The organism is Streptomyces sp. NPDC048002 (assembly GCF_040653275.1).
Taxonomy (GTDB): domain Bacteria; phylum Actinomycetota; class Actinomycetes; order Streptomycetales; family Streptomycetaceae; genus Streptomyces.
In genome coordinates, this window is record NZ_JBEZNL010000017.1 from 1 (window position 1) to 57,671 (window position 57,671).

At 71.9% G+C, this 57,671-nt stretch carries 48 protein-coding genes (1 of these 48 running past the window's edge); 13 read left to right on the plus strand and 35 right to left on the minus strand.

Features of this window, described 5'->3' with window-relative positions; genetic code table 11:
• The 4 genes from AB0E07_RS21290 to rimP all read right to left on the minus strand — a co-directional run.
• The coding region (locus tag AB0E07_RS21290; protein WP_362254195.1) for a translation initiation factor IF-2 N-terminal domain-containing protein at nt 1-399 on the minus strand (399 nt) is incomplete at its 3' end.
• Between the two features lie 145 nt (nt 400-544).
• Nucleotides 545-823, minus strand: a complete 279-nt coding sequence (locus AB0E07_RS21295; RefSeq protein WP_315887572.1) for a YlxR family protein — start codon at nt 821-823, stop codon at nt 545-547.
• Between the two features lie 90 nt (nt 824-913).
• A complete protein-coding gene (gene nusA, locus AB0E07_RS21300; protein ID WP_362254199.1) occupies nt 914-1,900 on the minus strand; it encodes a transcription termination factor NusA in 987 nt (328 codons plus the stop codon).
• 2 nt (nt 1,901-1,902) lie between these two features.
• Entirely contained in the window at nt 1,903-2,421 is a 519-nt protein-coding gene (gene rimP, locus AB0E07_RS21305; protein ID WP_362254202.1) for a ribosome maturation factor RimP, read from the minus strand.
• A gap of 195 nt (nt 2,422-2,616) precedes the next feature.
• Here rimP and AB0E07_RS21310 point away from each other — a divergent pair, with 195 nt between their 5' ends.
• From AB0E07_RS21310 to AB0E07_RS21320, 3 genes are read left to right on the plus strand one after another with little or no spacing between them, the layout of a single operon-like run.
• A complete protein-coding gene (locus AB0E07_RS21310) occupies nt 2,617-3,168 on the plus strand; it encodes a hypothetical protein (RefSeq protein ID WP_362254205.1) in 552 nt (183 codons plus the stop codon).
• The gene (locus AB0E07_RS21315; RefSeq protein WP_362254208.1) at nt 3,165-3,629 is read left to right on the plus strand and encodes a ferritin-like domain-containing protein; all 465 of its coding nucleotides are present in this window, start codon (nt 3,165-3,167) and stop codon (nt 3,627-3,629) included. The genes AB0E07_RS21310 and AB0E07_RS21315 overlap by 4 nt, the downstream gene beginning before the upstream one ends.
• 26 nt (nt 3,630-3,655) lie before the next feature.
• Complete coding sequence (locus AB0E07_RS21320; RefSeq protein ID WP_362254211.1) at nt 3,656-4,555, plus strand: aminoglycoside phosphotransferase family protein; 900 nt, start codon at nt 3,656-3,658, stop codon at nt 4,553-4,555.
• 132 nt (nt 4,556-4,687) lie between these two features.
• Here AB0E07_RS21320 and AB0E07_RS21325 read toward each other — a convergent pair whose 3' ends face one another.
• The 4 genes from AB0E07_RS21325 to AB0E07_RS21340 are packed head-to-tail and all read right to left on the minus strand — an operon-like array spanning nt 4,688 to nt 7,348.
• Nucleotides 4,688-5,230 (minus strand): hypothetical protein, encoded by a 543-nt coding sequence (locus AB0E07_RS21325; protein WP_362254215.1) that lies wholly within the window; start codon nt 5,228-5,230, stop codon nt 4,688-4,690.
• 59 nt (nt 5,231-5,289) lie between these two features.
• Entirely contained in the window at nt 5,290-5,940 is a 651-nt protein-coding gene (locus tag AB0E07_RS21330; RefSeq protein WP_362254218.1) for a WhiB family transcriptional regulator, read from the minus strand.
• On the minus strand, nt 5,937-6,761 hold the full coding sequence (locus tag AB0E07_RS21335) for a BN159_2729 family protein (protein WP_362254221.1): 825 nt from the start codon (nt 6,759-6,761) through the stop codon (nt 5,937-5,939). The genes AB0E07_RS21330 and AB0E07_RS21335 overlap by 4 nt, the downstream gene beginning before the upstream one ends.
• Nucleotides 6,758-7,348, minus strand: coding sequence for a sigma-70 family RNA polymerase sigma factor (locus AB0E07_RS21340; RefSeq protein WP_362254223.1), 591 nt, complete (start codon nt 7,346-7,348; stop codon nt 6,758-6,760). Before AB0E07_RS21340 ends, AB0E07_RS21335 begins: the two co-directional genes overlap by 4 nt.
• A gap of 355 nt (nt 7,349-7,703) precedes the next feature.
• On the opposite strand from AB0E07_RS21340, the gene AB0E07_RS21345 reads away from it, so the two are divergent.
• Both AB0E07_RS21345 and AB0E07_RS21350 read left to right on the plus strand, forming a co-directional pair.
• Nucleotides 7,704-8,129, plus strand: coding sequence for a helix-turn-helix domain-containing protein (locus tag AB0E07_RS21345; protein WP_362254225.1), 426 nt, complete (start codon nt 7,704-7,706; stop codon nt 8,127-8,129).
• A 207-nt stretch (nt 8,130-8,336) separates the two neighbouring features.
• The gene (locus AB0E07_RS21350) at nt 8,337-8,564 is read left to right on the plus strand and encodes a hypothetical protein (RefSeq protein WP_362254228.1); all 228 of its coding nucleotides are present in this window, start codon (nt 8,337-8,339) and stop codon (nt 8,562-8,564) included.
• Between the two features lie 75 nt (nt 8,565-8,639).
• Here AB0E07_RS21350 and AB0E07_RS21355 read toward each other — a convergent pair whose 3' ends face one another.
• The 8 genes from AB0E07_RS21355 to AB0E07_RS21390 form a co-directional block, all read right to left on the minus strand.
• Nucleotides 8,640-10,343 (minus strand): proline--tRNA ligase, encoded by a 1,704-nt coding sequence (locus AB0E07_RS21355; RefSeq protein WP_362254231.1) that lies wholly within the window; start codon nt 10,341-10,343, stop codon nt 8,640-8,642.
• A 136-nt stretch (nt 10,344-10,479) separates the two neighbouring features.
• Nucleotides 10,480-11,010 (minus strand): GNAT family N-acetyltransferase, encoded by a 531-nt coding sequence (locus AB0E07_RS21360; RefSeq protein WP_362254235.1) that lies wholly within the window; start codon nt 11,008-11,010, stop codon nt 10,480-10,482.
• A gap of 35 nt (nt 11,011-11,045) precedes the next feature.
• Entirely contained in the window at nt 11,046-11,894 is an 849-nt protein-coding gene (locus tag AB0E07_RS21365; RefSeq protein ID WP_362254237.1) for a GNAT family N-acetyltransferase, read from the minus strand.
• A 137-nt stretch (nt 11,895-12,031) separates the two neighbouring features.
• Nucleotides 12,032-13,189: a flavodoxin-dependent (E)-4-hydroxy-3-methylbut-2-enyl-diphosphate synthase gene (gene ispG, locus AB0E07_RS21370; RefSeq protein WP_362254239.1), complete on the minus strand. Its 1,158-nt coding sequence runs from the start codon at nt 13,187-13,189 to the stop codon at nt 12,032-12,034.
• Between the two features lie 203 nt (nt 13,190-13,392).
• Nucleotides 13,393-14,685: a site-2 protease family protein gene (locus AB0E07_RS21375; protein WP_362254567.1), complete on the minus strand. Its 1,293-nt coding sequence runs from the start codon at nt 14,683-14,685 to the stop codon at nt 13,393-13,395.
• A gap of 8 nt (nt 14,686-14,693) precedes the next feature.
• Complete coding sequence (gene dxr, locus AB0E07_RS21380; protein ID WP_362254241.1) at nt 14,694-15,950, minus strand: 1-deoxy-D-xylulose-5-phosphate reductoisomerase; 1,257 nt, start codon at nt 15,948-15,950, stop codon at nt 14,694-14,696.
• Between the two features lie 86 nt (nt 15,951-16,036).
• Nucleotides 16,037-17,968, minus strand: a complete 1,932-nt coding sequence (locus AB0E07_RS21385; protein ID WP_362254244.1) for an acyl-CoA dehydrogenase family protein — start codon at nt 17,966-17,968, stop codon at nt 16,037-16,039.
• 123 nt (nt 17,969-18,091) lie between these two features.
• Entirely contained in the window at nt 18,092-18,901 is an 810-nt protein-coding gene (locus tag AB0E07_RS21390; RefSeq protein ID WP_362254246.1) for an endo-1,4-beta-glucanase, read from the minus strand.
• A gap of 205 nt (nt 18,902-19,106) precedes the next feature.
• On the opposite strand from AB0E07_RS21390, the gene AB0E07_RS21395 reads away from it, so the two are divergent.
• Nucleotides 19,107-20,114 (plus strand): LacI family DNA-binding transcriptional regulator, encoded by a 1,008-nt coding sequence (locus AB0E07_RS21395; protein ID WP_362254249.1) that lies wholly within the window; start codon nt 19,107-19,109, stop codon nt 20,112-20,114.
• Between the two features lie 67 nt (nt 20,115-20,181).
• Nucleotides 20,182-22,224, plus strand: a complete 2,043-nt coding sequence (locus tag AB0E07_RS21400) for a TIM-barrel domain-containing protein (RefSeq protein ID WP_362254251.1) — start codon at nt 20,182-20,184, stop codon at nt 22,222-22,224.
• Nucleotides 22,225-22,281: 57 nt separating this feature from the next.
• On the opposite strand, the gene AB0E07_RS21405 is transcribed toward AB0E07_RS21400, so the two are convergent.
• From AB0E07_RS21405 to AB0E07_RS21435, 7 genes are all read right to left on the minus strand, one after another.
• A complete protein-coding gene (locus AB0E07_RS21405) occupies nt 22,282-22,998 on the minus strand; it encodes a hypothetical protein (protein WP_362254253.1) in 717 nt (238 codons plus the stop codon).
• Nucleotides 22,999-23,034: 36 nt separating this feature from the next.
• Nucleotides 23,035-25,245, minus strand: coding sequence for a glycoside hydrolase N-terminal domain-containing protein (locus AB0E07_RS21410; protein WP_362254256.1), 2,211 nt, complete (start codon nt 25,243-25,245; stop codon nt 23,035-23,037).
• Complete coding sequence (locus AB0E07_RS21415; protein WP_362254259.1) at nt 25,242-27,209, minus strand: beta-galactosidase; 1,968 nt, start codon at nt 27,207-27,209, stop codon at nt 25,242-25,244. Before AB0E07_RS21415 ends, AB0E07_RS21410 begins: the two co-directional genes overlap by 4 nt.
• A complete protein-coding gene (locus AB0E07_RS21420) occupies nt 27,209-29,404 on the minus strand; it encodes a 1,4-beta-glucanase (RefSeq protein ID WP_362254262.1) in 2,196 nt (731 codons plus the stop codon). Before AB0E07_RS21420 ends, AB0E07_RS21415 begins: the two co-directional genes overlap by 1 nt.
• 186 nt (nt 29,405-29,590) lie before the next feature.
• The gene (locus AB0E07_RS21425) at nt 29,591-30,538 is read right to left on the minus strand and encodes a carbohydrate ABC transporter permease (RefSeq protein WP_362254265.1); all 948 of its coding nucleotides are present in this window, start codon (nt 30,536-30,538) and stop codon (nt 29,591-29,593) included.
• Nucleotides 30,535-31,563 (minus strand): ABC transporter permease subunit, encoded by a 1,029-nt coding sequence (locus AB0E07_RS21430; RefSeq protein ID WP_362254267.1) that lies wholly within the window; start codon nt 31,561-31,563, stop codon nt 30,535-30,537. Before AB0E07_RS21430 ends, AB0E07_RS21425 begins: the two co-directional genes overlap by 4 nt.
• A gap of 27 nt (nt 31,564-31,590) precedes the next feature.
• Complete coding sequence (locus tag AB0E07_RS21435; protein WP_362254270.1) at nt 31,591-33,273, minus strand: extracellular solute-binding protein; 1,683 nt, start codon at nt 33,271-33,273, stop codon at nt 31,591-31,593.
• Between the two features lie 344 nt (nt 33,274-33,617).
• Here AB0E07_RS21435 and AB0E07_RS21440 point away from each other — a divergent pair, with 344 nt between their 5' ends.
• Nucleotides 33,618-36,455: a glycoside hydrolase family 3 C-terminal domain-containing protein gene (locus AB0E07_RS21440; RefSeq protein WP_362254271.1), complete on the plus strand. Its 2,838-nt coding sequence runs from the start codon at nt 33,618-33,620 to the stop codon at nt 36,453-36,455.
• Nucleotides 36,456-36,597: 142 nt separating this feature from the next.
• Here the strand turns inward: AB0E07_RS21440 and AB0E07_RS21445 are convergent, their stop codons facing one another.
• The 3 genes from AB0E07_RS21445 to AB0E07_RS21455 all read right to left on the minus strand — a co-directional run bounded on the left by AB0E07_RS21445 (nt 36,598) and on the right by AB0E07_RS21455 (nt 42,246).
• Entirely contained in the window at nt 36,598-38,043 is a 1,446-nt protein-coding gene (locus AB0E07_RS21445; RefSeq protein ID WP_362254273.1) for an aldehyde dehydrogenase family protein, read from the minus strand.
• A 292-nt stretch (nt 38,044-38,335) separates the two neighbouring features.
• On the minus strand, nt 38,336-40,015 hold the full coding sequence (locus AB0E07_RS21450) for a PucR family transcriptional regulator (protein ID WP_362254276.1): 1,680 nt from the start codon (nt 40,013-40,015) through the stop codon (nt 38,336-38,338).
• 131 nt (nt 40,016-40,146) lie between these two features.
• Entirely contained in the window at nt 40,147-42,246 is a 2,100-nt protein-coding gene (locus AB0E07_RS21455; RefSeq protein ID WP_362254278.1) for an ATP-binding protein, read from the minus strand.
• Nucleotides 42,247-42,486: 240 nt separating this feature from the next.
• On the opposite strand from AB0E07_RS21455, the gene gabT reads away from it, so the two are divergent.
• A complete protein-coding gene (gene gabT, locus AB0E07_RS21460) occupies nt 42,487-43,821 on the plus strand; it encodes a 4-aminobutyrate--2-oxoglutarate transaminase (protein ID WP_362254281.1) in 1,335 nt (444 codons plus the stop codon).
• 435 nt (nt 43,822-44,256) lie between these two features.
• Nucleotides 44,257-44,871: a phosphatase PAP2 family protein gene (locus tag AB0E07_RS21465; RefSeq protein WP_362254284.1), complete on the plus strand. Its 615-nt coding sequence runs from the start codon at nt 44,257-44,259 to the stop codon at nt 44,869-44,871.
• Here the strand turns inward: AB0E07_RS21465 and AB0E07_RS21470 are convergent.
• From AB0E07_RS21470 to AB0E07_RS21505, 8 genes are all read right to left on the minus strand, one after another.
• On the minus strand, nt 44,859-46,652 hold the full coding sequence (locus tag AB0E07_RS21470; protein ID WP_362254286.1) for a glycosyl hydrolase family 18 protein: 1,794 nt from the start codon (nt 46,650-46,652) through the stop codon (nt 44,859-44,861). The two genes, AB0E07_RS21465 and AB0E07_RS21470, sit on opposite strands and share 13 nt — an antisense overlap.
• A gap of 68 nt (nt 46,653-46,720) precedes the next feature.
• Complete coding sequence (locus AB0E07_RS21475; protein ID WP_362254289.1) at nt 46,721-47,197, minus strand: hypothetical protein; 477 nt, start codon at nt 47,195-47,197, stop codon at nt 46,721-46,723.
• A gap of 115 nt (nt 47,198-47,312) precedes the next feature.
• A complete protein-coding gene (locus AB0E07_RS21480) occupies nt 47,313-48,731 on the minus strand; it encodes an FAD-dependent oxidoreductase (protein ID WP_362254292.1) in 1,419 nt (472 codons plus the stop codon).
• A 29-nt stretch (nt 48,732-48,760) separates the two neighbouring features.
• Entirely contained in the window at nt 48,761-49,561 is an 801-nt protein-coding gene (locus AB0E07_RS21485; RefSeq protein ID WP_362254295.1) for an ABC transporter permease, read from the minus strand.
• Complete coding sequence (locus AB0E07_RS21490; RefSeq protein ID WP_362254298.1) at nt 49,562-50,488, minus strand: ABC transporter permease; 927 nt, start codon at nt 50,486-50,488, stop codon at nt 49,562-49,564.
• The gene (locus tag AB0E07_RS21495; protein ID WP_362254301.1) at nt 50,488-51,645 is read right to left on the minus strand and encodes an ABC transporter ATP-binding protein; all 1,158 of its coding nucleotides are present in this window, start codon (nt 51,643-51,645) and stop codon (nt 50,488-50,490) included. Before AB0E07_RS21495 ends, AB0E07_RS21490 begins: the two co-directional genes overlap by 1 nt.
• On the minus strand, nt 51,642-52,889 hold the full coding sequence (locus AB0E07_RS21500; RefSeq protein ID WP_362254305.1) for a spermidine/putrescine ABC transporter substrate-binding protein: 1,248 nt from the start codon (nt 52,887-52,889) through the stop codon (nt 51,642-51,644). The genes AB0E07_RS21495 and AB0E07_RS21500 overlap by 4 nt, the downstream gene beginning before the upstream one ends.
• Before the next feature lie 54 nt (nt 52,890-52,943).
• Nucleotides 52,944-54,479 carry a gamma-aminobutyraldehyde dehydrogenase gene (locus AB0E07_RS21505; protein WP_362254308.1) on the minus strand — a complete coding sequence of 512 codons (1,536 nt, stop codon included), beginning with the start codon at nt 54,477-54,479 and terminating at the stop codon, nt 52,944-52,946.
• A gap of 211 nt (nt 54,480-54,690) precedes the next feature.
• On the opposite strand from AB0E07_RS21505, the gene AB0E07_RS21510 reads away from it, so the two are divergent.
• Entirely contained in the window at nt 54,691-55,245 is a 555-nt protein-coding gene (locus AB0E07_RS21510) for an NADAR family protein (RefSeq protein ID WP_362254310.1), read from the plus strand.
• Nucleotides 55,246-55,501: 256 nt separating this feature from the next.
• Here the strand turns inward: AB0E07_RS21510 and AB0E07_RS21515 are convergent, their stop codons facing one another.
• On the minus strand, nt 55,502-56,266 hold the full coding sequence (locus AB0E07_RS21515) for a DUF4190 domain-containing protein (RefSeq protein ID WP_362254313.1): 765 nt from the start codon (nt 56,264-56,266) through the stop codon (nt 55,502-55,504).
• A 68-nt stretch (nt 56,267-56,334) separates the two neighbouring features.
• Between AB0E07_RS21515 and AB0E07_RS21520 the strand changes: the two genes are divergently transcribed.
• On the plus strand, nt 56,335-57,495 hold the full coding sequence (locus AB0E07_RS21520) for an adenosine deaminase (RefSeq protein ID WP_362254316.1): 1,161 nt from the start codon (nt 56,335-56,337) through the stop codon (nt 57,493-57,495).
• Between the two features lie 8 nt (nt 57,496-57,503).
• A protein-coding gene (locus tag AB0E07_RS21525) for a glycerophosphodiester phosphodiesterase (RefSeq protein ID WP_362254319.1) crosses the window boundary here: on the plus strand, nt 57,504-57,671 show its start. 534 nt of this gene lie beyond the right edge of the window; the window shows 168 of its 702 coding nt (coding positions 1-168); the start codon lies at nt 57,504-57,506; its stop codon lies off the right edge, out of view.

Below are 57,671 nucleotides of genomic sequence, written 5' to 3' on the forward strand. Positions count from 1 at the left end.
CGTGAACTCGGGCGTGGTCGGAGCCGGGGACGCCGGGGCGGGCCGCGGCGCGGGCTTCGGGCCCGGGGTGGGACGGGGGCCGGGAGCGGCCGGCGCGGCGGGAGCCGCGGGCTTCTCGGCGGCGGCCGGCTTGGGGGCCGGCGGGCGCGGGGCGGCCGGACGGGCAGCCTGCGCCGGAGAGGGTGCTGCCGGCTTCGCCGGGGCAGCCTTGCGGGCGGAGGCGGGCTTGCCGCCACCGCTTCCCTGCTGGAGGGCGTCCGTCAGCTTACGGACGACGGGCGCTTCGATGGTCGAAGACGCCGAACGGACGAATTCACCGAGTTCTTGGAGCTTGGCCATGACGACCTTGCTCTCAACCCCGAACTCCTTGGCGAGTTCGTATACCCGGACCTTAGCCACTTCGCTCCTTTTAGGTCCGGGTGCGTCCGGACCGTCGCTACTTCATGGGCGTACTCATCGCGTGCTCATCGAGTGCTCATCGCAATCTCGACCTACTTCCAACTCGCGGAATACCAGGGCCGCACGGGGTCCCGCGCGACGCTTCTTACGGTGTTGCCTGCTCGACGTAGAGGCGCAACGCCTTGGTGTCGAGCGGCCCCGGGGCGCGCAACGCCCGCGGGAACGCCCGACGGCGTACCGCCAGGTCGAGACAGACCAGGGCGGGGTGCACATAAGCACCCCGGCCGGGCAGCGTACCGCGATGATCGGGGACGCACTCGTCCTCGATCGCCACGATGCGCAGCAAGTCCTTCTTGGCCGCTCGCTCCCGGCACCCCACGCAGGTGCGCTCGGGGCATGCTGGGGCTTGCGTCCGGCCAGACACTCTTAAGTCTACCTCCCCGCACCGACCTCACCCCTTTGGGGCAAGAATCGAACGATTGTTGTCGTGATCTAAGCCACCGGGGCGGTGGATCTATTCCCCGGAGGGCTCGGTGTCGGGCCGGATGTCGATCCGCCAGCCGGTCAGACGGGCGGCGAGGCGGGCGTTCTGCCCTTCCTTGCCGATCGCCAGCGACAGCTGGTAGTCGGGGACCGTGACCCGGGCGGACCGGGCCGCCATGTCCACGACCTCCACCTTGGAGACGCGGGCCGGCGACAGCGCGTTCGCCACCATCTCGGCCGGGTCGTCCGACCAGTCGACGATGTCGATCTTCTCGCCGTTCAGCTCGCCCATCACGTTGCGCACCCGTCCGCCCATGGGGCCGATGCAGGCGCCCTTGGCGTTCAGACCCGAACGGGTGGACCGGACGGCGATCTTCGTACGGTGACCGGCCTCACGGGCGATGGCGGCGATCTCGACGGAACCGTCGGCGATCTCCGGCACCTCCAGCGCGAAGAGCTTCTTCACCAGGTTCGGGTGGGTGCGCGAGAGGGTGACGGACGGACCGCGCACCCCCTTGGCGACGCGCACCACGTACGAACGCAGCCGCATGCCGTGCGGGTAGGTCTCGCCGGGCACCTGCTCCTGCACCGGCAGGATGGCCTCCAGCTTGCCGATGTCCACGAGCACGTTCTTCGGGTCGCGGCCCTGCTGGACCACTCCGGTGACGATGTCGCCCTCGCGCCCGGCGTACTCGCCGAGCGTCGCGTCGTCCTCGGCGTCGCGCAGCCGCTGCAGGATGACCTGCTTGGCGGTGGTGGCGGCGATACGGCCGAAGCCGGACGGGGTGTCGTCGAACGCGCGGGGCTCCTGCCCCTCCTCGAGGTCCTCGGGGTCCTCCTTCGCCCACACGGTCACATGCCCGGTCTCCCGGTTGAGCTCCACGCGCGCGTGACGGCGGCTTCCCTCGGTGCGGTGGTAGGCGATGAGGAGGGCCGACTCGATCGCCTCGACCAGCAGATCGAAGGAGATCTCCTTCTCCCGCACCAAGCCCCGCAGGGCGCTCATGTCGATGTCCACGGCTACGCCTCCTCCTCTTCCTTCATGTCCTTCTCGTCCTGCTTGTCCTTGCGATTGAACTCGACCTGGACGCGGGCCTTGTCGATGTCACCGAAGCCGAGCCTGCGGGTGGTCGCCTTACGGCCCTTCACACCCGGGACTTCGAGTTCGACGCCCTCGTCGTCGACGGTCAGGATCCTGGCGACCAGGTCCCCGCCCTCGGCGAGCTGGAACCTCACCAGGCGGTCGACGGCACGCACGTAGTGCCGGTGCTCCTTGAGCTCGCGCTCCGCGCCGGGGGTACCCACTTCGAGGTCGTACGCGCCCTCGCCCATCACATTGGTCTCGTCGAGCTTCGCCGAGAGCGCGCGGCTCACATCGGCGATCCGGTCCAGGTCGGCACCGGTCTCGGAGTCGACGACGACGCGCAGCACCCGCTTGCGTCCGACGGAGTCCACGGCGATCTCTTCGAGATCCAGGCCCTGGGAGCTGACGAGCGGTTCCAGAAGTTCTCGGAGCCTCTCGCTCTGGGTGGTGCTCATCCGGGTGACTCCTCGGCCGCGTGTGCTGTTGTGGGATGGGTCGCGTGTCTGGTCAAAGGGTATCCGGTCCCAGGGTGTGTTGCCGTCCATCGGGTAGCCGACGGGTGCCGGTGAGTGGTCTTCGGCAGGTCCACGGGTACCGTGATCACGGGCGTGCCGCCCTCCCCCTCCGTACGAGCACCGAGGACGACTGCCGTGCCGTTTCCCCCGCTGTCGCGCAAGCCCTCGGGGCCGCGCAGAAGGAGCCTGCTCGTCTCGGCCGCCGGCGCCGCCCTGTTGACGGGCTGCTCCCCCGGTCCGGACGCCGACGGCGGCACGGGCGGCAGCCCGTCGGCCGCCGACCGGGCCCGCGCGCGTGCGGCCCGGGACAGCGCGGAACTGGCGGAACGTTACGACGCGGTGGCCGCGGCGCATCCCCCGCTGGCGGAGCGGCTCGCCCCGCTGCGCGCGGAGACGGTCCGGCACGCGGAGGCCTTCGGCGGCACCGCGGCCAGGACCGCCGCGCCCACTCCCACGGCCACTCCCACGGCATCCGCCTCGGCCTCTCCTTCCGCCGCGACGGCGACGGCCGGGGTGCCGGCCGACGAGAAGGGCGCGCTGGCACAACTCGCGGCGGCCGAACGGACTCTCGCCGACCGCAGGACCGAGGCACTGCTGCGGGTGCCCGGCGAACTGGCCCGGCTGCTCGCCTCGGTGGCGGCCGCCGGGGCCGCTCATGTCTATCTGCTGACGGAGGGCGACTCGTGAGCAAGGCGAAGGCCGCGGAACTGACGGCCCTCCAGGCGGCGCTGGCCGCCGAGCACGCGGCGGTGTACGGGTACGGCGTCGTCGGCGGCGCGATCCGCGAGGGCCGGCGCGACGAGGCGCGCGGCGGGTACGACGCCCATCGGGCGCGCCGGGACGCCCTGGTGCGCGAGGTGCTGGACCTGGGCGGGGAACCGGTGGCGGCGGAGGCCGGGTACGCGCTGCCGTTCGCGGTGCCGGACTCGGACGCGGCGGCCCGGCTGGCCGCCGAGGTGGAGGACCGGGTGGCCGGCGTCTACTCGGACGTGGTGCGCGCCACGACGGGCGAGCGGCGGCGCACGGCCGCCGGGGCGCTGCGCGAGGCGGCGGTGCGGGCGGTGCGCTGGCGCGGCGAGAGCGTAGCCTTCCCTGGGCTCGCCGAGCGGGCGGCCACCGGCTCGGCATCGGCGACGCCCACGGCGTGACGTGTACTGGAAGGAAACTCTCGCGTATGGCTTTCGAACCGCCGCGGCGTCTGGTCAGGGCGCTCGGTGAGACGGCACCGGACGCCGAAGGCTGGCTGGAGAAGCTGCCCGAGGCGGCTCAGCAGGCCGTGGCAGTACGCGAGTTGGCCGTGGAGCGGGTCCAGGTGCCGGGCGGGCGCAGCAGCCTCGTCGTCCTGGTCCGGCAGGCCGACGGTACGCCCGCCGTGCTGAAGCTGGCCCCCGCGCGGGCCCGTCCCGAGAGCGAACGGGCCGCGCTGGCGCGCTGGGACGGACTGGGCGCCGTACAGCTTCAGGAGCCGTTCGCCGGTGAGGGGGTGCTGCTGCTGGAGCGGCTGCATCCCGATGTGTCGGTGCGGTCGCTGCCGGAGGCCAAGGCTCTGCTGGAGGCGGCCGGGACCCTGCGCCGGCTGTGGGTGGAGCCGCCCGCTGACCATGTGTTCGAGACGGTGGCCGAGCGGACCGGACGGCAGGCCGAGGCGATGCGGGCGGCCGCGTCGGCGGACCCGGCGGTGACGGCACTGGTCGACGCGGCGCTCGCCGCCCGGACGGAGCTGCTGGCCGCGCCGCCCGAACACCGGCTGCTGCACGGCACGTTCCGGCAGAGCAAGGTGCTCGCCGGGGAGCGGGCGCCGTGGCTGGCGGTGGGACCGGACCCGGTGGTCGGCGAGTGCGCCTTCGACCTGGCCCGGCTGGTGCGCGACCGGGTGGAGGACCTGATCGCCTCCCCGTCGGGTGCGGCCACGACGCGGCGCCGGGTGAAGCGGCTCGCGGAGTCGCTGGAGGTCGACCAGGAACGGCTGCGGGGCTGGACCCTCTTCCGGGCCGTGGAGTCGGGGGTGCGGGCGCTGCGCGTGGGACGGCCGCAGGACGCCGAGCTGCTGCTGGAGTTCGCCGCCTGGCTGTAGGGGCGGTGCGGGTGCTCCGGTGACCACGCCCCCCTGCTGGGAGCTCGCAGGGGGGCGTGGTGGATCCGGTCGGCTTGCCTCCCGAGCCTGCCGACCGGAGTCTCGCGGGGTTCCGCCCGGTGCGCACGGGCGTCAGAGGTCCTCCCGGCGCGGGGGCCGGGTCGGTGCCCATCGGTCGGCCGGGGCCGTGTACAGCAGCCCCTCCATCGCCAGCAGCCGGGTGTGCCTGCGGAGATGGGCGGCCTGGTCGGGGCCCGGGTGACCGTCGGACGCTGCGGGTGCGGCGGGCAGGCCGTAGGGGATGTGGGGGAACAGCGCGAGGTCGGCCGGGTGCAGCCGCCAGGACAACTGCCGTCCTCCCGCCTCGATGCACAGCCGGTGTCCGCCGTCGGGGCCGCTCTCCGGCCCGGGGGTGAGCACGGCGCTCGCCGGGTGCAGCGCCGCGAGCCAGGCCAGCAGGTGGGCGCGTTCGTGCCGGACGCCGGTCAGCTCCCGTTCGAAGGAGTCGGCGTGTCCCTGCCAGCGGTCGCGTTCCCGGCGGACGTCGTCCAGGTCCCGGACGAGGCGGCCGCGCGGGCGGCCCGGACGCCGCAGGGCACGCAGCAGGAACGTCGCCGTTCGGCCCAGGAGACCCGGCGGCCCGGCGGACCGGGCGTCGGAGGGGGGCGGGGGCATGAGGTTCTCCGGTGACGGTGGACGGACGGGGCGGACGGGGCCGACGGGGCCGACGGCGGTCAGTTCGGGGCGCCGGCCGGGGCGGCGCGGTGCCGTGCGGGGCCGTCCCGGGAGCGGGCGGAGTCGGCCCGTTCACGGGTGGATCCGGTACGGCGGTAGCGGCCGGCGTCCCGGGCGTTGGCGGCCCGGCAGGCGTCGTCGACGGGTTCGCCCCGGCGCAGGTGGCGCTGGTAGGCCGCCCGGGTTCCGCAGGGGGCGGGCTGCGCGGGGACGACTCCGGTGCGGGCGGGACCTCCGGGCGGGGGCGGCTTCCGGCCGCTCGCCGGTTGACGGTCCGACGCCTCAGGGAGGTCCGGCGTCCGCAGTCGCTCCCCCGGCTGCTCCTCCGGCCGCTGCTGCCGGTCCGGTGCCTGCCGGTCCGGTGCCTGCCGGCGGTCGGCCATGCGGTCCAGGGCGTGGCGCTGCGGCCCGGTCAGACCGGCGACGACACCCTGGCGGCGGCACCGCGGCAGGCCCCGCTCCCGTTGCAGCACGGCGGCCCGGCACGCGTCGAGCACGGGACAGGCCGCGCAGATCGCCACGGCCGCGGACGAGGACCTCCGGGAGAACCAGAGGTCCGCGTCGCGCTGTCCGCAGGCCGCGCTGCGCTCCCACGCCCGCGATCCGCCGTCGCTCGGGAGGCCGGCGCGGCCCGGTGCGTCGAGGCTCATCCGACCGGTCCGGCCGGGGTGCGGAGCGGGGACGCGGGAGCCGGGCCCGACGGCGCGGGCGGCATCGGCACGACGCTCGCGGCGGCGGCCGGGTCACCGGCCCCCTCGTCCCGCCGCGCGCTCCGGACCGGCGCCAACGGCCCCAGATGGGCGACCACGTTGGCGAGGGAGCAGCGCTCGGGGCGGCTGTCCAGGGACATCAGCGGCATGCCGTCGTGCCGCCGCCAGCCCTGGAAGTACCAGACCTCGCCGTGCGCGTCGCGCTGCGGGAGGGTCAGGTCGTACATCACCCGGCCGAGCCGGTAGAGGCGCTCCCCGCCCTCGCCGTCGTCCTTGGCCGGCGCGGCTGCCCCGTGGGCCACCACCGTGACCCGTACGCCGTCGCGCTCCCCCTCGCCGATCACCAGGTGGGGGCGGGCGCTCTCCCCGACCGCGGTGATCCCGAAGTAGACCCGCCAGTGGGCCCAGGGCGCGGGGCCGTCCACCCGGAGCACGACCCGCACCCGGTCGCCGTCGACACGGACGTCGGAGGGGCCCGCGTGGCCGGCCAGATGGCTCTCGATGGCGTCCGCGACGGCGCGTGCCCGGGTGCAGGAGGCGTCCCAGGCCAGTGCCCTGCGCTCCAGGTCGGTGAGGGCCCGCGGCCCCCGGGACCAGCCGCCGTCCGGTGTGCGGCGCAGTACCGCGGCTAACGAGCGCTGGGGGTCGACCAGCAGATGGGCCGAGTCGAGCGCGGAGGCCACGGCGGCCGCCTGTTCCGGCCGTACGGCGTCGAGGACCGCGCTGATCACGCCGACGGCCCGGGGAAGGTTGCTGTTCACGCCGACACCGCCCCGCTCGGCCGGCGCAGTTTCTGCAGCGCCCGGTAGGTCAGGGTCTTGACCGCGCCGACGCTGCGGCCCATCGCCAGGGCCGTCTCCTGCGGGGTCAGTTCGTTGAGGTAGCGCAGTTCGACGCAGTGCCGTTCGCGGGCGTTGAGGGCGTGCAGGGCGGCGCGGACCGTCTCGTGCGCCTCGATCGCCTCCAGTTCGCGCGGGGCGAGCGGTTCGGTGGCGCGGGCCGCCTCCCGGATGTCGTCGAACTGGGCGACCGGGGTCTCCAGCCGGACCCGGCCGCGGCCGAGTTCGTCGAGCCAGAGGTTCTTGGCGATGGTCTTCAGCCAGGCCGTGAAGGCGGTGCCCTGCCAGGTGAAGTCCTCGATGCGGCGCAGGGCGCGGATGAACGCCTCCTGGGTCAGGTCCTCCGCGAGATGTCTGTTGCGGGTGCGTACCAGCAGGAAGGTGTACACGGCGCGGTAGTGCTCGTAGTACAGCGCGGCGAACGCCTCCCGGTCGCCCGTGCGGGCCCGGGCGACCAGCTCCGGTTCCGGACCGGGAGGGGCGGCGGTGACGTTGTCCGGTTGGGACACGATCGGTTCTCCTGTTCGGTGTTCGGGTTGCGGGGAGGTGTGGTGCGTGGGCGTGGAAGGGCGACTTCACGCCATATCTTCAATATTCATGTAGATGTAGATTCCTGAGGTGAAGCGAGGCCACGGCCTGCACGTCGGCGGGGCCGCGGTTCACGTCCGGGGATATCTACAGTCTTCACGTAGATGTATATCGTGTCAAGATGCGTGCACAGAGTGAAAGTTGGGGAGATTGCGAGGAGGATGGGGGCGCGTGGGGGCATTCCCTTCACCGGAACACCCCCTGCACGCCAAACCGCCCGGAAGCAATCTGCGATCTACTTGCACTTGTAGATATGCATGGCCGATCCTCTGAGGCGTGACGAACGAGCAGAGCCGCCCAGGGGACGCAGAGCCCGGCCAGGACGCCCCACCGCACCGAGGCGAGGATCTGGCCGCTCTCCTCGAACGTCTCCTCGCCGAGGCGACGGACAGGACCCAGAAGGATCTGGCCGCCGAGGCCGGCATCTCCTACCCGACCCTCAACGCCTGGATGAACCGCACCCGCGGCACCTCGCGCATCGACCCCGAGAAGCTGCGGGCGATGGTCGAGGTGTTCCGGCGCTGGGGCGTGCGGACGACGCCGAGGGAGTTCTTCGAGGCCGTCGGCCGTCCCATACCCGGACCCAGCGGGGACGAACGCGAGGCGCGGCTGCTGAAGCTGTACCGGCAGTTGCCGGAGTCACGCCAGCGCGCATTGCTGAAGGATGCCGAGGCAATGCTTCAGGTCAGTCGCATCGTCTGAGATCAGCGCCGTCCGACCGCCCTGGGGGTCCGCAGCACCGTCCGCCGTCGCATGTGACGCAGGGGACTCGTGTGACTACGGAATATGACGAAAGTGCTCCCGAACCCCACAGTCATCGGTACCATCGGGCTGCCGCTGACCTCCCGGAGCGGACCGCTCATGCCGTAGAGCATCCCTGGGGAGACAGCTGTGTGCGTCCACATCGCCGTGACCGAAGGCCTCACGAGCATCGCGCTCTGGGACCCTGACGAAGTCAGCATCCGTGTCGCCCGGGGAGCGTCGGCGGGCGAGGCCCTCAGAGAAGTGGCCGACATCCTCATGATCGACCTGGGGGCACCCGCCTCCCGCGGCGGTCCGCTGCGCTGCTTCTGCGGGATGCGCGTGGACCTGCCGCACGAACTCCTCCCCTGTGTCCACGGGGCGGAGGCCGGCTGACCGGGCGCCGCCGGGGCGGAGGACGCGAAGGCGCCGGGCCCCCGGCGGCGGGGACCCGGCGCGCACCCGAAAGGGTCAGGCGCTCAGGCGGGCGACGGCCTCCTCGACCGTCAGCTCCTCGCGCTCACCGGTACGGCGGTCCTTGAGTTCGACGACACCCTCGGCCGCACGGCGCCCTGCCACCAGGATGTGCGGCACACCGATCAGCTCGGAGTCCGTGAACTTCACGCCCGGGGAGACCCCGGCCCGGTCGTCGCACAGGACCCGCAGGCCCTTCGCCGCCAGCTGCGCGGAGACGTCCAGGGCGAGTTCGGTCTGCAGCGCCTTGCCGGCGGCCACCACGTGCACATCGGCCGGGGCGACCTCGGCGGGCCAGCACAGGCCCTTGTCGTCGGCGGTCTGCTCGGCCAGCGCGGCGACCGCGCGGGAGACGCCGATGCCGTACGAGCCCATCGTCACGCGGACCGGCTTGCCGTTCTGGCCGAGGACGTCGAGCTTGAGGGCGTCGGCGTACTTGCGGCCGAGCTGGAAGATGTGGCCGATCTCGATGGCGCGGTCCAGCTTCAGGCCGGTGCCGCACTTCGGGCACGGGTCGCCCTCCTGGACGACCACGACGTCGACGTACTCGTCGACCGTGAAGTCACGGCCCGCGACCACGTTCTTCGCGTGCGTGCCCGCCTTGTTGGCGCCCGTGATCCAGGCGGTGCCCGGGGCCACCCGCGGGTCGGCGAGGTAGGTGACCTTCTCGCCCAGGCCCTGCGGACCGACGTAACCGCGCACCAGGTCCGGGCGGCTCGCGAAGTCGTCCTCGGTCACCATCTCCACGGCCGCCGGGGCGAAGTGCGCCTCGACCTTGCCCAGGTCGACCTCGCGGTCCCCGGGGACCCCGACGGCGACGATCTCCCCGTCGACCTTCACCAGCAGGTTCTTCAGCGTGGCCGAGGCCGGGACGCCGAGGTGGGCGGCGAGGGTCTCGATGGTCGGGGTGTCGGGGGTGGGGATCTCCTCCAGCGCGGCCACGCCCTCGGCGTCCACCGGCTTCAGCTCGTAGGTGATCGCCTCGGTGTTCGCCGCGAAGTCGCAGCTCGGGCAGTCCGCGAAGGTGTCCTCGCCGGCCTCGGCCGGGGCGAGGAACTCCTCGGACTTCGAGCCGCCCATGGCGCCCGCGGTGGCGGCGCAGATGCGGTAGTCGAGGCCGAGGCGCTCGAAGACCCGCTGGTACGCCTGGCGGTGCAGGGCGTAGGAGTGGGCGAGGCCCTCGTCCTCGGTGTCGAAGGAGTAGGAGTCCTTCATCAGGAACTCGCGGCCGCGCAGGATGCCGGCCCGCGGACGGGCCTCGTCGCGGTACTTGTGCTGGATCTGGTAGAGGATGACCGGCAGGTCCTTGTAGGAGGACGCCTGGTCCTTCACCAGCAGGGTGAAGATCTCCTCGTGGGTCGGGCCGAGCAGGTAGTCGCCGCCCTTGCGGTCCTTGAGCCGGAACAGCTCCTGGCCGTACTCGTCCCAGCGGCCGGTGGCGTCGTACGGCTCGCGCGGCAGCAGCGCGGGCAGCAGCACCTCCTGGGCGCCGATGGCGTCCATCTCCTCGCGCACGATGCGCTCGACGTTGGCCAGGACCCGCTTGCCGAGGGGCAGCCAGGACCAGATGCCGGCCGCGGTGCGGCGGACGTATCCGGCCCGGACGAGGAGCTTGTGGCTGAGGACCTCGGCGTCCGCCGGGTCATCGCGCAGCGTCTTCGCCATCAACTGGGACATGCGCTGGACCGGTGCGTTCGCCATGGGTGTCGTACTCCTGCTGCGTGAAGGTGATGGCAGGAGGTTAGCCGGGCGGTGCGGGGCGGCGGAAATCGGTTAGGGCCTGTTCCGGGTTTCCCGTCTGCCCTTCGGGCGGACGACGGGAAACCCGGAACAGGCCCTAGCGGCGGAGCAGCGGCAGGGGGGCGCCCATCACGGCGTACGGCTTGGGGGCGCTGGGGAAGAGGACCTGGCGGGCGAGGTCCTCGTAACCCAGGGAGCGGTACAGGCCGCGGGCCGGGCTCTCGGTGTCGATCGCGGAGAGGATCGAGCGGGGCTCGGCGGCTCCGTCGGTGATCGCGGTGATCAGGGAGCGGCCGGCGCCGCGGTTCTGGTGGTCCGGGTGGACGTGCAGCTCGGTGATGACGAAGGAGTCGTCGAGCCAGTGGTCGTTGTCCCGGGCCCGCAGGTACGGCTCCACGACCGTGGACCACCAGTGGGTGCGGTCGTTGGGCATCCCGTAGACGAACCCGACGAGCCGTCCCCGCGCGGTGGCGCCCAGGGCTCGCGCGCCGGGGTAGGTCATGTGGCGCAGCACGATCTGACGGCGTACGGCGACCTCGTCCGGGCCCAGCCCGAAGGCGACCGCCTGGACGGCGAGGGCCTCGTCCACGTGGGCTGACAGGTCCAGGGGGCCGATGACGAGGTCCATGCGGGGAGGGTACAGGGGCCCCGTCGGCGGCGTTTTCAGAACAGCACGCTCATGAAAGCGCCCACCTCTTCGAACCCCACCCGGGTGTAGGTCCTGCGGGCCGCGGTGTTGAAGTCGTTGACGTAGAGGCTCACCACCGGGGCCACGTCGGCCAGCGCGTACCGCAGGACGGCCGCCATGGCGGGGGCCGCCAGGCCCTGGCCGCGGTACTCGGGGGCCACCCAGACGCCCTGGATCTGGCAGGCGCGTTCGGTCGCGGCACCGATCTCCGCCTTGAAGACCACCCGGCCGTGGTCGTCGAGCCGGGCGAACGAGCGGCCCGAACCGACGAGTTCGGCGACCCTCGCCTGGTAGAGGAGTCCGCCGTCCCCGGCCATCGGGGAGACGCCCACCTCCTCGGTGAACATCGCCACGCACGCCGGCATGATCGTGTCCATCTCGTCCTTGCGGATCCGGCGGACGCCCGGGTCGGGCGCGATGGTCCCCGGCATCCGGTCGGTGACCATCAGCGGCTGGTGGGACCGGACGTCCCGGGCGGGGCCCCAGCTGGGTTCCAGCAGGCGCCAGAGCTGTGCGGTGGGCTCGGCCGGGCCGACGATCGAGGAGCAGCGGCGGCCCGCCCGGCGGGCGCGGTCGGCGAAGGCGCGGACGGCGCGCGGCCCGGCGCAGATGGGGACCAGGTTGGCCCCGGCGTAGCACAGGGACGCCAGCATGCCGCCCTCGTACCAGCCCCACATCTCGCCGCCGAGGCGCCACGGGTCGAGGCCGGCCACCTGGACGCGGGAGGTCACGAAGGCGTTCACGACCGGCTCGCGGTCCAGAACGGCGAGCGCTGCGTCCAGGTCGCTCGGTTCGAGGACCCGGGATGTGGTCTGGGTCAACAACGGCGGGGCCTCACACTAAGACTGCTGATCTCCGCACTGTACCTGGCGCGGATGTGGAGTGCCGCCCCCGCTGCGGGGCCGCCCCGGGGCCCGGCGCCCGGCGGCGCCGGCCGGGCGGCCCGTCGGCCGCGAGCGGGTCAGCCGGCGACCGACACCGACGGCTCGCCCGAGGTCACGCCGTCCGCCTCCATCTGCTCGGCCAGCTTCATGGCCTCCTCGATGAGGGTTTCGACGATCTTGGACTCCGGGACCGTCTTGATGACCTCGCCCTTGACGAAGATCTGGCCCTTGCCGTTGCCGGAGGCGACGCCGAGGTCGGCCTCGCGGGCCTCGCCGGGGCCGTTCACGACGCAGCCCATGACGGCGACGCGGAGCGGGACCTCCATGCCGGTCAGGCCCGCGGTGACCTCTTCGGCCAGCTTGTAGACGTCCACCTGGGCGCGGCCGCAGGAGGGGCAGGAGACGATTTCGAGGCCGCGCTGCTTGAGGTTGAGGGACTCCAGGATCTGGATGCCGACCTTGACCTCCTCGGCGGGCGGCGCCGAGAGCGAGACGCGGATGGTGTCGCCGATGCCCTGGGAGAGCAGGGCGCCGAAGGCGACCGCCGACTTGATGGTCCCCTGGAAGGCCGGGCCGGCCTCCGTGACACCGAGGTGGAGGGGGTAGTCGCACTGGGCGGCGAGCTGCTTGTACGCCTCGATCATGACGACCGGGTCGTTGTGCTTGACCGAGATCTTGATGTCCCGGAAGTCGTGCTCCTCGAAGAGGGACGCCTCCCACAGGGCCGACTCGACGAGCGCCTCGGGGGTGGCCTTGCCGTACTTCTGGAGCAGGCGCCGGTCCAGGGAGCCGGCGTTCACGCCGATGCGGATCGGGGTGCCGTGCTCCTTGGCCGCCCGCGCGATCTCCTTGACCTTGTCGTCGAACTGCTTGATGTTGCCGGGGTTCACGCGGACCGCGGCGCAGCCGGCCTCGATGGCCGCGAAGACGTACTTCGGCTGGAAGTGGATGTCGGCGATCACCGGGATCTGCGACTTGCGGGCGATGGTGGACAGCGCGTCGGCGTCGTCCTGGGTGGGGCAGGCCACGCGCACGATCTGGCAGCCGGAGGCGGTCAGCTCGGCGATCTGCTGGAGCGTCGCCCCGATGTCGGAGGTGCGGGTCGTGGTCATCGACTGGACCGAGACCGGCGCGTCCCCGCCGACCGCCACGGACCCGACCTGGATCTGCCGGCTCTTGCGGCGCTCGGCAACCCTGGTCGGAACGGACGGCATGCCGAGAGAAATCGCAGTCATCTGCTGTGCAACCCCAAGTCGTGGATCAAGCTCCGGTCCCGTCAGCGGCGGGCCCCAGGCTTCGAGATTACGGCACCGGCGTCGGTCCCAGCACTCCCCCACCTCGAAGCCCACCCGGCGGGGGGACGCCCGCACCGGCAAACCCACTCAATGGTGGACGGCCGGGAACCCCAGGGTTCCCGGCCGTCGCGAACTCCGTATGACTAGGAGATTCTCACCGGGTTAACCACGTCCGCGATCAGCACCAGCAGCGTGAAGCAGACGAAGATCCCGGCCACCACGTAGGCCACCGGCATCAGCTTGGCCACGTCGAAGGGGCCGGGGTCCGGGCGGCGCAGCACCCGGGCGAGGTTGCGGCGCAGGGACTCCCACAGGGCGCCCGCGATGTGGCCGCCGTCGAGCGGGAGCAGCGGGAGCATGTTGAACAGGAACAGCGAGAGGTTGAAGCCGGCGACCAGCATCACGGCCATGGCGAGCTGCTGGGAGGCCGGGATGTCGAGGGTGAAGATCTCACCGCCGACCCGGGCGGCGCCGACCACGCCCATGGGCGAGTCCGCCTCGCGCGGTCCGTCGCCGAAGGCCGCGTCCCACAGGGCGGGGATCTTGGCGGGCAGGGCCGCGAGGGAGTCGACGGCGTCGCCGACCCGGTCGCCCATCCAGGTCACCGAGGAGCCGAGGTCCTGCTTGACGATGCCGGTGGCGGCGCTGAAGCCGAGGAAGCCGGCGGTGACGTACTCGCCCTGGACGACCTGGCCGCCGGCGTCCTTCTTGGCGACCTGGTTGGTGGCGATCTTCGCGGTGAGGGTGACCTCCTCGCCGTCGCGGTCGACGACGATCGGGACCTCCTTGCCGGGGTTGGCGCGGATCAGGTCGGAGAGTTCGTTCCAGTCGTCGGTGCGCACCCCGTCGAAGGCGAGGATCTTGTCGCCCGCCTTCAGGCCGGCCGCGGCCGCCGGGGAGGCGGGGTCGCCCTTCTCGCAGGTGTCGCGGTTCTCGCTCTGGGAGATCACGCACTGCGAGACGGAGCTGACGGCGGTGGTCTGCTGGGAGATGCCGAAGCCCATCAGCACGATGAGGAACAGCACCACCGCGAGGATCAGGTTCATGAAGGGGCCGGCGAACATCACGATGACGCGCTTCCACGGCTTGCGCGTGTAGAAGAGGCGGGTCTCGTCACCCGGCTTGAGCTCCTCGAACGCGGCCTCGCGGGCGTCCTCGATCATGCCCCGCCAGGGCGAGGTGGAGCGGGCCTCCAGCCGGCCGTCGGGGCCCGGCGGGAACATGCCGATCATGCGGATGTAGCCGCCGAACGGGATGGCCTTGATGCCGTACTCCGTCTCGCCCTTCCTGCGCGACCACATGGTCGGGCCGAAGCCGACCATGTACTGGGGCACGCGGATGCCGAAGAGCTTCGCGGTGGACAGGTGCCCCAGCTCGTGCCACGCGATCGAGAACAGCAGCCCGACGGCGAAGACCACTATGCCGAGGATGAACATCAAGGTCGTCATGCACGGGCCTCCGCCGTCTGTGCCGCCAGTTCCCGGGCCCGGGTGCGCGCCCAGGTCTCCGCTTCGAGGACGTCCGCGACGGTGAGCGAGGTTCCCGTGGCCGGGGTGCCGTGCTCCTCGACCACCCGGGTCACGGTCTCCATGATCCCGTTGAACGGCAGGGCGCCGGACCGGAAGGCCTCGACGCACTCCTCGTTGGCGGCATTGAACACCGCCGGGGCCGTGCCCGCGAGCTCGCCGACGTGCCGGGCGAGGTCCACCGAGGGGAACGCCTCGTTGTCGAGCGGGAAGAACTCCCACGTCGAGGCGGTGCTCCAGTCGAAGGCGGGCGCCGCGTCGGGGACGCGTTCGGGCCAGCCCAGACCGATGGCGATGGGCCCCCGCATGTCGGGGGGCGTCGCCTGGGCGATCGTGGATCCGTCGGTGAACTCGACCATCGAGTGAACATACGACTGGGGATGCACGACGACCTCAATGCGGTCGAAGGGAATGTCGTAGAGCAGGTGCGCCTCGATGACCTCCAGTCCCTTGTTGACCAGGGTCGAGGAGTTGATCGTGATGACCGGGCCCATCGCCCAGGTCGGGTGGGCGAGGGCGTCCTCGACGGTGACGTGCGCCAGCTGCTCCTTGGTGCGGCCACGGAACGGCCCGCCCGAGGCGGTCACCACGAGCTTGCGCACATCGGCCCGGGTGCCGGAGGCGAGGGCCTGGAACAGCGCCGCGTGCTCGGAGTCGACGGGGATGATCTGGCCCGGTTTGGCGAGCGCCTTGACCAGCGGGCCGCCCACGATGAGCGACTCCTTGTTGGCGAGCGCGAGGGTGCGGCCCGCCTCCAGGGCGGCCAGCGTCGGCGCCAGTCCGATCGAGCCGGTGATGCCGTTGAGGACGGTGTGGCAGTCGGAGGCGGCGACCTGCGTGGCCGCCTCGGGCCCGGCGAGGATCTCGGGGAGCGGCTCGCCCGCGCCGTACCGCGTCCGCAGGGCCTCGCGCAGCTCCGGTACGGCCTCCTCGCGGGCGACCGCGACCGTGCGCACCTTCAGCAGGTGGGCCTGTTCGGCGAGGAGAGCGACGCGGCCGCCGTGGGCGGAGAGCGCGGTCACCCGGAAGCGGCCGGGGTTGCGCAGGACGAGGTCGATGGCCTGGGTGCCGATCGACCCGGTGGAGCCGAGGATCACCACGTCCTTCGGGCCGTCACCCGCGACGGGGTCGTACACCAGGTGCGGGTCGGCGAGGGGGGCTGGAGAGTCGCTCATTCCTCCATTGTTGCCGCAACCCGTCGCCGGGCCGACAGGGTGTCCCCCTCCCGCGCCGCGGAGGGGAACATCCTGTCGCCGGGCGGTCAGCCGATCGGGCGGTGGACGTTGTCCCGTTCGCTGGGTCCGGGGGTCGCGTCGGCGATCCAGGGGCCGTCGCCCGAGGGGTCGACGATGCCCTGCTCCAGCCATTCATAGGTGCCGGACAGGACGCCCTCGACCACCTTGCCGTCCAGCTCGTCGGTGTTGGTCCACAGCCGGCCGAAGAGTTCCTCCACCCGCAGCCGGGACTGCCGGCAGAAGGCGTCGGCCAGCTGGTACGCCTCGCGGCCGTGCTCGCCGCGGGCGCGCAGGTGCTCGGCGCGCACGCAGGCCGCGCTCATCGCGAACAGTTCCGCGCCGATGTCGACGATCCGGCCGAGGAAGCCCTGCTTGGTCTCCATCCGGCCCTGCCAGCGGGACATGGCGTAGAAGGTGGAGCGGGCGAGCTTGCGGGAGGTCCGCTCGACGTAGCGCAGATGGCCGGAGAGGTCGACGTCGTGCCGGAACTCGCCGAAGGCGTACGGCAGCCGGCCCGGACCGGTGACCAGCTTCGGCAGCCATTTGGCGTAGAAGACTCCGGCGCCGGCGCCCGCCTTCGCCTTGTCCTGGAGGGACTTCTCGGGGTCGATGAGGTCCCCGGCGACCGAGAGGTGGGCGTCGACGGCCTCCCGGGCGATCAGCAGGTGCATGATCTCCGTGGAGCCCTCGAAGATCCGGTTGATGCGCAGGTCGCGCAGGATCTGTTCGGCGGGGACCGCGCGCTCGCCCCGGGCCCGGAGCGACTCGGCCGTCTCGAAGCCGCGTCCGCCGCGGATCTGGACGAGTTCGTCGGCCATCCGCCAGCCCATCTCGGAGGCGAACAGCTTGGCGAGGGCGCCCTCGATCCGGATGTCGTTGCGGTCCTCGTCCGCCATCTGGGAGGCGAGGTCGGTGACGGCCTCCAGGGCGAAGGTGGTGGCCGCGATGAAGGAGATCTTGGCGCCGACGGCCTCGTGGTGGGCGAGCGGCTTGCCCCACTGCTCGCGGGCCGCCGACCACTCGCGGGCGATCTTCAGGCACCACTTGCCGGCCGCGACGCAGGACGCGGGCAGGGACAGCCGCCCGGTGTTCAGCGTGGTGAGCGCGATCTTCAGGCCGGCGCCCTCGGGGCCGATGCGGTTGGCGGCGGGCACCCGGACCCGGTGGAAGCGGGTGACGCCGTTCTCGATGCCGCGCAGGCCCATGAAGGCGTTGCGGTGCTCCACGGTGATGCCGGGCGAGTCGGTCTCCACGACGAAGGCGGTGATGCCGCCCTTGTGTCCCTCGGAGCGCGGCACCCGGGCCATCACGACGAGCAGGTCGGCGACGACTCCGTTGGTGGTCCAGAGTTTCACCCCGTCGAGGACGTAGTCGTCCCCGTCGGGCACGGCCGAGGCGGCCAGGCGCGCCGGGTCGGAGCCGACGTCGGGTTCGGTGAGCAGGAAGGCGGAGATGTCGGTGCGGGCGCAGCGCGGCAGGAACCGGTCCCTCTGCTCCTGGGTGCCGAACAGCTTCAGCGGCTGGGGCACGCCGATGGACTGGTGGGCGGAGAGCAGCACGCCGATGGCGGGCGAGGCGGAGCCGGCCAGGGCGAGGGCCTTGTTGTAGTACACCTGGGTGAGGCCGAGGCCGCCGTACTTGGTGTCGATCTTCATGCCGAGGGCGCCGAGTTCCTTGAGGCCCTTGACGACCTCGTCGGGGATGCGGGCCTCGCGTTCGATGAGGGCGCTGTCGACCTTCGTCTCGATGAAGTCGCGGAGCTTGGCGAGGAACTCCTCGCCGCGCTGTACGGCCTCGTCGGTCGGCATGGGGTGGGGGTGGACGAGGTCGAGGCGGAAGCGGCCGAGGAACAGTTCCTTGGCGAAGCTGGGCTTGCGCCAGTCCTGTTCGCGGGCCGCCTCCGCCACCTGGCGGGCCTCACGCTCGGTGACGGTGGGTTTGGTGGTTGGTGCGGTCATGAGGCTCACCTCGCCGCGCATAGGGATCTCTGACGGCCCGTGCGGGACCGAGAGCTACTGACGGGTGCTACCCGATCGTATGTACCCGATTCGGGGCGAGGTGGCCACCCCGTGTGCGGCCGTTCAGCCGATGTCGACGGAATACCGCCGGGTGTCCAGTCGGCCGGTGCCCTTGAAGACCTCCGTGCCGGACTCGATGCCGGAGAGGTACTTGTCCTTGGAGATCAGCTTGCGGCGGACCAGGGCCTGGGTGAAGTCGTCCAGGTTCAGGGTGGCCGCGGTGGTGTTGGCGCGGCGGACGAAGGAGAAGACCTTCCAGCCGATGTCGCCCTGGTAGAGGTCCCACATGGTGCCGCCGAGGCTGACGCTGCCGTACTTGGTGCCGAGGGGTCCGGCGCCGCCCTGGCGGTTGAGCCAGATCATGATCTCGTCGGTGGGCTGGTCCTGCCAGTCCGCGTCGTCCTTGGCGTGCAGCCACAGGTCGTAGGCGACGTTCATGGTGCCGGGGCCGGGGCTGACGGTGAACTCCCAGGTGGTCCGCACCGGCTTGCGGTCACCGACCCGCAGCGGCAGCCCGGTGGCGGCCCGGTCGGTCTTCCAGCCCCAGTGCCAGCCGAGCACCGCGCTCGCGTAGGTCTTGACGTCGTAGTCCTGGCCGGAGCCGCTGTTGGCCCAGCTGTACTGCGTGCCCCAGGAGATCGTGGAGCCGGAGAGGGAGTTGTCCCAGACGCACTGGCTTCCGGTGGCCTTCTCCTGGTTCCAGAGGTTGTTGTTCACGTAGTACTTGCCGAGTGCGACGGTGTCGAAGGCGGCGCACTTCTTCTCGGTCTCGCCGGCCTGGGCCACCGTGACCCCCGCGGCCGCGGCGAGGGCGACGGCGGAGGCGGTCAGGGTCTTGGCCTTCTTCGACAGGCGGGGCCTGCGGTGTTGCATCGGGGATCCTCCCGGGGGACGGTGCGTGTACGGCCTTCAGTGGCCGCCCGCGGCGCCTTGGTTGCCGCGGCCCGGGAATTGGTTGTCGAAGCGCTTCGACAACCTATGGACACCCACCCCCGGTGGAGCTACTGTCGAACCACCCTCACCCGCCCCTATTCACCGTGCGCACTGTCGAAGCGCTTCACAAAGCTTGGAGAGCTGGATGGTCACCCTCGCCGAGGTCGCCCAGCACGCCGGAGTCTCGGCGAGCACGGTGAGCTATGTCCTCAGCGGCAAGCGGTCCATCTCCGCGACCACCCGGCTGCGGGTCGAGCAGAGCATCCGCGAACTCGGCTACCACCCGAACGCCGGCGCCCGCGCCCTGGCCAGCAGCAGGTCGAACATCATCGCGCTGATGATCCCGCTGCGCACCGACATGTACGTGCCGGTGATGATGGAGATCGCCATCGCGGTGGCCACCACCGCGCGCACCCACGGCTACGACGTGCTGCTCCTCACCGGCGAGGAGGGACCGGACGCCGTGCGCCGGGTCACCGGCAGCGGGCTCGCCGACGGGATGATCCTGATGGACGTCGAACTCGACGACGAGCGGCTGCCGTTGCTGCGGGACACCGATCAGCCCTCGGTGCTGATCGGGCTGCCGGCCGACACCTCCGGGCTGACCTGCGTCGATCTCGACTTCCGGGCGACCGGCGCGCTGTGCGTGGAGCATCTGGCCGGGCTCGGCCACCGCGACATCGCTGTCATCGGCGAGGCCCCCGCGGTCTACGAACGGCACACCGGTTTCGCCGAGCGCACCCTGGACGGACTGCGTTCCCGGGGCCGGGAGTTGGGGGTGCGGCTGCTGCACCGCCCGTGCGAGGGCGGGTACGACGCGATGGCCGTGACGCTGGCCCGGGTCTTCGACGAACGCCCGGACACCACCGGTTTCGTGGTGCAGAACGAGTCGGCGGTGGAGCCGCTGCTCGCCCTGCTGCGCCAGCAGGGCCGTGCCGTGCCGGAGGACGTGTCGGTGGTCGCGGTCTGCCCCGACCAGGTCGCCACCCAGGCCTCGGTGCGGCTGACGTCCGTCTCCATCCCCGCCCAGGAGATGGGGCGGCACGCGGTGGCGCGTCTCGTCGCCAAGCTGGAGGGCCGGGGCGAGGACGAAGTCGTGCTCATCGCACCCGAGTTGACGGTCCGGGCCAGCTCGGGCCCGGCCACTTCCTGATCAGTACGTCTCCCGTGCGGCCCCCGCGGGGGCGGCTTCCCCCTGTCATCGTTCAGGAGTACGCCTCGTGAATCAGCCTGCCGAAACCCAAGTGAAGGTCAGTCTGGCGCAGTCCTCCCCCACCGTCGGCACCTTCCGCGAGCGCGACGGCGCGCTGGTGTGGAGCGGCCGGCAGGAGACTGTCCGCGTCGAACCGTGGGGCCCGGACGCGGTGCGGGTGCGGACCCGGCTGGGCGGGCCGGTGCTGGAGGGTCTGCCGGGGGCGCTCCTGGAGCAGGCCCCTCCCGCCTCCTCCACGGTCAAGATCGAGGGCGGCGGAGCGCGGCTGATCGTCGGCGCGCTCACCGTGGACATCGACGCCGAGGGCCTGATCCGCTTTCTGCGCACCTCGGACGGCGAGGAACTGCTCGCCGAGGAGCGGGCCCACTTCTGGTGGCCGGGACCCCGTCTGTACACGGCCGTCGGCAACGGCCACCACCGCCTCGAACAGCGCTTCGCGGCCTACGACGACGAGAAGCTCTTCGGCCTCGGCCAGCACCAGCACGGCCGGCTGGACCAGAAGGGCCTGGTCCTGGACCTGATCCAGCGCAACGCCGAGGTCTCCGTCCCGGTCCTCACCTCCAGCCGGGGCTACACCCTGCTGTGGAACAACCCGGCGATCGGCCGGGTCGAGCTGGCGCACAACGGCACCCGCTGGGTGGCGGACTCGGCCCGGCAGATCGACTACTGGATCACCGCGGGCGACCCGGCCGAGGGCCAGCGCCGCTACAGCGCGGTCAGCGGCCGCACGCCGATGCTGCCCGCGTGGGCGGCCGGGTTCTGGCAGTGCAAGCTGCGCTACCGCACCCAGGACGAACTCCTCGCCGTGGCGCGGGAGTACAGGCGCCGCGGGCTGCCGCTGGACGCGATCGTCTGCGACTTCTTCCACTGGACGCACCTCGGCGAGTGGAGGTTCGACCCGAGCGAGTGGCCGGACCCGGCGGCGATGGTCCGCGAACTGGACGAGCTGGGCGTGAAGTTGGTGGTCAGCGTCTGGCCGTCCGTCTCGCCCCTGTCCGAGAACCACCCGGTGATGGAGCAGCGCGGCTACTTCATCGGCACCCAGTACGGGCCGATGGCGCACGCCGACTGGCCGGACAAGGAGGTCGCCTCCACCGTCCAGGTCGCCTTCTACGACGCCACGAACCCGGAGGCGCGGGAGTTCGTGTGGTCGAGGATCCGGGACAACTACCTGATCCCGTACGGCATCACGGCCTTCTGGCTGGACGCCTGCGAGCCGGAGCTGAAGCCCGGCTTCCAGGAGAACCTGCGCTACTGGGCCGGGCCGGGCCTGGAGGTCGGCAACCTCTACCCGGCGGAGAACTCGCGCACCTTCCACGAGGGGCTGCTCGCCTCGGGCGAGAGCGAGGTGCTGACGCTGAACCGCTCGGCCTGGGCGGGCAGTCAGCGCTACGGCGCCGCCCTGTGGTCGGGCGACATCGGCACCGACTTCCCCACCCTGCGCCGCCAGATCGCGGCCGGGCTCAACACCGCGCTGTCCGGCATCCCCTGGTGGAACACCGACATCGGCGGCTTCCACGGAGGCGACCCGGACGACCCGGCGTACCGGGAGGTGATGGTGCGCTGGTTCCAGTTCGGCGCGCTGTCCCCGCTGATGCGGCTGCACGGCTTCCGCGACCCCGGCACCCCTCTGGGCCCGGACATGACCGGCGGCCCCAACGAGGTCTGGTCCTACGGCGAGGAGGCCGGCCCGATCCTGGAGCGGTACCTGCGGCTGCGTGAGCGGCTCAAGCCGTACGTGCTGGAGGTCATGCGCCAGGCGCACGAGGAGGGGCTGCCGGTGATGCGGCCGCTGTTCCTGGAGTTCCCCGGGGACCCGGCGTGCTGGTCGGTGGACGACTCCTACCTCTTCGGCGGGGACCTGCTGGTGGCCCCGGTGCTGACGGCGGGTGCCACGGCCCGCACGGCGTACCTGCCGGCGGGCGCGGAGTGGACCGACGCGTGGACCGGGCGGACGTACCCGGGCGGGGCTTCGGTGACGGTGGACGCCCCGCTGGACCGCATCCCGCTGTTCCTGCGGGACGGGGCGCGGCTGCCGATCGCCGCATAGGGCTGTGCGGCCGGTCCCGTAGGGGAGGGACCGGCCGCACGTTCTCGTTCCTCGGGGTCAGCTGCTGCTGACGGTCAGGTTGTTGGTGAGGAAGTCCAGGCCGCCGGAGGACGAGGTGATCTCGTAGCCGAACTGGACGTCACCGATGGTCTCGTTGCCCATCCAGCCCTTGGTGTCCTTGATCCACTTCAGGATCGGCAGGATGTTGACCGTGCCGGAGCTGGAGTCCGAGGTGCGCAGGAACGAGAAGACCTGGTTGGCGCCGTTGTCGCCCTTGTAGACGTTCCAGGTGTGGCCGCCGAGGGTGACCGAGCCCTGGGAGGTGCCGAGCGGACCGACGGCGCCGTTGTGGTTGACCCAGAGCATGATCTCGTAGTCGTAGTCGGTGTCCCAGATGTCGTACGAGGTGTTGTACGCGCCGGAGGACGGGACGGTGACGTTGTAGCTGCTGGTCAGCGAGGCAAGCGAGGTGATCGACTTGTTGACCACCTTCTTGGCGTTCGGGTACGACTTGATGCCGCCGGTGTTGGGGTGGTTCGCCCAGGTGCCCCAGTTGGTGCCGGAGTTGGCCCAGACGCACTGGCTGCCGGCGCCGGAGCCCCAGATGTTGTTGTAGAGCGTGTAGCCGTTCAGCGTCGTGTTGCCCCACTGGTCGCAGGAGCTCCAGACGGCGGCGTGGGCGGGGGCGGAGGCGAGACCGACGGTGGCGCCGAGGGCGAGTGCCGGGGCCAGCAGGGCCCGGGTGACGCGGCCGAGTGTGCGGGTTGTTGCCATGGTGTCCCTTCCATGGGTGGGGGGAAATGCGGGGAGTTACCACGTCCCCGGGGTGAGGACGTGGTCTTCTCCGGCGACGAGGTCGAGCGGTCTCGCGCCGGTGGAAGTCCTGAGTTCGATCCGGACGGTGCGGGTGGGGCGGATCACGGCTCCCGCACCTTCCGGGCCCCAGTGCAGGTCGAGTGCGGCGCCGAACCGGGTGCGCACCCCGTGGATGCGGCCCCGCGGGCAGGTGTCCGGCAGCGCGGGCAGCAGGACCAGCCGGCCGGGGGTCGACTGGACGAGCGCCTCGATCAGCACGGCGGGCAGGGTGTGGGCGGCGTCCGCGTTGTAGACGTCCCGGTTCGGGTAGTGGGCGCTCATCAGGGAGGCGTGGAAGAAGTCGCCGTCCAGGACCCGGGCGAGGGCGTGGGCGACCCGGTCGCCGTCCCCGAGGCGGGCCGCGACGAGGGCGTGGTGGAGGTGGCCGTGCGCGGAGTCGTTCTCGGTGCCGCGCAGTTCGAGAGCCCGGTGGGCGGCCGCCGCCAGGCGCGGGGTGTCGTAGGGGGTGATCTCGTCCAGCGGCCAGACGCCGTAGAGGTGGCTGAGGTGGCGGTGGTCGTAGGAGTCCGTCAGGTCCGGGTGGGCCCATTCGGCGAGGGCGCCCTCGGCGTTGACGCGGTGCGGGGGGAGGCGGTCGGCGAGGGCGCGCCAGCGGTCGGCGTCCGGGGTGTCCGGGTGGTAGTCGGCGGCGGTGCGCAGGGCGTGGCGCGCCGCCGAGAGGTCCATGGCCGCGTTGACGGCCCCCCAGCTCGCGTTCGCGGGCCGGTTCTCGGGCGAGTAGGAGGGGACCACGACCAGGCGGCCGTCGTCGTCGGTGCGGGTGAGGAAGTCCTCGTAGAACTCGGCGACTTCGGCGAGGACGGCGGCGGTCCGCGGGTCGCGTGCGCCGCGGGTCTCGTCGTGGTCGACGAGCGGGTGGAGCAGCCAGTCGGCGCCCGCGGTCCACAGGTGCAGGGGGTACTCGCGGCTGAAGTGGTAGCTGTGCCCGGACTCGCCGTCGGTGTGGGCGGGGGCCACCGCTCCGCGGGCGCCGAAGACGGCTCGGGCGTTGTCCCGCCAGTGGGGCAACTGGCCGTGGATCAGGGCGGCGTGGGCCTCGGTGACCTCCGGGAGCGCCCCGGCCGCGGCGGAGGCGATCTGGAGGCCCAGGTTGGCGTCGGTGGTGAACGCGCCGGACCAGGCGGTGTCCCAGTCGCCGGTCCACAGGCCGGTGAGCCGGGGCGGCAGCGCTCCGCTGCTGGACAGCAGGTGGTAGCGGCCGGCCGCGAAGAGCCGCTCCAGCAGGGCCGCGCCACGGGTCCGCTTGAGCAGTTCGGAGCCGGGCAGGGCGCGCTCCGCCGGATCGCCGCCGAGGTCGAGGGCGACCCGTTCGTAGGCGGTGCGGTGCGGGGGGAGGTGGCGGGCGAGCAGTGTCTCGTAGGGCCGGCCGGTGCCGGGCAGCAGGGCGCGCAGGGCACGGCCCTCCTCGGTCACGTCGAGTTCGCCGGTGTGCCGGCGGACCCGGGTGAGGAGCAGGACCGTGGCGGGGCCCTCGACGCGCACCCCGGGCGGCACCAGGGCCGTGGTGCCGCCGGTGACCACGACGAGGGTGACTCCCGTGTAGGCGCGGTCGCTCGCGGGGTAGCGGGCGCGCAGGCCGAGCAGGGCGCCCTCGGGGGTGAGCACGGCGCCGTGGCCGACACCGAGCCCTTCGGGGGCGCCGGGGAGGCGGTGGTCGAGGGTGATGTCGAGGCGCGGTCCCGCGGTGGTGATCTCCTGGACGATCACGTCGTCGGCGCGGGAGACGAAGACCCGGGCGGAGCGGCCCGCGCGGCTGGTGACGGTCTCGCCGGTGGTGAAGTCGACCGAGCGGCGGTAGCCGTCGACGACCTCCCCGGCCCGGGGTTCGCGCAGTCGGACGGCGAAGGCCGGGTGGAAGGGCTGCACCCATTGCAGGGGGCGGCCGTCGGTGAAGCTCTCGGCGGCGTCGGCGCGGCCCGCGAGGAGCCGGTCCTGGAGTTCCGGGAGGGCGTCGGCGAGTTCCGGCGGGCGGGCCCGTTCGCCGCCGTTCGGGCGGACGAGGGTGTGCTGGGTGACGATGACCCGTTCGTCGTTCGGATCGCCGAACACGAGGGCGCCGTGGTGGCCGTTGCCGCTGAGGAAGCCGTCCTCCCAGCGGGCGGCCGGGGTGCTCTCCCAGGTGCCGTGGACGGGGCCGGCGGTCATCGCTTCAGCACCGCCGCCCCGTAGCGGCCGAGGGTGAGTGCGCCGGTGACGGTGGCGTCCGTGAGCAGGTCGCGGTGGGTGCCGGGGACGGTGACGGTGACCGGCTCGCGGGAGTGGTTGAGCACGAAGAGGGTCTCGCCGCGGCGGACCGCCTCGACGTGTGCGGGCAGCCCGTCCAGCACGGGCCGTACGCCCGCGGAGGACGCGATCCGCAGGAGCAGCTCGCGCAGGTCCGGCGGTTCGGGGAGGGTGGAGAGGTACCAGGCGGCGCCGGTGCGCAGGACCGCGGGCAGGCCGTCCAGCTCGCCGCCCTTGTAGACGGCCTCGGCGTGGGCCGCGTCGGTCTTCTCGATCTCCTCGGACCACAGCGTGCCGCGCAGCCCGTCGCACGCGACGCTCTCCCCCGCCTCCAGCGGCCACCACTCGTGCAGGGTGCGGATGCCGAACAGTGCGCGCAGCCGGGCGTCCATGCCGCCGGGGCGGACCCGGTCGTCCCGGTCGGCGACACCGGTGAGGAAGCCGCAGACCAGGGTGGCGCCCCGGCGGACGTGGGCGAGGAGGTTGTCGATCGCGGTGTCGGTGAGGGCGTACGCCTGGGGCACGACGACCAGGCGGTACGGGGTGAGGTCGTGCTCGGGGTGGGCGAAGTCGGTGGTGAGGTGGGCCTCCCACAGGGCCCGGTGCCAGGCGGTGAGGATCCGCGCGTGGTCCACTTCGCCGGAGAGCCGGCCCTCGTGGGCGCCGGCCCACCAGGAGTCCCAGTCGTGGAGTACGGCGATGTCGTTGGCGGTGTGGGAGCCCGACACCTCCGGGGCGATCCGGGCCAGCTCCGCCCCCAGCCGCTCCACCTCCTGGTAGGTGCGCCCCTGCTCTCCCGCGTGGCCGACCATCCCGGAGTGGAACTTCTCGGCGCCCTGCCGGGACTGGCGCCACTGGAAGTAGCAGACGGCGTCGGCGCCCCGGGCGACGGCCTGGAGCGACCAGAGCCGGTTCATCCCGCGCGGCTTGGGGTGGTTGACGCCCCGCCAGTTCACCGCGCCGGCGGACTGTTCCATCAGCATCCAGGGGCCGCGGGCCTGGGAGCGGGTCATGTCCTGGACCAGGGCGCCGTGCTGGGCGCCGAGCGGGTCGCGGGGGTCGGGGTAGAGGTCGACGGAGACGACGTCCTCCTCCTCCGCCCAGCGCCAGGCGTCCTGACCGGCCCACAGCGGCATGAAGTTGGTGGTGACCGGGAGGTGCGGGGTGTGCCGGCGGACGATGTCGCGTTCGGCGAGGTAGCACTCCAGGAGCATGTCGGAGGTGAACCGCTTGAAGTCGAGCACCTGGGAGGGGTTGTTCAGGTAGTGGGCGTGGCGGGGGGTGTGGACCTCCTCCCAGTCGCCGTAGCCCTGGCTCCAGAAGGCGGTGCCCCAGGCGGTGTTGAGGGCGTCGAGGGTTCCGTACCGGTGGCGCAGCCAGGCGCGGAAGCGGGCGGCGGCCTCGTCGCCCCAGTCGTAGGTGCAGTACTCGTTGTTGATGTGCCACATCGTCAGGGCCGGGTGGCCCGCGTAGCGGGCGGCGAGGGCTTCGGTGATCTCGGCGGCGTGGCGCCGGTAGGTGGCGCTGGAGTGGGAGAAGTGCTGGCGGCCGCCCCACCACTCGGTGCGGCCGTCCCGGTCGACGGGGAGGGTGTCGGGGTGGAGGCGGCCGAGCCAGGGCGGGGGCGAGGCGGTGGGGGTGGCGAGGACGACGCCGACGCCGTGGGCGTGCAGCAGGTCCATCAGGCGGTCGAGCCAGTCGAACTCCCGCTCTCCGGGACGGGGTTCGATGCGGGACCAGGAGAAGACGCCGAGGGTGACGGAGTTGACGCCGGCGCGCCGCATCAGCCGGACGTCCTCGTGCCAGGTCTCCTCCGGCCACTGCTCGGGGTTGTAGTCGCCGCCGAAGAGGATGCGGCCGCGGGTGACGTCCTGGAGTGCCGGCATCAGACCGGCTCCCCGTACTGGATACCTCGGCCGTTGGTGGCGAGGTACACGCGGCCGTAGACCCGTGGGTCGCCGGTGATGGTCTCGCCGGTCCAGCCCCACTGGTGCCGGTCGTCGTTGACGCGGACCCAGCTGCCGGCCTCGTCGTCGGAGCGGTAGACGGCGGTGATCGCCTCCGTCGAGCCGACCTGGTAGAGGGCCGGATAGTCGGCGCCGTCGGCGGCCCGGCCGAAGCCGAGGGTGTAGGAGGCCCAGCAGCTGTCGACCTTGGTGAAGCTCGCGCCGCCGTCGGTGGACCGGTAGAGGCCGTTCCACTTGGCGCTGAGCCACAGGTCCCCGGATCTGCCGGGTGCCGCCACCACCTTGAACTGGCTGTCTCCGGAGGGCAGTCCGGTGGCGCGCGCCGTGAACGAACGGCCGCCGTCCGTGCTGGCGAGCAGCGTTCCGGTGTCGGTGTCGTAGGCGTAGAAGAGGGCCGGGTCGGCCGGGTCGGCGACCGGTGTGGCGCCCTTCGGGAAGGAGGCGACCTCGGTCCAGGTGGCGCCCTGGTCCGCGGAGCGGTGGGCGGGGTACTTGGTGCCGTCCCAGTGCACGAAGACCCAGAGCAGCACGGTGCCGTCGGCGTTGACCGCGATCGGGCCCGGCGCGCTCGGCGCGAGGCCGGGCTGGGTGGCGAAGGGGGCCCAGGTCCGTCCGCCGTCGAAGGAGTGGGCGCCGTTGCCGTGGTCGCCCCAGCCGGTGCGGACGACGTACGCCGGCTTCCGCGCGGCCTGCGCGAGTCCCGTCGCCGACCCGAACACGGGGTTCGTGGCCATACCGCGCGAGGGCGAGGCGGTGAGCGAGTCGTGGTACATCACGCCGATGTCCCTCGACCCGCTGAGCAGGTGCGCCTTCCCGACCGGGGGCGACACCAGCTGCACCACCGACGCCTCCTCAAGGCCCCGGATCTGCGGGGCCCAGTGCTTGAGGTCGCGGGTGCCGTAGAGGGTGGCGCCGGTGCCGTACACCAGGTGCCGGGAGTCGAAGGGGTCGAGGGCGAGCGCCTGGATCCACCAGCCGAACTTGGGGGCGTCGCCGCCCCACTTCAGATAGGGGGTCTCGGAGACGTCCAGGACCGCGGTGTCCCTGAGGGAGGTCCAGGTGCGGCCCGCGTCGGTGCTGCGGTACACGGTGTCGACGGCGGCCCAGCGGTTGTTGGTGGAGACGACGACCGTGCCGGGGCGGCGGGCGTCGACGGCCACGCCGCCGTAGCCGAAGGTGTCCGCGGAACCGTCGGCCGCGGTGCCGCCCGGCTTCACCGGGGTGACCTCGGTCCACGTCCCGTCGAGGGTGGACAGCCGGTGCACGCTGCCGTCGGACTGCCCGTTGGGTCCGGGCGCGTCGGCGTACGTCACGTACAGCCGGCGCGTCGCCCGGTCGTGGGCCGCGCGGATCGGCACCTCGGCGGCGGCGCCGGACGGCTGCCCGGGGACGGCCTCCCAGGTGGTGCCGTCGGTGGTGCGGAACAGGTTGGCCGCGGTGCCGCCGGAGTCGCCCCAGCCGGCGTAGAGGGTGCGGCCCGCGGCGACCAGCAGGGTGACGCCCTGCCCGGAGGCGGAGGGCACACCGGGGAACCCGGTGGCCTGGGCCCAGGTGGCGCCCCGGTCGGTGGACCTCAGCAGCCCGTCGTGGCGGGTCCCGAGCCAGAGCGTGTCGCTGTCCCGGGGGTCGACCAGCAGCCGCTCCCCCGCGCCCCGGCCGTCCTCGTTGGCCCCGAGCTTCACCGCCAGGTCGGTCCGCGCCCAGGTGGCGCCCCGGTCCTCGGAGCGCAGGACGGCCCCGTTGGAGGCCCAGGACTGGGCGTAGGTGCCGACGGCGGCGTACAGGCGGTCCGGGTGGGCGGGGTCCACGGCCAGCGCCTCGACGCCGAGCAGGTTCCAGTCGTCCCAGCCGAGGTGGTCCAGCAGCGGGGTCCAGCGGGCGGTGCGGTCCTCCCAGCGGTAGGCGCCGCCGATGTCGGTGCGGGCGTAGGCGAGGCCGCGCACGGCGGGGTGGAAGAGGACGCCGGTGAGGAAGCCGGTGCCGCCGATGACGGCGTTGCGCCAGCGGTAGGGCGCGGAGCTCCCGGCCGCGTGGGCCCGCTCCTGTCCCACCGGGAGCGCGGTGAGCGCGGCGGCGACCGCCGTGCCGGCGAGGACGGTGCGTCGGCTGAGCATGGGGTACCTCGCAGGGGTCGGGTCGGTGGACATGGGTGGTGCGGGACACACGTGCCGGAGGGGCGGGGGTGCGCGGACCACGGGCACGACTGGCGGCGGCCGGACCCACCTGGGGGCGCGGGGAACTGCGCGCCGAACCCCCACCGGCCCGCGGCCGAATCCCGGCCCCCGTCGGAGACGCCCTCGTCAGCCCTTGACCGCGCCGGTCAGCATGCCCTTCTTGAAGTGCCGCTGGACGAACGGCGAGAGCACGGCGACGGGGAGCAGCGCCATCACCATGACGGCCATCTGCACGGCGAGCCCGGACAGTTGCCCCGTCTTGATGGCCTGGCTGAGCCCGACCGGCGCCTCCTGCTTCTGCACCAGCTGGATCATCACGTTCTGCAGCGGCATCATGTCCTGGTCGTTCAGGTACAGCGAGGCGTTGAACCACGCGCTCCAGTACCCGACCGCGTAGAACAGCGTGATCACCGCGATGACGGCCCGGGACAGCGGGAGCACGATCTGCCACAGGATGCGGAAGTCCCCGGCCCCGTCGATCCGCGCGCTGTCGGTGAGTTCGGGCGAGATGCCCATGAAGAAGCCGCGCAGTACCAGGATGTTGAAGACGCTGATGGCGCTGGGCAGGATCAGCGCGAGGTAGCTGTCGGTCAGCCCCAGCGTCTGCACCAGCAGGTAGGTGGGGATGAGGCCGGCGCTGAAGAACATCGTCGCCAGCAAGGTCATCAGGATCCACCGGTGCCCGAGCGAGCCGCTGCGCGAGAGCCCGTAGGCGCACAGCACGGACACCGTCATCGAGAAGGCCGTACCGACGAGTGTGACCAGGACGCTGACGATCGCCGCGCGGGTCACCTGCCCGCCGCTCAGCAGCTCCTGGTAGGCGATGAAGGTGATGTCCTTGGGGATCATCACCAGTCCGCCGGCCTCGTCGATGGTCCGGCGGGTGGACAGGCTGGTGACCACGACGATCCACAGCGGGAAGAGGATCGCCAGGCAGGCCAGGCCCAGCACCAGCGCCTTGCCGGCCAGTCCGGCCTTCGTCGGCGCTTCCTCCCAGACCGGCCGCGGCGGCCCGGCCCACCGGCCGCGCGCCGGCGGCACGGAACGCACCTGCTTGTCCATGACGGCGCTCACTTCTTGTACACCCCCTGCTCGCCCATCAGATGGGCCACCTTGTTCGCGGCGAGGACGAGTCCGATGCTGATGACGCCCTTGACCAGACCCGCGGCGGCCGCGTAGCCGAAGTCCTGGTTGCGCACGCCGTTCCACCACACGAAGGTGTCGAGCACTTCCGAGGCGCCCGGCCCCACCGCGTCGCGTTGCAGCAGGATCTGCTCGAAGCCGACGGTCAGCGCGTCGCCCACCCGCAGCACCAGCAGCAGGGCGATCACCGGGCGGAGCGCGGGCAGCGTGACGTGCCACATCCGCCGCCAGCGGTTGGCGCCGTCCATCGCGGCCGCCTCGTACAGATCGGGGTTGACCGCGGCGAGCGCCGCGAGGAAGACGATGATCCCCCAGCCGGCGTCCTTCCACACCGCCTGCGCGGTGATCAGGAACTTGAAGGTGTTGGGGTCGGTCATGATGTCGAGCCCGTCGTACCCGTGGTCGCGCAGCAGCTGCGAGAGCAGCCCTGCGCCGCCCAGCAGTTGCTGGAAGACCGCGATGACCAGCACCCACGAGAAGAAGTGCGGCAGGTAGAGCACGGCCTGGGCGAAGGCCCGCACCCGGGGTCTGACCACGCTGTTGATGAGCAGCGCGAGCAGGACCGGGATCGGGAAGAACAGCACCAGTTGGAGGGAGAAGAGCACCAGCGTGTTCCGCACGGCCTGCCAGAACGCGGAGTCCTCGAAGATCCGCTGGAAGTTCTCCATCCCCACCCAGGGGCTGTTGAGGATGGAGACGATGCCGTTCTCGCTGATGTAGGGGTCGTAGTCCTGGAAGGCGACCACGTTGCCGAGGATCGGCACGTAGTTGAAGACCAATACCAGGACGACCGCCGGCAGGGTCATCAGCAGCAGGACGCGGTCGCGTCGGAACCTGTGCCGCAGGGTCAGCCGCCCCGTCAGGGGCCTGGCGTCCGGCCCGGTGGCATCACCCGATGCCACCGGGGACTTCGCGTCGGCCTCGGTCCTGCTCCGAGGCACCGTGCTGTGGGACACGGCCGTTCTCCTTGCCTCGGTGCCGGATCAGTTGGCCGCGGAACCGTTCTCGTCGAGGATCTGCTGGTACCAGTCGCGCAGCCGGTCGCCGCCCTTGCTCTTCCAGTCCGAGACGGCCTGCTGCATGTCGGAGATCTTCTTGCGGCCGCGGACGATGTCGTCCTCCAGCTGCTCGAAGTCGTTGGAGAGGTTGGTGTAGCGGCTCGGCTCGGTGATCTGCATGCCGTAGAAGGCGCTCTTCTTGGTGCGGGCGCCCATCCGCTGCTGCCACTCGACCTGGCCCTTGGCGATGTCGGGGAAGTCGGGGTGGGCGATGGTCGAGGCGGGGCTGGCGACCATCACATAGGCGTTGATGACCTCGCCGTTGCCCTTGTCGTTCTTGACAGGGACACCGTTCTCGACGGTGTAGTGGGTGCCTTCCAGACCGTAGTTGGTGAGCATGTACTCCTTGGTGCCGTACGGCGCGGCGGTGACGTTGGCGACGGCCAGCACGTCCTTGACGACCTGCTCCGACGCCTTCTTGTTGACGAAGGCGAAGATGTTCGCGGGCTGGCCCGCCCAGAGCGTGGGCTGTCCTCCGTCGTGGCCGAAGATGTCCATGCCCGAGCAGACGAAGTCCGGGTTCTGCGCGGCCTGTTCGGCGTTGCGGCTGTACCACTGGGAGATGTCCTGGTTGTAGATGAGCACCTCGCCGGCCGCGAACTTCGGGCCCGGGTCGCTCATCGTGTCCACGTCGGGGTGGATCACGCCGGCCGCGAAGAGCTTGCGCGCCCACTCCAGCGCCTCCAGGTACTCCTCCGTCTCGACGCGGTAGACCAGCTTGCCGTCGACGAGGTTCCAGCCGAGCGGCTTCTCGCTGCCGGAGAGCACGCCGAAGGCGTTGAAGGCCGTCCACTTCATGTCCAGGCAGGCCCACCGCTTGGCCTTCGGGCTGGTGATCTCCTTGGCCAGGGCGAAGAACTCGTCCGCCGAGGTGGGAACCTCGTACCCCTCCTTGTCGAAGAGGTCCTTGCGGTACAGCGGCACGATGTTGGGGACGTAGGCGGCGGGCATCGGCAGGCCGCGCAGCTTGCCGCCGAAGATGGACCGCTGCCAGGCGTCGGTGGGGATCGCGGCCAGGTTGGGGTAGTCCTTGACCGCGTCGCCGGAGAGGTGGGGGCCGAGGTCGGCGAACTTGCTGATGATGGCGCTGGGTATCTTGCCGCCCATGTTCCAGCCGGGGACGACCACCACGTCGGGTACGTCGCTGGAGGCGAGGACCGCGCCCAGCTTCTCGTCGTAGGTGTTGCCGTCCTGGTTCTGCCACCGCACGTCGACGCCGATCAGGTCGTTCATCGCCGCGTAGTAGGCGTTGCCCGCCTTGGGCGGTGAGCCCCAGAACGGCGACATGATCGTCACCTTGCCGCCCTTGCCGAGCTGCTTCGGCACCGAGGTCTTGAGGCCGGCCAGCTCCAGCTTGCTGGTGAACCCGGCGGAGGAGCCGTTCTTGGCGGGGATGTCCGGCACGACGACGTTGCTGGCGACGTAGGCCGGGAGGATCTTCTTGGCGTCCTTGTCCGACGTGGTGCCCTCGCGTGAGCCACTGTCCGAATCGCCGCACGCGGCAAGCAGCGGCATCCCTCCCGCCACCGCTGCGGCGGCGACCGCCGAGGAGGCGAGGAAGCTTCTCCGGCTGGGATCGGAGGAGGCGGAGGAGGCGTTCGGCGTCATTGCGTCAACCCTTCGTGGCGCACCTGGACACCCGGCGGTGGGCCGTCGGCTGCGGTGTCGTAAGTGGAACTGGCTGAGCTGAAGCGCTGCTCCGACCTCGGTGAGGGCTCGATGAGACCTCGGTGTGCGAACCAGTCGAAGCGCTTCGATGTTGCTGCGAGGTTAAGTGAACACCCAGGGGCGCACAAGGGTCGTTCCCAAGATTCCTCGCCGACCGGGCGCATGACCATTTCTCATGGGGTGCCTGAACTGACAGTGTCGATCCCTTGACACCCACCCCCGCGTCGAATGAGCATCGAAGCGCTTCGAAATAGCCGAGCCGATCATCGCAAGGGGATCCCCACGTGACCGCACACCCGCCGCCCGTTCCGCCGTTTCGTGATCCCGGCCTGCCGTTCGCGAAGCGCGTCGACGACCTGCTCCAGCGGCTGACCCTCGACGAGAAGACCGCGTTCCTGCACCAGTTCGCCCCGGCCGTCGAGCGGCTCGGGGTGGCGGCCTTCCGCACCGGGCAGGAGGCGCTGCACGGGGTGGCCTGGATGGGCCCGGCGACCGTGTTCCCGCAGGCGGTCGGGCTCGGCGCGACCTGGAACCCCGAGCTGGTGCGCCGGGTCGGCGAGGCGGTGTCCCGGGAGGTCCGCGCGATGCGCCTGAGGGACGACCGGGTCGGCCTGAACGTCTGGTCGCCGACCGTGAACCTGCTGCGCCACCCGCTGTGGGGGCGCAACGAGGAGGGCTACTCCGAGGACCCGAGGCTGACCTCCGCCATCGCCACCGCCTACACCCGGGGCCTGCGCGGCGACCACCCCGTGTACTGGCGCACCGCGCCGGTCCTCAAGCACTGGCTGGCCCACAACAACGAGACCGACCGCGACACCTCGTCCGCCTCGGTCCGGCCGCGCGTCCTGCACGAGTACGACCTGCGCGCCTTCCGCGAGACGGTCGCGGCGGGCGCCGTGGCCGGGGTGATGCCGGCGTACAACCTGGTCAACGGCCGCCCCAACCACGTCTCGCCGTACCTGGGCGAGCACCTGCGCACCTGGACCGAGGAGGACCTGCTGGTCTGCTCGGACGCGGGCGCGCCGTCGAACCTGGTCGACTCCGAGCACTACTTCGACACCCACGAGGAGGCGACGGCGGCCGCGTTGCTGGCCGGCGTCGACAGCTTCACCGACCACGGCACGGACGGCTCCACGATCACCGCCCGGGTGCGCGGGGCGTGCGAGCGGGGTCTGCTGTCCGAGGCGGACATCGACACCGCGGTCCGCCGCCAGTTGTCGGTGCGGTTCCGGCTCGGCGAGTTCGACGGGGACGACGGCTCCGGCGGGCTCGACGACCCGGACGCCTTCGACACCGACGAGCACCGCGCGCTCGCCCTGGAGGCGGCCGAGCAGGCGGTCGTCCTGCTGCGCAACGACGGGGTGCTGCCGCTGGCCGCCGGCACCCGCCTCGCCGTGGTGGGGCTGCTCGCCGACGAGTGCAAGCTCGACTGGTACAGCGGCACCCTGCTGCACCGCTCCACCCCGCTGGAGGGACTGTACGAGCGGTTCGGCGCCGAGCGGGTGGAGTTCGTGGAGGGCGTGGACCGCGTCCGTCTGCGCACCTCGGCGGGCGCCTTCCTGTACGTGCCTCAGGCGGCGGCCGACGACGAGGTACGCGGAGCCGAGGGCGCCCTCGACCCCGCGCTGCTGGCGGGCCGGACCGATCTGCCGGCGCTGACCACGGACGCCGTGGGCACCGAACTGGCGCTGGTGGACTGGGGCGAGGGCGTGCTGACGCTGCGCGCCCCCGACGGCCGCTATCTGTCGGTCGCCGAGGACGGGCGGGTGCGCGCCTCCGCCGACCAGCCCGGTGGCTGGGTGGTGCAGGAGACGTTCCGGCTGGAACCGCACGACGGGGGACACCTCCTTCGGCACCTCGGCACAGGTCGGCATGTCTGTGTCGCCGCCGACGGGGTGAAGGTTGCCGAGCAGGGCGGCGAGGTCTTCGAACTGCTCGTCGTCGAACGCGGCGAGGAGGCGGTGCGCCGCACGGCGGCCGGGGCGGACGTGGTGCTGGTGGTCGCGGGCAACGACCCGCACATCAACGGCCGCGAGACCGAGGACCGCACCACCCTGCGCCTGCCGGACCACCAGGAGCGGCTGCTGCGCGCGGCCCGCGCCGCGAACCCGAGGACCGTGCTGGCGCTGGTCTCCGCCTACCCCTACGCGGTCGAACCGGGCTCCCTGGCGGCCGTGCTGTGGACGGCCCACGGCGGCCAGGCCGCCGGCACCGCGCTGGCCCGGATCCTGGCCGGTGACGTCTCCCCCTCCGGACGCCTCCCGCAGACCTGGTACGCGGACGACGCCGATCTGCCCGACCTGCTGGACTACGACATCATCGGCGGCCGGCAGACCTACCTGTACTTCGAGGGCACCCCGCTCCACCCCTTCGGCCACGGCCTGTCCTACGCGTCGTTCTCCTACGGCGACCTGGCCACCCGGGTGACCGGGGAGTCGGTGCGCGTCACCTGTTCCGTGACCAACACCGGCGAGCCGACCGCCGACGAGGTCGTCCAGCTCTACACCCGCGCCGTGGACCCGTCGGTCCCGCGTCCGCGCCGCGAGCTGCTCGCGCACCGCCGGATCACCCTCGCCCCGGGCGAGCGTGCCGAGGTCGCCTTCGAAGTGCCGCTCTCCGCCTTCGAGTTCTGGGACGTGGCGCACGGCCGACCGCATCTCGACCCGGGCCCCTACGAGCTGCTGGTCGGCGGGTCCAGCGAGGACGTGCGGCTGCGCACGACCGTACTGCTGGCCGGAACGCCGGTACCGCCCCGCGCGGTGCGCGAACACGGCCTGGCCGCGGCGGACTTCGACGAGCAGAGCGGCACCGCGATCGTCGACCGGACCCGGACGGCGGGCGACGCGGTGACGCCGTCCGGCTCCCGCACCGGCGAACTGCTCTACCGGGCCTGCGACTTCGGCGCGGGCGTCACCCGGGTGACGGCGACGGTGTCCGGCGAGGGGACCGTTGAGGTGTCGCTCGACGGCGGCTCCGCGTCCGCGGCACTGACGACGAAGGGTCCGACCGGCCCGTACGACCATGTCGTCCTGGAGGCCGGGTTCACCGCCGAGGGCGTCCACGACGTCCGCCTGAGACTGCGCGGCCCGCTGCGGCTCGCGCAGGTCGGCTTCTCCGGTTGAGGGTCCGGACCAGGCCGGCACAGCAGGAGGGGCCCGGTACCGGGAAGCGCCGGTGCCGGGCCCCTTCGGGGTCCCAGGAGTACGCCGACGGCCGGAACCCCCGCACAGTTCGGGTTCCGGCCGCCGGGGCCGAGGAGTCGGCTCAGAGAGCGAGGCCGGTGAGGACCAGGACCCGCTCGTAGGTGTAGTCGTCCATCGCGTAGCGGACGCCCTCACGGCCCACGCCGGACTGCTTGGCGCCGCCGTACGGCATCTGGTCGGCGCGGTAGGAGGGGACGTCGCCGACGACCACACCGCCGACCTCCAGCGCGCGGTGGGCGCGGAAGGCGGCCTGGACGTCGTGGGTGAACACGCCTGCCTGGAGGCCGTACTTGGAGTCGTTGACGGCGGCGAAGGCCTCGGCCTCGCCGTCGACCTTCTGCACCGACAGGACCGGGCCGAAGACCTCCTCGCAGGCCAGCGTGGTGCCGGCCGGGAGGTCGGTCAGGACGGTCGGCGCGTAGGAGGCGCCGTCGCGCTTGCCGCCGGTGAGCAGCGTGGCGCCGGCCTCGACGGCCTCCGCGACCCACGCCTCGACGCGCCGCGCGGCGTCCTCGCTGACCAGCGGGCCGACGTCGGTCTTGTCGTCGGAGGGGTCACCGGTGACCTGGGCCTCGACGGCGGCGACGACGCGCGGGAGCAGCCGGTCGTAGACGGACGAGTCCGCGATCACCCGCTGCACCGAGATGCAGGACTGGCCGCCCTGGTAGTTGGAGAAGGTCGCGATGCGGGTCGCGGCCCAGTCCAGGTCCGCGTCGCTCGCCCAGTCGCCGAGCACGACGGCCGCGCCGTTGCCGCCCAGCTCCAGGGTGCAGTGCTTGCGCGGCACCGAGTCCATGATCGCGTAGCCGACCTTCTCGGACCCGGTGAAGGAGATCACCGGCAGGCGCTCGTCCTGGACCAGCGCGGGCATCCTGTCGTTGGCGACCGGGAGGATCGACCAGGAACCGGCGGGCAGCTCGGTCTCGGCGAGCAGGTCGCCGAGGATCAGGCCGGAGAGCGGGGTCGCGGGCGCGGGCTTGAGGACGATCGGCGCGCCGGCGGCGATGGCCGGGGCGATCTTGTGCGCGCACAGGTTCAGCGGGAAGTTGAAGGGCGCGATGCCGAGCACGACGCCCTTCGGGAAGCGCCGGGTCAGCGCGAGCCGGCCCTGGCCGCCGGCGTCGGTGTCGAGGCGCTGGGCCTCGCCCCCGTTGAACCGACGGGCCTCCTCCGCGGCGAACCGGAACACCGAGACGGCCCGGCCGACCTCGCCGCGCGCCCACTTGATCGGCTTGCCGTTCTCGGCGGAGATCAGCTGGGCGATCTCCTCGGTGCGCTCGGCCAGCCGGCGGCTCACGTGGTCCAGGGCGGCGGCGCGGACGTGCGCCGGGGTGGCCGCGAACTCGTCCCGTACGGCGTACGCGGCGGCGACGGCCTCCTCGACCTGGGCGTCGGTCGGCACGCTGACCTTGCCGACGGTCCGGCCGTCCCACGGCGAGGTGACGTCGAAGGTGTCCGCGCCGGTGGCCTGGCGGCCGGCGAGCCAGAAGGCGTAGGTGGAAGTCATTGTCGAGTCCCGGCCCTTCCGCGTTGAGGGGTGATGTTCCTTGGTCCGAGACCCACGGTAGGCGCGCGAACGCCCCGGGGCTTTTGTCCGCCCCGTAGCAGTACCAAAACCATCCGCTACGGAATGTCGGAGTGAACCCCACCCCCCAGGGGCGCGAGGAACGGCGCGACCGGCCACCCCAGGGGCGCGGGGAACTGCGCGACCGGCCACGACGACGCCGCACCCGACCACCCCCAGGGGCGCGGGGAACTGCGCGACCGGCCACCGCGGCGCCGCAGCCGAGCACGCCGCCTCAGTCCACGGACGTCGCCTTCAGCGCCAGCCACAGCTCCATCCGGACGTCCGGGTCGTCCAGGGACCGCCCGAGGATCTCCTCGACCCTCCGCATCCGGTACCGGAGCGTGTGCCGGTGCACCCCGAGATCCGCCGCCGCCGCGTCCCACTGCCCGTGCCGCGACAGCCACGCCCGCAGCGAGGCGACCAGATCACCCCGCCCGGTCGCGTCGTGCTCGTGCAGCGCCCGAAGCAGCCCGTCCGCGAACGCCCGCACCGCGTCGTCCGCGAGCAGCGGCAGCACCGACCCGGCCGCCATCCGCTCGTGCTCCACGAACGCCCGGCCCCGCCGCCGGGCCACTGACAGCGCCTGCTCGGCCTGCTTGTAGGCGGCGGCCGCGGCGATCGGCCCGGCCGGCGCCGACAGCCCGACGACGAGTTCGCCCGCCTCACCCGCATCCCGCACCGCGCTGCCCGCCCGGGCGGCCTCCAGCGCCGTCGCGTACTCAGCGCACGCGATCACCGCGGCGCCGCCGTCCCCGGCGAGCACCACCAGCCGCTCCCCCTCCGGAACCACCAGGACCGCCTCCCCGGCCCGCGCCGCCGCCGACTCCACGACCTCGGCGAGCGCCCCGAGCGGATCACCGCCAGGATCCGCGGCGGCGGCGAGCACGGCGGGCGAGGGGGTCGAGCCCGCGGGCGTACGGCCCAAATCCGCCGCGGCGGCGAGCGCGGCCGACGCCGAGCCGGACACCGTCACCGACTCCGCGACGATCATCCGGAAGGGGGCGTCGAGGAGTTGCCCGTAGAGGTCCCCGGCGACGGCACGCGCGTGGTCCGGCTCGCCCGCGAGCAGCATGCGCAGCACCGCCGTGCCCACCCGCTGCTCGGCCGCGTGCAGCGAGCGGGAGCGTTCTGTGGTGAGGGTGAGCAGGGCGATGGCGGAGTGCACGGCGTACCGTTCGGCGGTGCCGAGGGCGGCGGCCGTGCCGACGGCCAGTGCCGCCCGCGGCCGGCGCCCGGTGCCCAGGCTGTGCAGTTCGACCCGGTCCTCGTTCTCGGGCCCGCCGACCACGGAGGAGGCGGGCGCGGGCCGCTCCCGCAGCCGCTCCACGTCGGCGGTGAGCCGCGCGGCCCGGCGGACGGCCCACTCCGGGGCGGTGGCGACGACGGCGCCGGAGGCGTCGTAGAGCGCGGCCCAGCCGTCGACCTGTGCGGCGAGCGCGGCCAGGAGTCCTTCGGGGCCGTCCGTGAGCGCCTGCTTCGTCAGCTCGCGCTGGGCGGCGAACCCCGCGGTGACCGCCCGGTACTGGTCCGCCGCGATGGCCGCCGACACCGCCTTGCTGATCGCGAGGAAGGGGGTGCGGCGCGGCACCTCCAGCAGGGGCAGCCCTTCCTGGCGGGCGGCCTCCACCAGGGGGTGCGGGATGTCCTCGTAGTTGACGCCGACCGCGAAACCCAGCCCGACGACCCCGGCACCGGCGAGGCGCTTCACATAGCGGCGCATCTCCTCGGGGTTCTCGGCGTCCAGCTTGAGCGCGGTGATCAGCAGCAGTTCCCCGCCCTCCATGTACGGGACGGGGTCGGCGAGCTCGCTGACATGGGCCCAGCGCACGGGCACGTCGAGCCGGTCCTCGCCCGCCCGCACGGTCAGCTTGAGCGCGGAGTGGTGGACGAGCGAGGCGAGGGTGGGAGGCATGGGGCCTTCGGATCGATGAGGGCAGACGCGAGGGGATTCGAGCAGATTCGAGCAGATGAAGGCGGCTTGATCTTTTGGCCGCCGCGTATGAACAGCCTATGCCGATTCTGCCTCACCGTACGGAGGCGCCGTCACTCCCGCAGGTCCACCAGCAGCGGCGGCGCGTGCTCACCGCGCACGCTGGTCAACGACAGCACCGCGTGTCCCGGGGGCACCGCGTGCGCCAGTTCGGAGGCCGACCAGCGCTCCCGCTCGACCTGCCGTACGGTGACGGCCCGCGCGGTCGGCGCCTTTCCGGTGATCACCCGGCGCACCGCGTGCACCGCCTTGCCCGCCGGGGTCTCCGCGATGATCTGCCGGTCGGTGACGTCCCGTGCCTCGGTCCACTCCTTGCCCCACGCCTCGGCGAAGTCCTGCCCGTCCCACGGGGTGAGCCCGGACAGCGCCATGCGGCATCCGGCCGCGCCGAGCAGGGGCCCGCGCAGCGGCCTGGGCACGTCGTCCAGACCGCGCAGGGTCAGCACGGCCCCGGCGTTCCCGGAGCGCAGCCGCTGGATGCCCCGGACGGCCTCGGGCGTCACCACGCCGGTGGCGTCGTCGAGGATCAGACAGGCGAACAGCGACCGGTCCTCGCGTACCGCGACGCTCGCCGTGAACTGGGCGAGCACCAGCCGGGCCAGCATCCGCGAGGCGTCGGCGTGCCCGCGCGCGGGCAGGTCGATCCGGACCCGTACGGGGTGGTCGAGGGCCTTGAGCGAGAAGGGCCGGGACTGTCCCGAGGTGTCGAAGAACCCGGCGAACGCGGGCCGGTCCAGCAGCGCCACCCGGTCGGCGAGGATGCCGCCCACGTCACCGGGGTGTGCCAGCTGCCGCTCCCGGGCGTCCAGCTCCCGCAGCAGCGACTCCTGCCCGGAGCCCTCCAGCGCGGCACGCAGCGCGGCGAGCGGTCCGGGGGCGCCGTCGAGGAGCTGACGCAGCTCGGGCACGGACGGGAAACGCCCGTGCACCGCGCGGAAGGGGCCGAGCAGCTGGGCCAGCACGGTCGTGGAGCGGCGGCTGTCGCTGCCGGGGTGCGGATCGGCGAGGTCCCCGACGAGGGCCTCGGCGAGCACCGCCGCGGCCTCGTCGGGGTCGGTGGTGCCGCCGTACAGGTCGAGGTCGTAGACGGACTCCGGGTTCCCGATGCGGACGACGACGTCGTAGGCGTCGGCCTCGCCGAGTCCGGCGCCCGCGGCGCCGACCACCACGACGGCGGCGCGTCCGGCGAGGGCGTGCAGGCACAGCGACTCGGCGAGCGGCCGCACCACGCTGCCGGTCTTCCCGGCGCCGGCCGGGCCGACGGCGATCAGTGAGGTGCCGAGCAGCTCGGGGCCCAGGGCGAGGCCGGTGCCGCGGTAGGCGTAGGGGTTGCGGGCGTCGTCGACGGTGGTGCCGAGCCGGACCTGGCCGGTGACCAGGTCGTGCCGGGAGAACCGGGCGGGCAGGTCGCGGGCGCCGGAGGGGTGCGGGCAGGCGGCGGCGCCGTCCTTGAGCACGGCGCCGGTGAAGGTGGCGAGCGGGTGCCGGCCGCTGCGCACGCTCTGCCAGGCCCGGGTGATCCGCGCGTGGTCGATGTCCCGCATCCGCCCGGACCGCGCCTCGGCGGCGAGCCGGTCGGCGGCGTCGAGGGCCCCGGCGGCCCGCAGGGCGGGCCATTCGGCGGGGTCCTGCTCGGGCATGGGCTGCGCCTGAACGGACGGACGCTGCCGAACACGCGGGGTGACGAAGCGTCGCCACACGTCACCCCAGCGTCCGAGCTTGGCGACTCCCGCCAAGATGGCGAGGGCAACGAGCACCTCGTAGCCCCGATAAACAAAGGCCGTGCCTGCACGCCCGACGTCGCCACCGCGCCATGAGTCGGGGACGATCAGATCGAAGGGGATCCACCACCACCGTCCCAGGTACCCGTTCTGCAGCAGGGACCAGATCAGCCATCCCACCAGGAAGGCGATCAACGCGCCGCTCAGCAATTGCCGCGCTGGCACTTCGTCCGGCTCCTCCTCCGGCCGCGGCACGTGCCCGAACCGCCACACCCCCGGCGCGGCCTCCGGCCGGGACGTCCGCAGCCAGGTCAGGAAGGCCGACCCGTCGGGCATCGGCGGCACCGTTGGCCTGGGCGGAACCGCGGAGCGTGATCGCGGCACCGGTGTCGCATGGGTGCCCCGCGCGTCCTGGGTCCCGTCGCTGTCCATCGCCCTTGCCCCCTGACCAGCCGTTCCGTCCACCGTCAGCGAGTCAATCTAACGCCCCCGCAAGGGGAGTTCACCGTTAGCCGCCCCGGCACGCTGGGCGGAGCCCCGCTCCCGCTATGTCCACCGCGGACAACCGGCACCGTCGACAACGCCCACATGGAGCATGCCCACCCTCCGCTCTCCGTCCTAGCCTGCGAGAAAAGAGAAGACAAGCATCCGCAAAACCCCCAGGAGCCCCTCATGACCGACCTTCCGCAGGAGCGCCGCGTCGTCACCGCCATCCCCGGCCCGAAGTCCCAGGAGCTTCAGGCCCGCCGCACCGCCGTGGTCGCGCAGGGCGTGGGCTCCGTGCTGCCGGTGTTCACCGCGCGCGCCGGCGGCGGCGTCATCGAGGACGTCGACGGCAACCGCCTCATCGACTTCGGCTCCGGCATCGCCGTGACCTCCGTCGGCGCCTCCGCCGAGGCGGTCGTACGCCGCGCGAGCGCCCAGCTCGCCGACTTCACCCACACCTGTTTCATGGTCACCCCCTACGAGGGCTACGTGGAGGTCGCCGAGGCCCTCGCCGAGCTGACGCCGGGTGACCACGCCAAGAAGTCCGCGCTGTTCAACTCGGGCGCCGAGGCCGTCGAGAACGCCGTCAAGATCGCCCGCGCGTACACCAAGCGCCAGGCCGTCGTGGTCTTCGACCACGGCTACCACGGCCGTACGAACCTGACCATGGCGCTGACCGCGAAGAACATGCCGTACAAGAACGGCTTCGGCCCGTTCGCGCCCGAGGTGTACCGCGTCCCGGTCGCCTACGGCTACCGCTGGCCGACCGGTGCCGAGAACGCCGGCCCCGAGGCCGCCGCGCAGGCCATCGACCAGATCACCAAGCAGGTCGGCGCCGACAACGTCGCCGCGATCATCATCGAGCCGGTGCTCGGTGAGGGCGGCTTCATCGAGCCGGCCAAGGGCTTCCTGCCGGCGCTCGTGAAGTTCGCCAACGACAACGGCATCGTCTTCGTGGCCGACGAGATCCAGTCCGGCTTCTGCCGCACCGGCCAGTGGTTCGCCTGCGAGGACGAGGGCATCGTCCCGGACCTGATCACCACCGCCAAGGGCATCGCGGGCGGTCTGCCGCTGGCGGCCGTCACCGGCCGCGCCGAGATCATGGACGCCGCGCACGCGGGCGGCCTCGGCGGCACCTACGGCGGCAACCCGGTCGCCTGCGCCGGCGCCCTCGGCTCCATCGAGACGATGAAGGAGCTGGACCTCAACGCCCGGGCGAAGGAGATCGAGGCGGTCATGAAGGCGCGCCTGGGCGCCATGGCCGAGAAGTTCGACATCATCGGCGACGTCCGCGGCCGCGGCGCGATGATCGCCATCGAGCTGGTCAAGGACCGCGCGACCAAGGAGCCGAACGCGGAGGCGACCGCCGCGCTCGCCAAGGCCTGCCACGCCGAGGGCCTGCTGGTCCTGACCTGTGGCACCTACGGCAACGTGCTGCGCTTCCTGCCGCCGCTGGTGATCGGCGAGGACCTGCTGAACGAGGGCCTCGACATCATCGAGCAAGCCTTCTCCCGCATCTGAGACACCAGGGCCCCGGCTCTCCCGCGCGGCACGCCGTGCGGGACCGGGGCTCTCGGCGTGAGGGCGTGTGAAGAACGTGTGCGAGGTGTCTGTCAGGGCTCCGATCCGGCTGTCCTGGGCCCATCCCCTGTCGTAGGTTCTACCCAGATGAGAGATACACCCCGCCCACAGGGGACTGTGGGCGACATCAGGCCGGGGCCTCCCCAGCTTCGACCTGGTCGTGCCCTCGCGCACACGAACGGGGCCTCCGGCTCCGGATCTCCTCACCGATCGGACAGTCGCCCGCCCCAAACCCCCCGGGGCGCGCGACCATCCGATCCGGACGGCCGCCTCGGAACCACCCCCCCTGTTCCGGGGCGGCCGACCTCCCTCCTCTCCCTCGCGGGACTTCTCGGGCTGCCCGCCCTGCTCTTCGCGCTGATCACCTGGCAGGTCGTGGCCGACGGCCCGCTGGTACGCGTGGACGAGCGGCTCAGCAGGGCCCTCGTCCACCCCGGCCGCGTCTCCGAACTCCTCTCCGACCTGGGCAATGTGCAGGTCGCGGTGCCCGTCATGGCCGTGGGGCTCGGATACGCGGCGTGGCGGTCCCGGCGGGCCGGTGCAGACCACTGGTGGCGGCCGGCCACGGCCGGGGCGCTGCTGATGGCGCTGGTCCCGGCCGTGGTCGTACCGCTGAAGGTGCTGACCGACCGGCCGGGCACCCCGGCCGTGCCGCCGGCCACCGGCTACTTCCCCTCCGGTCACACGGCGACCGCCGTGGTCGCGTACGGTGCCGCGACCCTGCTCCTCCTCCCGTGGCTGCGCTCGGCGGCCGCCCGCCGTGCCCTGGTGACCGGCTGCCTCGCCCTGGTGGCGGGCGTCTCCTTCGGGCTGGTCCGGCGCGGCTACCACTGGCCGCTGGACGTGGTGGCCAGTTGGAGCCTGGGCACCGTCCTGCTGACGTGCCTCGTGCTCACCGTCGGCCGAACGACGCGCGGTCGAAGGACGCGCCGTCAGAGCGCCCGCGGCCGCAGGACCCGCGGCCGGAAGACGCCCGGTCAGCCGAAGTAGCCGTCGAAGGTCCGCTGGAACTCCCAGTTGGAGTAGCGGTCCCAGTTGATCGACCAGGTCATCAGGCCGCGCAGCGCCGGCCAGGTGCCGTGGGTGGCGTACGAGCCGCAGTTCACCCTCCTGGTCAGGCAGTCGAGGGTCTTGACCACCTCGGCGGGGGCCACATGGCCGTTGCCCGCGTTGGTGGACGCCGGCATGCCGATCGCCACCTGGTCCGGGCGCAGCGGCGGGAAGACGTTGTTCGCGTCGCCCGCGACCGGGAAGCCGGTGAGCAGCATGTCGGTCATCGCGATGTGGAAGTCGGCGCCGCCCATGGAGTGGTACTGGTTGTCGAGGCCCATGATCGGGCCCGAGTTGTAGTCCTGGACGTGGAGCAGGGTCAGGTCCTCGCGCAGGGCGTGGATGACCGGGAGGTAGGCGCCGGCCCGCGGGTCCTGGCCGCCCCACCTGCCGGTGCCGTAGTACTGGTAGCCGAGCTGGACGAAGAAGGTCTCGGGGGCCATCGTCAGCACGAAGTCGTCCCCGTACCTGGCCTTGAGGGTCTTCACGGCGGAGATCAGGTTGACGATCACGGGGGTCTTCGGGTTCTTGAAGTCCGTGTCGTCGGCGTTCAGCGACAGCGAGTGGCCCTCGAAGTCGATGTCGAGGCCGTCGAGCCCGTACTCGTCGATGATCTTCGAGACCGAGCTGACGAACATGTCCCGGGCGGCGGTCGTGGTCAGTTGCACCTGGCCGTTCTGGCCGCCGATGGAGATCAGCACCTTCTTGCCCGCCGCCTGCTTGGCCCTGATCGCGGACTTGAAGTCGGCGTCGCTCTCGACACCCGGGCACTCGGAGGCCGGGCAGCGGTCGAAGCGGATGTCGCCGGAGGTGACCGAGGTCGGCTCGCCGAACGCGAGGTCGATGACGTCCCAGCTGTCGGGGACGTCGGCGAGCCGGGTGTAGCCGGAGCCGTTGGCGAAACTGGCGTGCAGATAGCCGACGAGGGCGTGCGGCGGGAGGTCGGAGGAGCCGCCGCCGCCCGCGGTGGTGGTCGCGGTGACCGCGGTGGACTTCGCGGACTCCCCGGCGTCGTTCACGGCGGCGACCTGGAAGGAGTACGCCGTCTGCGGGGTCAGTCCGGCCACCGTCGCCGAGGTGCCGCTCGCCGTCTGGACCCGGACGCCGTCGCGGTAGACCGCGTAGCCCGTCGCGCCGGCCGCCGCGGTCCAGGACAGGGCGACGCTGGAGGAGGTGACCGTGCCGGTGCGCAGTCCGGTGGGCGGTGCGGGCGGCTGGCCGGGGTCGACGGACGGGCCGACCAGGGAGATGTCGTCGGCGTGATAGGCGCCGGTGCCGTACCAGCCGTGGGTGTAGAGCGTGACCCTGGTGGTGGACGGACCGGTGCGGAAGCTGGTGCCGATCTGCTGCCAGGCGGGCGCGGACTGGGTCCAGGCGGAGACGTCGGTGGTGCCGGTGCCGCTCGCGCCGAGGTAGACGTAGGAGCCCTGGACGTATCCGGAGAGGGTGTACTGGGAGTCCGGTTTCACGGTCACGGTCTGCGCGCACCGGGCGTTGTCGCTCCCGGCGGGGGTCGCCCGGAGCGCCGAGGCGCCGCTGCGCACGGGTGAGCCGACGGTGGTGCCCGCGGTGCAGGTCCATCCGTCGAGTCCGGACTCGAAGCCTCCGTTCCTGGCGAGGTCCGCGTCGGCCGCACGGGCGGCCGACGAGAGCGCGGTGATGCCGGTCGCGGCCAGCAGAGTGGCCGTGAGCACGGCGACGAGAGGTCTGGAGCGGTCCACAAGTGCCTCCGGTCATGGGGGATTTGGAGGGTGGAGCGCGCTCAATTTGGTCCAGACCAATCAGCTTGTCAAGAGGTCCCGCGGCTCGCCGGGCCGCCCTCCCCCTCCGTCGCCAGGCCCGCCGCCGCCTCATGCATGGCCAGTTCGAGCAGGGCCGGATCGGTGAGCGTGCCGGAGCCGTCGGGCGGCACCAGCCAGCGGACACCGCCGGTGGCGCGCCCCGGGTAGGGCACCACGATCCAGGTGCCGGCCCCGGCGGTGCGGATCCCGGTGCCGAGCCAGCGGGCCGCGGTGCCCGGCGGCACGAAGAAGCCCATGCGCGCGTCACCGAAGTCGACGAGCACCGGCCCCGGCAGGTCCAGCACCCGGGTCAGCACGTCGAGCGTCGGATAGCCGAGTCCGCCCGGCAGGATCAGTACGTCCCAGGCCCTCCCGGCGGGCAACAGCGCGACCCCGTGCGGGTTGCGCTCCCATTCCCAGCGGCAGCTCTCGGGGTCCGGTGCCACGGACGCGAGCCACTCGACCGCCGTTTTCGCCCCTGTCATGACGGGGACCTCCCTTTCCGTCGTGGACGCCTTCTGCGTCACGAGGGAGAGGGAGGTCCCCTGGCTGCCATTACGCGGGTTCTCCTCACCCGTCCGGGTGAGGTGGGTCACAGGGTCAGCTGTCGAAGCCCAGCCCCAGCCGGTCCATGGTCTTCAGCCACAGATTGCGCCGCCCGCCGTGCGCGTCGGCGCGGGCCAGCGACCACTTGGTCAGCGCGATCCCGGTCCAGGCGAACGGCTCGGGCGGGAACGGCAGCGGCTTCCTGCGGACCATCTCCAGTTCGGTGCGCTCGGTCCGCTCCCCCGCCAGCAGGTCCAGCATCACGTCGGCGCCGAACCGGGTCGCGCCGACCCCGAGCCCGGTGAAGCCCGCCGCGTACGCCACCTTGCCCTGGTGGGCGGTGCCGAAGAAGGCCGAGAAGCGCGAGCAGGTGTCGATCGCGCCGCCCCAGGCGTGGGTGAAGGCGAGCCCCTCCAACTGCGGGAAGCAGGTGAAGAAGTGCCCGGCGAGCTTCGCGTACGTCTCCGGGCGGTCGTCGTACTCGGCGCGCACCCGGCCGCCGTACGGATAGACCGCGTCGTAACCGCCCCACAGGATCCGGTTGTCGGCGGAGAGCCGGAAGTAGTGGAACTGGTTGGCGCTGTCCCCGAGGCCCTGACGCCCCTGCCAGCCGATCGACTTGAGCTGCTCGGGACTGAGCGGCTCGGTCATCAGGGCGTAGTCGTAGACCGGGACGGTGTAGGCGCGGACCCGCTTCACCAGGTTCGGGAAGATGTTCGTGCCGAGCGCGACCTGGCGGGCGCGGACCTCGCCGTACGGCGTGGAGACGGCCATCCCGGCGCCGTACGGCTTCAGGGTGAGGGCCGGGGTGCGCTCGTACACCCGGACGCCGAGCCGGACGCAGGCCTCCTTCAGGCCCCAGACCAGCTTGGCGGGGTTGAGCATGGCGACCCCGCGCCGGTCGTACAGGCCCGCCTGGAAGGTGGGCGAGTCGACGTGCGCGCGCACCGCGTCGGCGTCCAGGAACTCGACGCCCTCGGCGAGGCCGCGGCCCTCGATCTCCTCGTACCAGTCGCGCAGTTCCCACGCCTGGTACGGCTCGGTGGCGACGTCGATCTCGCCGGTGCGCTCGAAGTCGCAGTCGATGCCGTGCCGGGCGACCGCGGCCTCGATCTCGTCGAGGTTGCGGGCGCCCAGCTCCTCCAGCTTGTGGATCTCGTCCGGCCAGCGGGTCAGCCCGTTGGGCAGCCCGTGGGTCAGGGAGGCGGCGCAGAAGCCTCCGTTGCGGCCGGAGGCGGCCCAGCCCACCTCGCGGCCCTCCAGCAGGACGACGTCCCGGTGCGGGTCGCGCTCCTTGGCCAGCAGCGCGGTCCACAGTCCGCTGTAGCCGCCGCCGACGACCAGCAGGTCGCAGCTCTCGGCACCGGTGAGCGCGGGCTCGGGGTGCGGCCTGCCGGGGTCGTCCAGCCAGTACGGAACCGGCTGCGCTTCGGAGAGTGACTTTGTCCAGCGGCTCATGGCGCTTGGGGCCATGATTTCAACTCCCTACAGTTCTCTTGCGGTCAGGCCTTCTGCCTGTTGCGGCGATTGCCGATGACCATCGAGGCCAGGACGAACAGTACGGCGACGAGGAACATCGCGGTGCCGATGACATTGATCTGAACGGGCGTTCCGCGCTGTGCCGAACCCCAGACGAACATGGGGAAGGTGACGGTGGAGCCCGCGTTGAAATTGGTGATGATGAAATCGTCGAAGGAGAGCGCGAAGGCGAGCAGCGCGCCCGCGGCGATTCCGGGTGCCGCGATCGGCAGGGTGACCCTGACGAAGGTCTGGAAGGGGCCGGCGTAGAGGTCCTGCGCGGCCTGCTCCAGCCTCGGGTCCATCGACATGACGCGCGCCTTGACGGCCGTCACGACGAAGCTCAGACAGAACATGATGTGGGCGATGAGGATGGTCCAGAAGCCCAGCTGGACGCCCATGTTCAGGAACAGGGTGAGCAGCGAGGCGGCCATCACGACCTCGGGCATGGCCATCGGCATGAAGATCAGCGAGTTGACCGTGCCGCGCGCCCGGAACCGGTAGCGGACCAGGGCGAAGGCGATCATCGTGCCGAGGGCGGTGGCGCCGAGCGTCGCCCAGAAGGCGATCTGGAGGCTGAGGGTGAGCGAGGAGCACAGCCCCGACACCCCGCAGGGATCGGTCCAGGCGTCGGTGGAGAATTGCTGCCACTCGTAGTTGAAACGGCCCTTCGGGTCGTTGAAGGAGAACACCGTCACGACGATGTTCGGCAGCAGCAGATATCCGAGCGTGAAAAGGCCCGCGATGACGACGAAATGGCGCCGGAGCCAGTTGACGAAGGCCATTTAAACCAGATCCTCCGTGCCGGACTTACGGATGTACAGCGACACCATGATGAGGATCGCGAACATCAGGATGAAGGAGAGCGCCGCCGCCGTCGGGTAGTCGAGAATCCTCAGGAACTGCGACTGGATGACATTGCCGATCATGCGGGTGTCGGTGGAACCGAGCAGATCGGCGTTGACGTAGTCACCGGCGGCCGGGATGAAGGTCAGCAGCGTGCCGGAGACGACACCCGGCATCGACAGCGGGAAGGTGACCTTGCGGAAGGTCGTGACGGGCCTCGCGTACAGATCGCCCGCCGCCTCGTGCAGCCTGCCGTCGATCCGCTCCAGCGAGGTGTAGAGCGGCAGGATCATGAACGGCAGGAAGTTGTACGTCAGACCGCAGACCACGGCCAGCGGGGTGGCCAGCACCCGGTCCCCCGCGGTCATGCCGAGCCAGCTGGTGACGTCCAGGACGTGCAGCGAGTTCAGCGCGCCCACCACCGGGCCGCCGTCCGCGAGGATCGTCTTCCAGGCGAGGGTGCGGATCAGGAAGCTGGTGAAGAACGGCGCGATCACCAGGATCATGATCAGGTTCCGCCAGCGGCCGGCCCGGAAGGCGATGAGGTACGCCAGCGGATAGCCCAGTAGCAGACACAGGACCGTCGCGGAACCGGCGTACAGCACCGACCGCAGGAACTGCGGGTAGTACTCGGTCAGCGCGTCCCAGTAGGTGGAGAAGTGCCAGGTGACCTCGTAGCCCTGCTCCAGCGAGCCGGTCTGCACCGAGGTCGACGCCTGGTAGACCATCGGCAGCGCGAAGAACACCACCAGCCAGGCGAGTCCGGGCAGCAGCAGGAGGTACGGGGTCCAGCGGCCCCGCTTGCGCGGGGGCTTCGCCTTCTCGGGGGCCGGCGCCACCGGCGGCGCCTCGGTGACCGTCGCCATCAGACCGCCTCTTCCTGGATGCCCGCGTCGATGGCCTGGGCGGCGTCCAGTCCGAAGGTGTGCGCCGGGTTCCAGTGCAGGACGACGTCCGCGCCGGGCGCCAGCCGGGAGTCGCGGTCGACGTTCTGGGCGTAGACCGAGAACTCGGGGCAGACCGGGCTGTCGATGACGTACTGCGTGGAGACACCGATGAAGGAGGCGTCGGCGATCTTGCCGGTGATCCGGTTGCGGCCGTCCGGGATCTCGCCCGCGTCGTCCGCGTGGGTGAGGGAGATCTTCTCCGGACGCACGCCGACCAGCACCTTGCCGCCGGTCGCGGCGGGGGCCGAACATCGGGCCCGGGGCAGGACGAGCTTGCCGCCGCCCGCCTTCACCACGATCTCCTCGCCGCTGTCGGTGTCGACCTCGGCCTCGATGAGGTTGGAGGTGCCGAGGAAGTTGGCGACGAAGGTCGTCCCCGGGTTCTCGTACAGGTCGGCGGGGGCGCCGAGCTGCTCGACCCGGCCCGCGTTCATCACGGCGACCGTGTCGGCCATCGTCATGGCCTCCTCCTGGTCGTGCGTGACGTGCACGAAGGTGATGCCGACCTCGGTCTGGATGCGCTTGAGCTCCAGCTGCATCTGACGGCGCAGCTTGAGGTCGAGGGCGCCGAGCGGCTCGTCGAGCAGCAGCACCTTGGGGTGGTTGATCAGCGCGCGGGCGACCGCGACGCGCTGCTGCTGGCCGCCGGAGAGCTGGTGCGGCTTCTTGCGTGCCTGCTCACCGAGCTGGACCAGCTCCAGCATCTCCTCGACCTGCTTCTTCACGCTCTTGATGCCGCGCCGGCGCAGGCCGAAGGCGACGTTCTCGAAGATGTCGAGGTGCGGGAAGAGGGCGTAGGACTGGAAGACGGTGTTCACGGGCCGCTTGTAGGGCGGCAGCCGGGTCACGTCCTGGTCGCCGAGGAAGACGGTGCCGGAGGTCGGCTCCTCCAGGCCCGCGATCATGCGCAGGGTGGTGGTCTTGCCGCAGCCGGAGGCGCCGAGCAGGGCGAAGAAGGAGCCCTGGGGCACGGTGAGGTCCAGCGGCTGCACGGCGGTGAAGCTGCCGTAGGTCTTGCTGATGCCCGTGAGGCGGACGTCGCCGGTGTTGTCGTTCTGGGTGGTCACGTCGGTCACGCCCCCGTCAGCTTCGCGAACTTCGTTTCGAATTCGGTCTCTTCCTTCGAGCTCAGCGAGCGGAAGGCGCGGGACTTCGCCGCCATGGCCTTGTCGGGGATGATCAGCGGGTTGTTCGCCGCATCCTCGTCGATCTTCGCCAGTTCGTCCTTGACCCCGTCGACGGGGCAGACGTAGTTGATGTACGCGGCCAGTTCGGCCGCCGCCTTCGGCTCGTAGTAGAAGTCGATGAGCCGTTCGGCGTTGGTCTTGTGACGGGCCTTGTTCGGCACCATCAGGTTGTCCGTCGACGTCATGTAACCGCTGTCGGGTATGAGGAAGTCGATGTCGGGACTGTCCGCCTTGAGCTGCACGACGTCCCCGGCCCAGGCTATGCAGGCGGCGAAGTCGCCGCTGGTCAGGTCGGAGGTGTAGTCGTTGCCGGTGAAGCGGCGGATCTGGCCCTTGTCGACGGACTTCTGGATACGGGCGACGGCCGCGTCGAAGTCGTCGGCGGTGAAGGTGCCCGGGTCCTTGCCCATGTCGAGCAGGGTCATGCCGATGCTGTCGCGCATCTCGGACAGGAAGCCGACCCGGCCCTTGAGCTTGGGGTTGTCCAGCAGGTCCGAGAGGGTCCTGACCTCGACACCGTCCAGCGCCTTCTTGTTGTAGGCGATGACGGTGGAAATGCCCTGCCACACATAGGAGTAGGCGCGGCCCGGGTCCCAGTCCGGCGAGCGGAACTGGGAGGAGAGGTTCGCGTAGGCGTGCGGCAGGTTGGCCGGGTCGAGTTTCTGCACCCAGCCGAGGCGGATCAGCCGGGCGGCGAGCCAGTCGGTGACGCAGATGAGGTCGCGCCCGGTGTCCTGGCCGGCCGCCAGCTGCGGCTTGATCTTGCCGAAGAACTCGACGTTGTCGTTGATGTCCTCGGTGTACTTGACCTTGATGCCGGTCCGCTCGGCGAACTGGTCGAGCGTGGGGTGGTGCTTGCCGCTCTCGTCCACGTCCATGTACTCGGTCCAGTTGGAGAAGTTGACGCTCTTCTCCTTGGCCGAGAGGTCGTCGGAGGACTGGCCGCCCTCGGTCTTGCCCGCCGCCGGGATGCCGCAGGCGCTCAGCGCCCCGAGGCCGCCGACCGCGAGCGCCCCGCCGGCGGAGCCGCGCAGCAGCGAACGGCGGCTGAGGGAGGCCCTGCCGTTGCGGAGACTGCGCCGCATGGCGGCCACTTGGGCCGGTGACAGGCGGTCGGGCTCGAACTGCTCCATGCGCTTGATGCCCTTTCGGGAGGGTGGGCGGCCGCTGGTCGGACGGCCTGGCTGCTATCGGTCCCCGAAGATCGTGCGGTGCCAGTCCTTCCTGACGACCGCCGTGTTGTCGAACATGACGTGCTTGACCTGCGTGTACTCCTCGAAGGAGTAGGTTGACATGTCCTTGCCGAAGCCGGACGCCTTGTAACCGCCGTGCGGCATCTCGCTGATGATCGGAATGTGGTCGTTCACCCACACGCAGCCCGCCTTGATCTCACGGGTGGCGCGGTTGGCCCGGTAGACGTCCCGGCTCCACGCGGAGGCGGCCAGACCGTACGGGGTGTCGTTGGCGAGGGCGATGCCCTCGTCGTCGGTGTCGAACGGCAGGACCACCAGGACCGGACCGAAGATCTCGGACTGGACGATCTCGCTGTCCTGGGCGGCGTCGGCGACCAGCGTCGGCCGGTAGTACGCGCCCTTGCCCAGGTCGCCCTGCGGGGCCTCGCCACCGGTCACCACGCGCGCGTAGCCGCGCGCCCGGTCCACGAAGGCGGCGACCCGGTCGCGCTGGACGTGGGAGATCAGCGGGCCGAGGTCGGTCCCGGCGGCGAAGGGGTCACCGAGCCGGACGGTCTCCATGAGCGCCGCGGTCCGCTCCACGAACGCCTCGTACAGCGGCCGCTGTACGTACGCGCGCGTGGCGGCCGTGCAGTCCTGGCCGGTGTTGATGAGCGAACCCGCGACCGCGCCGTTGACGGCGGCGTCCAGGTCGGCGTCGTCGAAGACGAGGAAGGGCGCCTTGCCGCCCAGCTCCAGGTGGATCCGCTTGACGGTCGCGGTGGCGATCTCCGCGACCCGCTTGCCGACCGCGGTGGACCCGGTGAAGGAGGTCATGGCGACGTCCGGGTGGCCGACGAGATGCTCACCGGCCTCCTTCCCCGTCCCGGTGACGATGTTGACCACACCGTCGGGCAGACCCGCCGCGGTGCACGCCTCGGCGAACAGCAGCGAGGTGAGCGGGGTCAGCTCGGCGGGCTTGAGCACGATGGTGTTGCCCGCGGCGATGGCCGGGAGGATCTTCCAGGCGGCCATCTGGAGCGGGTAGTTCCAGGGCGCGATCGAGCCGACCACCCCGATGGGCTCACGGCGGACGTACGAGGTGTGGTCGCCCGAGTACTCGCCGGCCGACTGGCCCTGGAGATGACGGGCGGCACCGGCGAAGAACGCGGCGTTGTCGACCGTGCCCGGCACGTCGAACTCACGCGTCAGCTTCAGCGGCTTGCCGCACTGGAGGGACTCGGCACGGGCGAAGTCCTCGGCGCGCTCGGCGAGCACGGCGGCCAGCCGGTGCAGGGCGTCGGAGCGCTCCCCCGGGGTGGCTCCGGCCCAGGCGGGGAAGGCCGCGCGGGCGGCGGCGACGGCGGCGTCCACGTCCGCGGTGCCGGCCAGCTCGTAGGTGAGGACCTCCTCCCCGGTGGCGGGGTCGACGACCGCGTGGGTACGGCCCGAGGTGCCCCGGGTGAGGCGGCCCGCGATGTACTGCGCACCGGCGGCGAAGCGCTCGTGTGCGGGGAATCGTTCCGGGGTGACGTTGCCCGGGTTGTGCATGTCGCTCTCCTCCGCCTTCGCCCCGCGGTCAACGGGGGCGGGTGGCGTAGCTCCAGCTCGATTTGAGTGCCGATCCTGACAGAGCAATAGGACTCCAACAAGTGATTCCGTTGTTGCCTTTTGGTTACGCGACGGAATCTGTCGACCAGGTGTCGAGTGAACCGGAAAAACCCGGGACGGAGTGTCAGTGGTTCCTGCCAGACTCGCGTGCATGGGAAAGATCGATTCTCGGGACGCCCTGGTCAGGGCGGTCCGCGCGGGGGCGGAAATCAAGTATCTGCACTTCTGGGGACACCGGCCCGCTCATGACGGACGCGTTTCGGCGAGCTGTCTGAGCCAGTGGTGGCCTTCGCCGTTCACCGTGGACGGCGTGACCTATGCGACGGCCGAGCACTGGATGATGGCCGGCAAGGCCAGACTCTTCGGCGACGCGGAGGCGGAGCGACTGGTCCTGGCGGCCGGACACCCCTCCGAGGCGAAGAACGCCGGGCGGCTGGTGCGCGGCTTCGACGAGCCGACCTGGGCGCGGGAGCGCTTCCGGATCGTGGTCGAGGGCAGCGTCCACAAATTCTCCTCGGACGAGAACCTGCGCACGTTCCTGCTGTCCACGGGTCGGCGCGTCCTCGTCGAGGCGAGCCCGGTGGACCGCGTCTGGGGCATCGGCCTGTCGACGAAGGACACGGCAGCCTGGCACCCGGCCCAATGGCAGGGCCCCAATCTCCTGGGCTTCGCCCTGATGGAGGCCAGAGAAATACTCCGCGGCTGAAACCCCAGGGGCGCGACCAGCCACAACGGGCCGACACCCAACCGACGGCGCCCGTCCCCTCAGGGGCGCGAGGAACTGCGCAACCAACCACGACGGGCCGACACCCAACCGACGACACCCGTCCCCCCAGGGGCGCGAGGAACTGCGCAACCAACCACGACGGGCCGACACCCAACCGACGACACCCGTCCCCCCAGGGGCGCGAGGAACTGCGCGACCAACCACGACGGCGCCGCACCCGAAAGAACCTGCGGAACTACCCCCTGGCGACCAGGAACGCAATCATGCACAACCCGAGCACCAGCCCCGCCACCCCACAGATCGCCCCGGCCAGCGCCTGGCCGGCGTTCGTGGCCTCGCCCCGGCGGACCTTCGCCCGCCCGACCAGCCCGAAGATCAGCGCCAGTACGCCCAGCACGATGGCCAGCGGCCACAGACAGAACCCGGCGGCCGAGATGATCCCGAGCACCAGCGACGCCGTCCCCAGCCCGTTGCTCGGCATGGGCTGCATGCCACCCCAGGGGTAGCCGTACCCACCCGGCGCGCCGTAGCCACCGGCGGCACCGTACGGACCGGGATAGCCGTAGGCGACCTGTCCGGGCCCGTCCGGAGCGATGGGCGGGGGCGGTACCGCCTCGCCCTGGCCGTACTGCGCATAGGGCGGCGGCGGAGTCACCGCGTCCGGCACGGCGAAGGGATTGGCCGGGGGCGGCCAGGCCCCCGCCCCGGGCGTCGGCAGGGACGTCACCGTCTGCTGATCGTGCACCGAGGGCGCCGAGGGCGCCGGGGGTCCCGAGGGCGCCGACGGCACCGAGGGACCAGCGGGCCCCGTGGGCGCCGACCACATGGTGTACCCCGGCCCCTCCGGACCCCGCGCAGGGGCGTCCGCGCCCGGCGGCGCCCAGGGATCCGGCTCGGGAGGAGACACGGCGGCGCCCCCGACCGGCCCGGAACCGCTCCCCTTGGTCAGCCCCACCCTGGGCGCGCTCCCCGCGTCCTCCGGCGGCGTGTCGTCGGACATGCGGGCCCCCTCCCTGTGCGTCCCGCCATGCTACGGCGCGCCCACGGACCGCGCGGCCCCGGCCTACGATGATCCCGAGTCACCGATCAGCCGATCACCCGCGTCCCGCCGCACCCCGGCGGAGGGCGCCGTTCCCGGGGAGGGACACCTTGACCGACCACACCGTCAACGCCGGCGCGGAGACCCCGCAGGGCCTGCACGCCTTCATCGCCGGCCTGCCCAAGGCCGAGCTGCACGTGCACCACGTCGGCTCCGCCTCCCCGCGCATCGTCTCGGAGCTGGCCGCCCGCCACCCCGACTCCAAGGTGCCCACCGACCCCGAGGCGCTGGCGGACTACTTCACCTTCACGGACTTCGCCCACTTCATCGACGTGTACCTGTCGGTGGTGGACCTGATCCGTACCCCGGAGGACGTCCGCCTGCTGACCTACGAGGTGGCCCGCGACCTGGCCCGGCAGCAGGTGCGGTACGCCGAGCTGACCATCACCCCGTTCTCCTCCACCCGCCGCGGTATCGACGCGCGCGGCTTCATGGACGCGATCGAGGACGCCCGCAAGGCGGCCGAGGCCGAGTTCGGGACCGTACTGCGCTGGTGCTTCGACATTCCCGGCGAGGCGGGTCTGGAGGCCGCAGAGGAGACGGTCCGGCTCGCGACCGACGACCGGCTGCGGCCGGAGGGCCTGGTGTCGTTCGGGCTCGGCGGCCCCGAGATCGGCGTGCCGCGGCCCCAGTTCAAGCCGTACTTCGACCGGGCCATCGCCGCGGGCCTGCGCTCCGTGCCGCACGCGGGCGAGACGACGGGCCCGGAGACGGTCTGGGACGCGCTGACCTACCTGGGCGCCGAGCGGATCGGGCACGGCACCAGCTCCGCGCAGGACCCGAAGCTGCTGGAGCACCTCGCCGAGCACCGGATCCCGCTGGAGGTGTGCCCCACCTCCAACATCGCCACGCGGGCGGTGCGCACCCTCGACGAGCACCCGATCAAGGAGTTCGCCCGCGCGGGTGTCCTGGTGACGATCAACTCCGACGACCCGCCGATGTTCGGCACCGACCTCAACAGCGAGTACGCGGTCGCCGCCCGGCTGCTCTCGCTGGACGAGGCCGGTCTGGCCCGCCTCGCGCGCGACGCGGTCGAGGCGTCCTTCCTCGACGGGCCCGGGAAGGCCCGGCTCGGCGCGGAGATCGACGCCTACACCGCCGCCTACACCGCCGCCCGGCCCGCTGTCTGAGCGCGCGGATGACTCACGACGTCACAGCCGTGGCCCACCGCGGCGATCCGTACCTGTTCCGGGAGAACACGCTCGACTCCCTGCGTTCGGCGATCCTCCGGGGCGCCGACGCGGTCGAGACCGACGTACGGCTGACCCGGGACGGCGTGCCCGTCCTGCTGCACGACGGAACGCTG

Bases quoted from the DNA above. Each gene is read 5' to 3' on its own strand.
- AB0E07_RS21455 (WP_362254278.1), bottom strand. From the start codon at position 42,246: ATGGACAGCGACGGGACCCAGGACGCGCGGGGCACCCATGCGACACCG.
- AB0E07_RS21510 (WP_362254310.1), top strand. From the start codon at position 54,691: ATGGGAAAGATCGATTCTCGGGACGCCCTGGTCAGGGCGGTCCGCGCG.
- AB0E07_RS21410 (WP_362254256.1), bottom strand. From the start codon at position 25,245: ATGACCGCCGGCCCCGTCCACGGCACCTGGGAGAGCACCCCGGCCGCC.
- AB0E07_RS21420 (WP_362254262.1), bottom strand. From the start codon at position 29,404: ATGCTCAGCCGACGCACCGTCCTCGCCGGCACGGCGGTCGCCGCCGCG.
- AB0E07_RS21505 (WP_362254308.1), bottom strand. From the start codon at position 54,479: ATGCACAACCCGGGCAACGTCACCCCGGAACGATTCCCCGCACACGAG.
- AB0E07_RS21405 (WP_362254253.1), bottom strand. From the start codon at position 22,998: ATGGCAACAACCCGCACACTCGGCCGCGTCACCCGGGCCCTGCTGGCC.
- AB0E07_RS21360 (WP_362254235.1), bottom strand. From the start codon at position 11,010: ATGGACCTCGTCATCGGCCCCCTGGACCTGTCAGCCCACGTGGACGAG.
- AB0E07_RS21435 (WP_362254270.1), bottom strand. From the start codon at position 33,273: ATGACGCCGAACGCCTCCTCCGCCTCCTCCGATCCCAGCCGGAGAAGC.
- AB0E07_RS21445 (WP_362254273.1), bottom strand. From the start codon at position 38,043: ATGACTTCCACCTACGCCTTCTGGCTCGCCGGCCGCCAGGCCACCGGC.
- ispG (WP_362254239.1), bottom strand. From the start codon at position 13,189: ATGACTGCGATTTCTCTCGGCATGCCGTCCGTTCCGACCAGGGTTGCC.
- AB0E07_RS21385 (WP_362254244.1), bottom strand. From the start codon at position 17,968: ATGACCGCACCAACCACCAAACCCACCGTCACCGAGCGTGAGGCCCGC.
- AB0E07_RS21500 (WP_362254305.1), bottom strand. From the start codon at position 52,889: ATGGAGCAGTTCGAGCCCGACCGCCTGTCACCGGCCCAAGTGGCCGCC.
- AB0E07_RS21330 (WP_362254218.1), bottom strand. From the start codon at position 5,940: ATGAGCCTCGACGCACCGGGCCGCGCCGGCCTCCCGAGCGACGGCGGA.
- AB0E07_RS21485 (WP_362254295.1), bottom strand. From the start codon at position 49,561: ATGGCCTTCGTCAACTGGCTCCGGCGCCATTTCGTCGTCATCGCGGGC.
- AB0E07_RS21395 (WP_362254249.1), top strand. From the start codon at position 19,107: ATGGTCACCCTCGCCGAGGTCGCCCAGCACGCCGGAGTCTCGGCGAGC.
- AB0E07_RS21355 (WP_362254231.1), bottom strand. From the start codon at position 10,343: ATGGCGAACGCACCGGTCCAGCGCATGTCCCAGTTGATGGCGAAGACG.
- AB0E07_RS21480 (WP_362254292.1), bottom strand. From the start codon at position 48,731: ATGGCCCCAAGCGCCATGAGCCGCTGGACAAAGTCACTCTCCGAAGCG.
- AB0E07_RS21515 (WP_362254313.1), bottom strand. From the start codon at position 56,266: ATGTCCGACGACACGCCGCCGGAGGACGCGGGGAGCGCGCCCAGGGTG.
- AB0E07_RS21390 (WP_362254246.1), bottom strand. From the start codon at position 18,901: ATGCAACACCGCAGGCCCCGCCTGTCGAAGAAGGCCAAGACCCTGACC.
- AB0E07_RS21490 (WP_362254298.1), bottom strand. From the start codon at position 50,488: ATGGCGACGGTCACCGAGGCGCCGCCGGTGGCGCCGGCCCCCGAGAAG.
- AB0E07_RS21415 (WP_362254259.1), bottom strand. From the start codon at position 27,209: ATGCCGGCACTCCAGGACGTCACCCGCGGCCGCATCCTCTTCGGCGGC.
- AB0E07_RS21320 (WP_362254211.1), top strand. From the start codon at position 3,656: ATGGCTTTCGAACCGCCGCGGCGTCTGGTCAGGGCGCTCGGTGAGACG.
- AB0E07_RS21450 (WP_362254276.1), bottom strand. From the start codon at position 40,015: ATGCCTCCCACCCTCGCCTCGCTCGTCCACCACTCCGCGCTCAAGCTG.
- AB0E07_RS21475 (WP_362254289.1), bottom strand. From the start codon at position 47,197: ATGACAGGGGCGAAAACGGCGGTCGAGTGGCTCGCGTCCGTGGCACCG.
- dxr (WP_362254241.1), bottom strand. From the start codon at position 15,950: ATGAGCGACTCTCCAGCCCCCCTCGCCGACCCGCACCTGGTGTACGAC.
- AB0E07_RS21325 (WP_362254215.1), bottom strand. From the start codon at position 5,230: ATGCCCCCGCCCCCCTCCGACGCCCGGTCCGCCGGGCCGCCGGGTCTC.
- AB0E07_RS21375 (WP_362254567.1), bottom strand. From the start codon at position 14,685: ATGTTCATCCTCGGCATAGTGGTCTTCGCCGTCGGGCTGCTGTTCTCG.
- rimP (WP_362254202.1), bottom strand. From the start codon at position 2,421: ATGAGCACCACCCAGAGCGAGAGGCTCCGAGAACTTCTGGAACCGCTC.
- AB0E07_RS21520 (WP_362254316.1), top strand. From the start codon at position 56,335: ATGATCCCGAGTCACCGATCAGCCGATCACCCGCGTCCCGCCGCACCC.
- gabT (WP_362254281.1), top strand. From the start codon at position 42,487: ATGACCGACCTTCCGCAGGAGCGCCGCGTCGTCACCGCCATCCCCGGC.